The sequence below is a fragment of the Thermodesulfovibrio sp. 1176 genome, assembly GCF_029946585.1.
Classification (GTDB): domain Bacteria; phylum Nitrospirota; class Thermodesulfovibrionia; order Thermodesulfovibrionales; family Thermodesulfovibrionaceae; genus Thermodesulfovibrio.
Map to the genome: position 1 here is coordinate 345,739 of NZ_JARZRZ010000002.1, position 48,555 is coordinate 394,293.

The following is a 48,555-nucleotide window of genomic DNA, read 5'->3' on the forward strand; positions in this document are numbered from 1 at the left end:
AAGAAAAACACTTCGAGGGATTTCAACAGCGCCTATTTTTAAGAGATGTTCATTTGTAATTTGGCAATCAATGAAATAGAAATTTTCTTTTATAAGAAATTCAACAAGACATGCAAGAGCAACCTTTGATGCATCCTTCATTAATGTAAACATGGATTCTCCGAAAAAAGCTTTGCCAATTGATAATCCATATAAACCGCCTATTAATTTTCCATTGTACCAAACTTCAACAGAATGAGCAAAACCCAATTGATGTAAATTGTAGTAGGCATCAATTATTTCTTTGTTTATCCATGTTCCTAAGGAATCTTTTCTCGGAGCATTAGCACATCCATGTATTACTCCTAAAAAATCTTTATCAAAGGTTACATTATAAAGATTTTTTTTGAGAGTTTGATAAAGGCTTCGTGAAAGATTGAAAAGTCTTGGGAATATTACAGGTCTTTTTGGTGGAGACCACCACATAATTGGAGGTTCATTATACCAAGGGAATATCCCCATTTTATAGGCAGTAAGAAGTCTTTCAGTACTTAAGTCACCTCCTATTGCAAGTAAACCATTGGGATCTGCTAATTCAGGATCAGGGAAAAAAGGAGTATCATGCAATAGAAATACTGTCATCTATTACGAAATAAATGTTATCATCTTTAATGTCAACAGTTAATTTACCCCCGTCTTTAAGTTTTCCAAAGAGAATTTCTTCTACGAGGGGTGCTTTAATCTCCTTTTGAATAAGTCTTTGTAGGGGTCTTGCCCCAAATTTTGAATCAAATCCTTTTTGAGCAAGCCATATTTTTGCTTCTTGAGTTATTTTTACTTCTATATTTTTAGAAGAAAGTTGTTCATTAAGTTCTTTGATAAATTTTTCAACTATTTTTAAAACAACTGATTGAGGCAAAGGATTAAATGTTACAATAGCATCTAAACGATTTCGAAATTCTGGGCTAAATAGTCTTTCAATTGCTTCTTTGCTTTTATTTATCTGATCTTTGGTTCTATCACCAAAGCCTACTACAGATTTTTCCATTTCTCTTGCACCAAGGTTTGATGTCATTATTATAATTACATTTCTTAAATCAGCTTTTCTTCCTGTATTGTCAGTCAATGTTCCGTAATCCATAACCTGAAGAAGAATGTTAAAGATATCTTCATGGGCTTTTTCTATTTCATCGAGAAGCAAAACACAATGTGGATTTTTTCTTATTTGTTCTGTAAGAAGTCCCCCCTGTTCAAAACCTATATAACCAGGAGGTGCTCCAATTAATTTTGAAACAGAATGTTTTTCCATATATTCACTCATGTCATATCTCAAAAGAGGAATTCCTAATTTTTGAGCAAGTTGTTTTGCAAGTTCGGTTTTTCCAACACCTGTTGGTCCTGTAAAAAGAAAACATCCGATAGGTTTGAAACTTTCTTTTAAGCCAGCTTTTGCAAGTTTGATAACTTTTACAACTGACTCTATTGCTTCATCCTGACCAAAAATTTGCGATTTAAGTTCTTTTTCAAGATTTTTAAGTCTGTCAACATCGGAAGATGTAATTTCCTGAGAGGGAATTCGAGCTATTTTTGATATTGTTTGTTCTATAACTTTTTCATCTACTATCGGAATTTTATGATAAAGTCTTACAATAGCACCAGCTTCATCTATTACATCTATTGCTTTGTCTGGTAAAAACCTCTCGTTTATATATTTTGCAGATAAATAGACAGCAGATTTTAATGCCTCATCTGTGTACTGGACACCATGATATTCTTCATAATAAGATTTTAAACCTTTTAGAATTTCGTAAGTCTCTTCTTCTGTTGGCTCAGTTATGTCTATTTTTTGAAATCTTCTGGATAAAGCTTTATCTTTTTCAAAGTAGTTTCTGTATTCTTCATAGGTTGTTGCTCCAATACATCTAATTTTTCCCTCAATAAGAACAGGTTTAAGTAAGTTTGATGCATCCACGGTGCTTCCACTTGCAGACCCTGCGCCCACTATAGTATGAATTTCATCTATAAACAAAATACAGTCTTTTATTTTATAAAGTGAGTTTATAAGAGCTTTCATTCTTGCTTCAAAGTCACCTCTGTATTTTGTGCCGGCAAGAAGAGAACCCATATCAAGGGAAAATATTTTGAAATTTCTTAAATGAGCGGGAATTTCACCTTTTGCGATTTTTAATGCTAACCCTTCAACAATAGCAGTTTTGCCAACTCCTGGTTCTCCAACTAAAACTACATTGTTTTTTCTTCTTCGGCTTAATACCTGCACTACTCTCTCAAGTTCATTATGTCTTCCAACTATTGGATCAATTTCACCTCTTTTTGCCTTTTCGGTAAGTTCAATGGTAAATGTTTTAAGAGGATCAGATTTCTTTTCTTCCTTTGTTATAGTTTCATCAAAATCTGTTTTTGGAATACCGTGGGATATGTAATTAAGAATGTCAATTCTTGAAATACCGTAGGATTTAAAAAGAGATACAACATATGTATCTTCTTCAAGAAAAATTGATGCTAAAAAATCACCTGCATCTGCTTCTTTTTTTTCAGCAGATTTAATATGATTCAAGGTTCTTTCCATAACTCTTTGAAAGGCAACTGTTGGATGAGCCTGTCCTTTCCCCTTTTTTTTAGGAATATTTTCTTCAAGAAAGGTCTCAAGACTGAGTTTAATTTTTTCTGGATTACCCCCACAGTTTCTTATAATTTCTGCGCCATATTCATCATGTAAAATAGCATAAGCAAGATGCTCTACAGTAAGGTATTGGTGCCCTCTTTCAATAGCGTCCTCAACAGTGGCTGTTATAATTATCTGTAAATCTTTATTTATCATCTTTCTCTATAATGCATTTTAATGGGAAACCGTTTTTTCTTGCAAGTTGTTCTACTTGAGCTACTTTTGTTTCAGCAATTTCCTTTATATAAATTCCAGCTAATCCTTTTCCATGTCTATGGACATGTAACATTATGGCTGTAGCTTCTAATTGAGTTTTATCAAAAATTTTCATTAAAACATAAACTACAAAATCCATTGTTGTGTAATCGTCATTTAAAAGATATACTCTATAAAGGTTTGGTTTGTCAATGGATATTTCTTGTTTTTCCTCAAGAAATATTCCTTCCTTCATATATCTATGTTAACTGAAGAAAGAGATTTAGCTCAAGTTATGTTCTGTAGGCTGAATTAATACGAACATAATCTTCAGTCAAATCGGTAGTTAAAATTTTAGCCTTTGATTTTCCCAAATTTAAATTGATTAAAACATCTATTTCTTTTTGCTTGAGGGACTCTTTGAGTTCTTCTTCCTTCATTGTAGGCATTCCGTTTTTAAAAAGACAGATTTTGTTTATATAAATTTCGATTAAATCTTCTTTCACTGGTACACCAGAGTATCCTATTGCAGCAATAATTCTTCCCCAGTTAGGGTCTTCTCCATAAAAGGCTGTTTTGACTAAAAGGGAATTAGCAACAGTTTTTGCTACTCTTTTAGCATCAGTGGCTGTTTTTGCTCCTAAAATATGAATTTTTATAAATTTTGTTGCACCTTCACCATCTTTTACAATCATTTCAGCAAGTTCAACACATAATTCATTTAAATTTTCTCTGAATTTTTTAAATACAGTAGATTTTTTTTCAATTTTTTCATTCTGAACTTCTCCATTAGCAAGTAATATTACAGTATCATTTGTAGACATGTCTCCATCTACACTAATAGAATTAAAACTGTCAGATACAACTTCTCTTAGACAATTTTTGACAACAGAAGGTTCAATAAATGCATCTGTAAGGATAACACAAAGCATAGTTGCCATATTTGGTGCTATCATTCCTGCGCCTTTACACAAACCAAGAATTGTAATAATCTTACCTGAGGCTTCCATTTGCCGAAAGGTTATTTTTGGAAAAGTATCTGTTGTCATAATTGCTTGGGCAACATTGATTGGTTCTACTTTACCAAGATTTTTTATTAGACTATCAAGGGCAGGAATGATTTTTTCCATTGGCATCGGCATTCCAATTACACCTGTTGAAAGAGGCAAAATATGTTCGCTGTTTATGTTGAGTTTTTCAGCTAATGTTTCAGTGATTTTAATAGCATCTTCAATTCCTCTTTTACCAGTACAGGCATTGGCATTTCCACTATTTAATACAAGGGCTTGAGCAAAGCCTCCTTTGACTCTTCTCATGCAAATTTTTACAGGAGCAGCCTTTATCTGATTAGTTGTAAAAGCTCCTGCAACATGGGCAGGCTTTTTTGAGAAAACTAAAGCTAAATCCTCTCTATCTGGATATTTAATACCCGCCTTTGCAGTAGAAAAAAGAAAACCTTTAGGAGAAGGTATCTCCATTATTGTTCTCCTAATTTAAAGGTATCATGCAATACTCTTACTGCAAGCTCTGTATATTTTGCATCAATTAGACAGGATATTTTTATTTCCGATGTACTTATTGCCATGATATTTATTCCGTGATTTGCAAGAGCTTCAAACATTTGAGCAGCAACTCCAGAGTGGGTTCTCATTCCAACTCCTACAATTGACACTTTAGCAATCCCTTCATTTAATAAGACTTTTTCAGCTCCCAATTCTTTGCATAATTTTTCTGTAATATCAAGAGCTTTTTTGGCATCGGTCTTAGGAACAGTGAAAGAAATATCTGTTGCTTTGCCATCACTGCTTATATTTTGAACAATCATATCTACGATAATGTTTGAATCAGCAATTGTTCTGAAAAGTTTGGCTGCAATACCTGGTTTGTCAGGAACCTTAACAATTGTTATTTTTGCTTGATTTTTATCATGGGCAATTCCTGATACTACTACTTTTTCCATCTCTTTATCCTCCTTTGTAACTAAAGTTCCAGGATTATAGTTAAAACTTGACCTCACAATTACAGGAACATTATATTTCATTGCAAACTCTACAGAACGAGTTTGTAAAACTTTAGCACCCAATGAGGCAAGTTCGAGCATTTCTTCATAGGAGATTTTATCAAGTTTTTTTGCTTCAGGAACAATATTGGGATCTGCTGTAAAAACACCATCAACATCAGTATATATCTCGCATAAATCAGCATTTAAAGCTGCGGCAATTGCAACTGCGGTTAAATCAGAACCCCCTCTGCCAAGGGTTGTAACATCTTCATCTTCTGTAATCCCTTGAAAACCTGCAACAACAACAATATATCCCTGCTCCAGAGCTTTAACTGCTCTGGTAGCTATAATTTTTTCAATTTTTGCCTTTGTATGTACTGCATCTGTTATAATTCCCATTTGTCTTCCTGTTAGAGCAATTGCTTTGTGTCCTAATGTTTGTAAAGCCATTGCAGTTAATGCAGAGGTAACTCTTTCTCCAGATGAAAGCAAAAGATCCATTTCTCTTTCTGCAGGATTTGGGCAAACTTCATGGGCTAAATTAATTAATTTATCCGTTTCACCAGCCATGGCAGAGACAACTACAACAACTTTATGTCCTTCTTTTACAGTTTTTGAAACTCTTTCTGCAACAGCCTTTATTCTTTCAATATTTGCAACAGAAGTGCCTCCATATTTTTGAACAATAAGCATATCTTTTTCCTCCAAAACAAAATTAAATAAGTGTTATTTATTATGTAAAAATTTCTCAGTTTTTTCAACAATTTTATAGCTTTGTTTTTTTATTCTTTCAGATAAAACTACTTTATACCTATATACAAATAGACACAGCCGAAACTTAATGGTATGGCTTTTATATTTTTAAATCCGCAATCAATAAGCAAATTAGTAAAATCGTGGGGTTTGTAAAAGGCTTCAATTGATGTTCCCAGATATTCATAGGCTGATTTTACTGAAAAAACTGATGCAATAAAAGGTATAATTTTTTTTAAATAAAACAGATAGGGTTTTTGAAGCACATTTTTTGGTAAAGAAAATTCAAGAACAACAACTCTACCATTTTTTTTTATTACTCGGTAAATTTCCATTAAAACCTTTTTTGTCTCATACATATTTCTTATTCCGAAAGCACATGTTACAGCGTCAACAGAATTATCTCTAAGAGGAATTTGATATCCTGAGGCATTGATTGGATAAAAAAGTGCGGAGTTGGTAATTTGATTTTTTATTTTTAAAACCCCTGTTTTTAACATTTCAAAGCTTATATCAACACCAATTACTTTTGCTCCTTTTTTTATTAAGGCAATTGCAGAGTCTGCTGTACCTGTAGCAAGGTCTAAAATAATTTCATTTTGGTTTAAAACAGCCTCTTCTGCCATTTTTTTTCTCCAGAAAATATCCTGTCCAAAGGAAAGAAAATGATTGAGGAAGTCATATCTTGCTACGATTTTATCGAACATAGATTTTATATGTTTTTGTTCTTTCATATTCAAAAATTATAGCATAATAAAGTATGTATCTTCGCTTTTTTGATCCATGGAAAAGTAAATTATGCAGTTGTCCTTCAAAGTATTCACTTAATCCCTATACAGGATGTGCTCATGGATGTATTTATTGTTATGCTTCCTCCTATATAAAAAATTTTTTTAATTGCAGGACAAAGCCTAACCTTCTTGAAGATTTAAAAAGACAGATTAAAAAAATCCCAAAAGATTCTCTTATTTCATTGTCCAATACATCTGACCCTTATCCTCCTATAGAAAAGGAACTTAAAATTACAAGAGAGTGTTTAAAAATTTTTAGAGAATTTGAAATGAGAGTTTTAATAATTACAAAAAGCGATATTGTTTTAAGAGATATTGACTTACTTAAAGAAATGAAATCAGCTGTTACTTTAACAATAACTTCTTTGAAATGTTATCAAGAACTTGAACCCTATGCACCTTCTCCATTCCTCAGATTAAATACTCTTGAAAAATTATCTCATGAAGGCATAAAAACTGGTTTAAGGCTTGATCCCATAATTTTAGGGATTAATGACATAGAGATTGATAAAATTTTGATATTAGCTAAGGAAAGGGGAGTAAAGCACATTATAGCAAGTACTTTTAAACCAAGATGGGACAGTTGGAAAAGATTTTCAAGGGTCTTTCCTGAAATAGCCGAGAAATTCGAAAATTTATATTTTAAAGAAGGCTTAAAGATTTCAAATTCATGGTATTTACCAGAATATTTAAGAAAAAGATTGATATTAAAAATCCGTCAAAGATGTGATGAGCTTGGTTTAAGTTTTTCTTCCTGCAGGGAAGGTTTCCCTGAATTAAATAATTCTTTGAGTTGTGATGGAAGTCATTTAATAGGGGACAGGAAAGTCTGATGCATTCTCCTGTCCCTTTAAAAATCTACATTGATTCTTTAGATGTCATCTCAATTACTTCTTTTATGTGTTTATCTATCATTTCTGGTAAAAAGGGTATGTCCAGATTTAAAAATCCGCTTGTAATAAGACTTGTTGCCTCATCTTTTGTCATTCCTCTTGACATAAGGTATTCAACTTGTTCTTCAGAAATTGGTCCGATTGAGGCTTCATGGGAGAGATCTGCCTTATTTGCTCCATAAGAAATCAGTTGGGGAATAGCATAAATAGCAGAATTTTTCGAAAATATTATTCCGCGGCAGTCGAGCCTACCCATACAGTATTCATCTGTTTTTGCAATGAGGTCTCCACGAGAGTAAATTACACTTTTATGGTCAGAAATTGTTCTTGCAAGGGACTCTCCCTTGGTATCCTTTCCTTCAAAAATAATTTTTGATCCCAAATCAATATAAGAGTCTTTAAGTCCGTAAATTACAGTATTAAATCTTGCTGAAGCTCTGTCACCTTTTAAGTAAACTGTAGGGAATGATTGTATTGATTTTACGGGTTTAAGCAATGCATAATTATTTACATAAACTCCATCTTCTTCAACAACTACTGCTGTACGGGGTCTTACATAGAAGTTTTCAGCCCAGTTGTGTATCATTGTAAAAAAAAGCTTCCCCCCTTTTTTAATATAAAATTCAGATATTCCAAGATGTATTCCTGTTGCGTCAGTCTTTGATAAAGTGCAACCAGTAATTATGTGAAGTTCAGCTCCCTCTTCAACAATTACAATATTATGAACATTCTGACTTATATAACCTTCAGCAATCATTAAACATGTCTGAAGGGGATAGTCAAGCTTCTGTCCAGGCAGTATTCTTATAAAATATCCATGAGTTGGATTTAATGCTACCTGAGCAGTGTATTTGTCAGTGTCAGGTTGAACAATTCTCCAGAAGTATTCTTCAAGCCAATCATAGGCTTCAACAGCTTCATTTGTGCTCATCAATTCTACTTTTCCTTCATAAAGCTTGTTTAATCTTTTATAAACAACTGAATGGTCCATCTGTAAATAGGAACCTATGCGTTCTTTTTCTTCCACATCTACTCCTGCCATCAATGCAGCCTCTTTTGCAAGTTCAGGCAAAAGTTCAAGGCTTTCAATTTTTCCTCTTTCAATATGTTTTTGAAATTTTTTTAAATCTATATCTTCTCCATAAATTGCAGGTTTATCTAAAGCTTTTCTGGCTTTATTTTTAATCTCCTCTATATATTTTTTGCTTACTGGCATGTTGCACACCTCCTATATCCATTTTTCTTTATTTCAGAGAGTATGTCTCGTGGGTTACCTTTACACATAAGCTTACCATTATAGAGAATGTATCCTTTGTCTGCATTGATGTAATCAAGGATATAACCTGTATGGGTTATTACAATTGCGCTTCTTTTAACATCTTTTACTCTCTGGTCTCTTCCAAGTAGATGATTTGTTATCTCACCAATTAATACGATGTTTTCAAGATCAACACCACTTTCTGGTTCATCAATAAATACAAGTTCGGGTTTCTGCATAAGAAGTTGCAACAGTTCTGCTCTTTTAACCTCGCCACCTGAAAAACCATCATTAACGTCTCTGTCCAAATGATTTGTAAGATTAAGTTTTTCAGCATAATGTAGGAGTTCTTCATCTGTTTTACCATTGCCAACTATTTTAAGAAGTTTCCTAAGACTTACTCCTCTTACTACAGGTGGTCTTTGAAAGGATATTCCCATTCCAAGTTTTGCTCTCTCTGATACATCCATGTGAGTGATGTCAACACCTTTAAAAATAATTTTACCCTTTTCAATTTTATACTTTGGGAAGCCCATCAATGTCATAATAAGAGTTGTTTTTCCCGCACCATTTGGACCAAAGAGGACTGCTATTTCACCGTAGTCTATGGAAAAGTTGATATCCTCAAGCACTTTCCGTCCTTCTACTGAAACGTGTAGGTTTTTAACCCTTAACATCTCTGCCATCTTTATCCCTCCTTCTTGTAATTTTTTTATCATTTTTTATTACTCCTTTCTTGGATTTAAATATTTAATTAAACACCTTTTTCTCACACCTTGGGTCTGCTTTTTTCAGATTTCCATAATGGATAATACCGTGAGCCACGCATCCTCCACTACATATTTTTTTTAATTTGCATATTTTATTATTGCATATATTAGCAAAAAATTTTTTGAAAATGTTAAGTTTTTCTGAGGAAATAATCTCCTGTAAGGAATTTTCAAAGATATTACCCAAGCAGTAATCTTTAAATCCTGACAAAAGATAGCAGGGATAAACTTTTCCATCTGGCATCACAGTTATCTTTTCTGTTCCTGCAGGACAGCGGTATTTCTGTCCACCTCCAATAAATCCATTACAGTAAACAGGTTTTATATTGGGATATAGGATTTGCAGTTTTTTAATTAATTCTATAAATTCATAAAAAGGCATTGATATTTCTAAATCCCTTTCTGTTAAGGCATCCATGTAAATTAAATAATAATCAATACCCATCTTTGATGTGAAATTGAGAATTTTCTCATCGGGCAGTTGATTTTCTGTTATTACACTTTTAATCCATAGTTTGTTTTTATTTATTAGCTTAAGAAGTTTTGGATTTACCTCATCATTGATTGATACACCAATATGAAGTTTTGGATTTTTACAAAGTTTTATAAGTTTTTCAATTTTTTCTAAAAATATTCCATTTGTGCTGATGTTTACCTCCATATTCTTTTTAATAGCTAATTTAACTAGTTTAAAAAGAGCATCATAAAGAAAAGGTTCGCCACCAAGTATGTCAAGGTTTGAGATTTTGTTTTCTTTTAATAGGTTTACAAAATCTTCTACTTTTTCAGCAGGAAAATCCTGATTAATGAAATTTTGAGAATTATTACCTCTGTTAAAGCAGAATTTACAATTTTTATTGCATCTTAATGTCGGAAAAAATTGAACATATTCAATCATTTTTCAATAATTGAACTACTGCAGACTCTAAATCTTTGTTTAAATCAGGATTTTTTAATATAGAACCTGGTTCGTCATATCCTAAGTAGGAAATAGTGCTGTGTTCATTCACATTAATTGTTCTCAAAAAGGCTTTTAAAGTTGCCTCTGAACAAGTAATACCTATCTGTCCTTTTTTCATCCCACCCACAAGCATAATCAATGCTTTTCTTTTAAATTCTTCCTCTGGAATTGGCTTTTTTAAAATATATTTTTCATACCAGAAACACTGACATCTATCAATGAGAAGTTTTAACTGGCCTGGAATTCCAAAAAAAAATATGGGAGAGGCAATCAGGATTCTATGTACCTGTCTTAAGAGAGGATAAACATTATCCATGTCGTCAGAAATAATACATTTTCCTGTATCTTTGCATCCATCACAGGCTGTACAATCAGAAATATTTAATTCATAGACTTTGATTAAATGAATTTCGTGTTTTTCCTTTTGACAATGTTCAATTGCTTTATTGAGAAGAATTTCTGAATTTCCTTTTCTTGGCGAGCCTAATAGGGCAAGAATTTTCATAATTTAAAGGAAAGCCCTTCCATACGGAAGGGCTTATTAGTTAATCAATTTTTTTATACATTTTTTTTGGAGAACCACAAACAGGACACTTATCTGGAGGCTCACCTTCTACTGTGTGACCACAAACCTGACAAACATAATAATCTGCATCTAATTTTTTATCAAGATTTTCAAGAGCTTTTTTGAATAATTCAGCGTGAACTTTTTCAACTTCATTGGCATAATAAAAGCTTCTTTGAGCCTGTGTAGCTCCTTCTGCCTCTGCGTCTTTAATCATCGGTGGATACATGCTTTCATATTCATAGGTTTCTCCACCAATTGCTGTTTCAAGATTTTCTTTTGTGCTTTTTATTCCATTTGCTGCTTTTAAATGATTCATTGCATGAACGGTTTCTGCCTCAGCAGCAGCTTTGAAAAGTTTTGCAACTGCAGGATAACCTTCTTCTTCTGCTTTTTTTGCAAAGGCAAGATATTTTCTGTTTGCCTGTGATTCGCCTGCAAAGGCTTCCATTAAATTTTTAAATGTTTTTCCCATCGTTAACCCTCCTTTTAGATTTTTGCATGATATTCTTTTAAAGCCTTTCCAAAGGCTATGCCAAATTCATAGCATTTAGCCAGGTCCTCCTCAGATGGTTTGTATAAAACTCTAATACCAGGTTCAAAGACTTCCAGTTTCATTGCCTTTGCTGTTTCATACATTTCTTTTACTGCTTCACCAGACCACCCGTAACTACCAAAGGCAGCAAAAAGTCTGTTTTTAGGCTTCAACCCCTTAAGATAACTTAGAAACTCTGCAACTGATGGGAAAACTCCATTATTTAATGTAGGACAACCAACAATAACCCCCCTTGACTTCCATACTTCCTTTACTGCAACTGACTTTGGAGTTGCTCTAAGTTTAATTATTTTTACTGGAACTCCTTCATTTTCAATTCCTCTTGCAATAGGAAAAACCATCTGTTCTGTGCTATGCCACATTGTATCGTAAATTATTACTGCTTTAAGCTTAGCTTTTGCATCAACCATTTCTGAATAAAGGTATAATATCTCATCTATGTGAGAACGCCAAATAACACCATGATCGGGAGCTATCATTTCAATTTCAATTCCAAGCATTTTAATCTCTTCAATTTTTCCTTTGATAACATTTCCGTAAGGCATGAGAATATTTGCATAATAATCAATTACTGCATCTTCAAGCTCTTCCATTGAACGGTTATTTACAAACTCATCGTCAAATCTTTCAACTGTTGCTATGTGCTGACCGAAAGCATCTTGGCTTATGAGGACTCTGTCTTCTTTAATATAGGTAAACATTGAGTCTGGCCAATGCATCATTGGTGTTTCAATAAATTGGAGAGTTCTCTTGCCGATTTTAAGGGTATCTCCTGATTTGACAACAATGACTTTATATTTTGAAAGGTCAAGGAATCTGTTTAATCCTTTTTTACCTCTATCTGTCATATAAATATTTGCAGATGGAACCATCTCTAAAATTTTTTCTAATCCTGTAGCATGATCATTTTCAATGTGATTTATTACAATATGTTTGATTTTTTTGAGGTCAATAATTTTTGAAATATTTTCGATTGATATATCTACAAAATTATGATGAACTGCATCAAGAAGAGTAGGTTCCTCATCATCAATTAAGTAATTGTTGTAGCTTGTACCATGAGGAGTTTCATATCCATGAAAGTCTCTTATTGCCCAGTCAACAGCACCAACCCAATAGATTCCATTTTTAAGTTCCACAGGCTTCATATTTACTTTACTCCTCAAGCAAAGAACTGAACTTATCAAGATGCATTTCTTCTTCTTCAAGAATCTCTTCAAAAAGTTTTCTTGTTACATAATCTTCTTCTTTTTCTGCAAGCTTTATTATTTCTTTATACATTGTTACAGCTTCTTCTTCAGCTTTTTTATCAATTTCAAGCATTTCTTTAAGATTTGCACCTATTGTTATCGGATCAGGTTTAGTTGTGGGAATACCACCATAATAGGCTATTCTTTCAGCTATTTTTTCGGCATGTTTCATCTCAGTAATAGCAAATTCTTTAAAGAGTTTACCAACTGCTTCTGCTTTTATTCCCTTTGCCAAAACATGTTGCCACATATACTGAATGCTTACTTGGAGCTCTCTTGCAACCGCTTTTTGCAGTTTTTCCATAAGTTCATTGCTTATCATAAGACACCTCCATCTTTGATTAATTTTGATTTATCAATTAGAAGATTTGTATTCTTTTAAAGTTCCACGACTTCCACAAGCAGGACATTTCTGAGGTTTATGTTTTGCTGTTCTAATTGAGCCACAGTGAGAACATTGATATTCTTTTAACCCAACTTTTAAATCTTCTTTTTTTCTACATTCAGGGCATAAAACATGAATTTTAAGATGGGTATCAAGAATTTCAAAATCAGGCAAAAATTTAGTTAAGTCAGGCAATTTAATATCCTGATAAATATCAAATACTTTTTTGCATTTTATACATATTGCATGATGATGTTCTTGAATAAATGGGTCAAACCTTCTTTTTTCAGGGTCAATGTAAATCTCTTTAACTCTTCCAGTCCTTTTTAAAAATTCTAAAACATTGTAGACTGTAGCGATTGACATGGTTGGATAATCCTTTGACAGTGCAGAATAAATTTCTTCTGCTGATGGATGCTCTTTGTTTCCATCAAGATATTTCAAAATTGCAAGCCTTTGCGGTGTCCATTTAATTCTTGGCATTATTAAAATAATTATAAATAAAAAATCATTTATTTGTCAAATTAAAAACTCTATTTTTAGAATGCTATCTTATTTCATATTTTCTAACTAAAATTGATTTACCATCAATAAACATCTGATAAATATGTCCTTCCGGAGTTACTCTGATAGATCTCCAAATTTCATGTGGTTCTTTTTGTACATGTATTCTAAATCTGCCCAATTCACTCAGTTCTGGTGATAAAACAACAAATTCATTGGCATATTTATATTTTCCTTTTTCATTTCTTTCAGAAAGAAATGCTCCAAAATAAATTTTTCCTTCTTTGTCCTCCCATGTTCCTAAAATATGAACTATTGGCATATCAAAATAAATTGTAGCTTCTTGCATTTGAGAAATTTTATCCTGTTTTCCCTTATAAATAATTGCTGTAATATCACCTAATATTTCAGCTCGTAAAATACTTTTTTCGCCAAGGTATGATTCTTGAGGAATAAAGATTTCCTCTGTTTTTTTTCCATCAAGAAAAGCAACTCTTTGAAAGCAAACCCAGATACCTGCTAAATTCCCTTCTTTAACTATGTTAATTTCAGGAGTGCAGGGGTTTGTTTTAATTGAATTTATAATTTTGCCATCCAAATCAATAATATAAATATTCATTAATGTAACTTTCCCTTCTTTATACAATTGAGATAATAAAACGATTTTGTTTTCTGGGGTGATTTCAATATCTTTAAAATCGAGAAGATTATTTTTTGGAATAGGAATTGATTTAATCCATTTACCTTCTTTAAAAATCTGAATCCTATAATTTATTTGATCAAGAATATATATTTTGCCATCTTTACCCAGTGTAAAACTCATTGGACCTTCAGAATTTGCTTCGGAAGGAGTTGTTACACCTATTTTATCTGAGCCTGAACCAATTTTAGCTTTCAAAACATCAAAATATTTAACATTAAGAATTTTTTTATTTTCTTTTTTGAGAGTTGAAGTTCCTGCATATGTAATAAATTTCAATAAAAAAATTGATATACAGATAATAATAATGCTGTAGTATAATCTCTTTTTGGACATATTTTTCAATACTCCTTTTGTTTATATATTTTTTTCTTTTACTAATAACCCCCTTTATCTCCCTTAAATTAAGAGAGGATTAAAGGGGTTATCATTAAACTTTAACTACTGCTCTACTAATTCCACCCTTCTATTCTTTGCTCTGCCATCCTCTGTCTTATTCGATGCAACTGGTGCTAAAGAGGCTACTCCAAATGCCCTCAGTCTGTCTGGTGAAATTTTATACTTTGTTGTTAACTCTTTAACCACAGCATCTGCCCTTGCCTTTGAGAGTTTCAGATTATAATCAATAGTCCCTACATTGTCTGTATGACCTACCACATAAAGTTTCAAAGTCCTATTTTCCTGAAGAAGTTTTGCAATTTCTTTAATTGCTGGTTCTGACTCAGGCTTTATATCTGCCTTGTCAAAGTCAAAATAGATTCCATAGACAGAGGCACTGCCCTTTGTCTGAATATCACTTAGCATAGCTTTTGCATCTGCAACTACCTGCTGTTCCATACCAGCCTTTTCTACAATATAAAGGTAAAAGCGATATCCCTCCCAATAATCCTGAAAGATGTGGGCCCATATTTCTTTATCATCCTTCTTTAACTTCATCCATGTGCTATCCCTTCCAGTAGGATATTCCATAAAGAAAGTGCCCCCTATCTTCGCTATAGCATTAGCATAATTACGAGCTACCTGGAGCATAGACTTTTTGCCCTTAAATTCTTCTTTCAGATGATAAGATATATAAGAATAGCGACCCTCCACTAATACCTTCTTCTTAGTAGCTGGGTCAACAAATTCATGAACATCAAATTCCTTTTCCTTACAATCGAAGATATAATACTCGGGCATCCTCGTAAATAATGGATGGTCTTTGCATCCCGGCTTATCCTTCTGTGCAAAAGCGACCCCGTCAAATGCAATTACCAAAAACCAAATCACAAATATTATTTTTACCCATCCTTTCATTGTCTATACCTCCTTTTTAAGTTTTTTTACTAATAAATGACCTCGTAGGTCTTTTAATTACTTTTTTAATCTACTAAAGCTTCATTTTCTTATAACCCTTTGGAATGTCAAAAATTTTTGGGTGAACCGATGTTTCTTTAATGTTTTTCAATTCAAAGACCATATGCTCTTTACCTTCGATGTAATTTGTTGTCTTTACAGGGAAGCGGTATTTTTTTGATATCCATATAGTTTGAATTAAAATTTTGCCAAACATCAGGTCTTTTTTGTCGCAGGGCATCTGACCAATATTCTCACTTCCTCTATCTTCAACCTTATAGTGTTCGCTAAACATTCTGCTCATTATATAAAACGCTTCAAAGGGATTATAAAGTGGAGAAAACATAAGACCTTCAGTCTCATAGTAAGCCTTCTCTTCATGGTCTATTGCTATTTCCTTTCCTGTTTTTTTGTTAACTATTATGGTCAGATTCTTTACTTCTATAGTTTGTTGAGTTGTCACATGTGTGCCCACGCTTTCAATCTTGATATCCCTTTTTCCATTAACAATCATATCATACCTATATATATGGTCTTTAAGATAAAGTTTTCCTCTAACAATATCCCCTTTTATATCCCAAACTGTATCTGCAGTAAAAGAGCCTGTTGGCAGAGGTTCTGGTTGAGGCTTTGATGGTGAAGATTGAGGTTTTTCAGTAGCTTTTACCAATTTCCCACCATGGTCAATTAAGATTGCTCCCTCAGATAGTTTAATGATAATCTCCTTTACATTTTCAGTGGGATTTATCCTGTAGCTTGCAGTCCCTCCTTTTTCAAGTTGGAAGTAATTACTGTAGTCGAAATTTTCAAAAATATAGTTGATTTCGCCTTTAGAAGAAGTCTCACTTTTAATAACTACATCAAAAGGAGCATCTGATTTTACAGAGAAATGTAATTTTTCATTCTTTCCAGATAAGGGAGTATAGGTCTCTGAGGCAAAAGATACGTTTATAATGAATAAAATAATAACGAAAGTGCTTATTTTGCATATCCTTTTCATTCTCAAACCCTCCCATGGTATTTGCGCTACTTTATTAAATAAAATTTCCAATTAACTCTTATTTTTTCAGTACCAGGGTGACCACAGTTACCTTCAGCTTTATCAGGATGGTATTCAGGTTTTCCCTCTTCTGATACAGTGATTTTATCTTTCGCAATCTGGAAATCTATCTGCTCTCTGACATACCAATCTCCCCTGCAACTTACCCATGATTCAGATCCGCTCATTGTACCCAATTTAAAATCGTCCGATATTAAAAATTCACCAAAACTAATTTCAACTTTGGCTCCCTTATAAGAAGAGCATTCTGGCTTTCTATCGCCAACTCTTTCTATTCCCTTAATTTCAATAACATCACCTGGTCCAAATCCTACCTTATAAAAAGGTCCATATAATTTTTTAATCTCTTTCGGCAAAAATTTTGCCGCTTCCTTTGGTGGTTTAGAAGGCATATCAACGATAATAAGTCTTCCCATGGGATTATTCGGATAATCCACATTAGGGTCAACCATGAGAACTCTGGCTCCACCACCATGATAATTATAAAGCAATGATGGACATCCTTTCTCTGAGTATCTTTCGTTAACTGTTTCTTCAAAACGCGTCATCATCTGTAAACCTTCGGGTCGATAGTTTTTAACATATTCATTTGATTCTTCAGGTTTATATTTCCAAAACCCCATAATAGTAAAATAGGCGCTTCCTTTATGAATAGGATTATCTTCCTGACCACTTGCCCAGGAAATTTCCATCAAAATTTTTCCAAAGATATCTCCTTTTCTACATTTTTTATATGCTGAATAACAGGCATCTGTATTTTTTTGATATCGTTTTCTACAGTCTTCTTGCACTTGCTTAATAAAATCTTTTTCACATTTCATGTAATCCCAAGAATCAGGTTTATAACCTTTAATATAATGGCAGTTTATTTCTACCACTATGTGTTTAGTTTCAAGACATTCTTTATAACCTTTTTCAACTTCTGATGTGCAATCTTTCAGTGCCTGGTCACAGGATGCAAATATAATAGTGGGTATTGCTATTAATAAATATATAAGAGTAATTATAAATATTAATTTTTTCTTCATCCTGACACCTCTTAAAATTCAATTAAATTTCTATTTTGGACATTTCCCCGTCCATCTTCCTTTCATAGTCATGGTCATCTCCCCTTCTGGGTCTTTGAATTTTATCAATCCATCAAAGGTATCTCCCTTATAGGTTACCCTGCCTGTACCTGTGGAAGTCCCTTCCGCATTCTTACACTTTATCGTCCATGTAACTGTATTCCCCTTAACATTAAAGTTTGTAACTTTGCATTCTTTATCTTCTTCTTTATATGGAATATAATCTTTTTTTGTTAAGCAATGTTTATAGGTCTGTCGCATCATCTCTTTGGGCATGCCCGGCTCTTCAATCGTAGTAGTAATTTCCCAAAGACCCTCTTTGAGGTTAGGTTCTTGTGCTATGGCATTGCCTGAGAGCAGAAATATAAAAATAAAAAATACTAAAATAATGTTCTTTTTTGTCATTTCCTTTCCTCCTTATTGTTTATGTTTTTTTCTTTTATTAATACCCCTTTTTCTCTCCTAAATTAAGAGGAAATAAAAGGGGTTATCATTAAACTTTAACTACTGCTCTACTAATTCCACCCTTCTATTCTTTGCTCTGCCATCCTCTGTCTTATTCGATGCAACTGGTGCTAAAGAGGCAACTCCGAATGCCCTCAGTCTGTCTGATGAAATTTTATACTTTGTTGTTAACTCTTTAACCACAGCATCTGCCCTTGCCTTTGAGAGTTTCAGATTATAATCAATAGTCCCTACATTGTCTGTATGACCTACCACATAAAGTTTCAAAGTCTTATTTTCCTGAAGAAGTTTTGCAATTTCTTTAATTGTCGGTTCAGACTCAGGCTTTATATCTGCTTTGTCAAAATCAAAATAGATTCCATAAACAGAGGCACTGCCCTTTGTCTGAATATCACTCATCATGCTCTTTGCGTCTGCAACTACTTCTTGTGCCATTTCTGCTTTTTCTACGATTATTAATTTATAACGATCCCCGCCCCAGAACTCTAATATTATCCAGCTCTTCATTTCTGGCTTAAATAATGTCATATAGGTATAACCATAATCGCCATATGGAATATTTTCATATATAACTTTTCCACCAATATTTTTAATAGCATTCTGAAAATTCCTTATTACTTTTAAAGCTGATGGAGGAGTAACGCCTTTTTTGATTTTAAAAAGAGCATAGTAATACTTACCTTCGACTTTAACCGTTTTCCCTTTTTCGTCTCTGAAGTCAGCCTGATCATAATCACTAACTCTGCATTCGTAAATATAAAAATTTTCCATTCTCGTAAACATGGGATGGTCTTTGCACCCCTTCCTGTCCTCCTGTGCAAAAGCGACCCCGTCGAATGCAATTACCAAAAACCCAATCACAAATATTATTTTTACCCATCCTTTCATGGCTTATACCTCCTAAGAAAAATTTCTGTTAATGATTTTTTGCTATTCATAACTGTTTTTTTATTTAGTAAATTTATTAATTTCTTTTGTTCGAACAAAAAGTTTTACTCCTTCTGCCAACTCTCCGTCTAAACCCAGTTCATTTCCCCATTCATCGTAAACCTTTTTGCCTGCCTCAATTTCTTCAAGTAATTCCGCTTTTATTAAGGCATGCTTCACAGTCATGCCTGGTAAAAGGGTTACAGGTTTGTTGTTTACAAATATTCTCATTAATCCTTAATTTCTGTTATTCTACCTTCAGTTGTATAATTGATAATCTTTTCATTCTTTATGTATTCAACCACCACATCCCTAAGATATCTACTTGAGTCAGAATAAATAACTTTCTCACCTTTCATTACCCCACCTATGATTACAAAATCCTTTGATGCCTTTATTGCCTCCCCAAAGACTTTATAACCGTCTCCGCCTGCAGCAAGGAAGTCATTTGTTGCAACGGAGTATTCTTTATCAAGTTCAAGGGGTTTTTCTCCAATAAAAACTTCTTGAATTCTAAATCCTGGCTTATTATCACGATTATAACTAAACTTAATTCCAGAGACTTGAGGGAATCTACCCTCTCCTTTTTCAATAGCCGAAACCCCATGCTCCAATGCTTCTTTTATCTGTTTTCCTGTTAGTTTTATGGCCACAATATAATTATTAAAAGGAAGGACAGAGTAAATATCTTTGACCGTTATATCACCTTTTTTTATACTTGCCCTTATCCCCCCGCCATTAATTATTGCTATATCAGCTTTTGCTGTTTTTTTTATTATGTCTGCAATGAAATTGCCGAGATTAGTCTCCTTCTTCCTTACATTTTCTCCGTCGAAGTCAGTCTGAGCTACACCAATTTTTTCACTAAGAACAGCATCAACCATTTCATTATATTTATCTACAATAGCTTTTACAGAAATTTTTGCATCAATCTTTTCTGGGCTTATTTCTTTTAGATATCCTTCAAATTTTGTTATTTTGCCATCCATCAAAGTAAGGTCCAACACTCCTAATGCCTTTCCATGTTCCCAAGCCTGAACAACGATAGTCTCATTTATTAAAATAGGCTTTTCAATTTTTGTATGGGAGTGTCCACCTACAATTATATTAATTCCCTTTATTTTTTCTGCTAATTTTCTATCAGCATAATGCCCGATATGGGAAAGAACAATTATAATGTTAACTTGACTTTTTAATTCTTTTATGTATTTTTCAACTGTCTTTTCAGGTGATAAAAATGTTAATCCTTTTACATTTTTTGGATGAGTCGATACAGGTGTATCCTCTGTTACAATACCGACAATGGCAATTTTTATATCCGAGATTTCTTTGATAATATATGGTTTTAATAATTCTAAGCCTTCCACATTTGCCCCAAGAATGGGAAATCGGGCTTCTAAAATCCTTTGTTTTAGCACTTCCAGCCCAAAATCAAATTCGTGATTACCAACAACCATTACATCAAATTCCATAGCATTCATTAGTTCAATTACAGATTTTCCTTCAAAAAGATTTGCCCAGTTATCCCCTTGAATCATATCCCCTGCTGCAAGAAATATAGAAGGCTTTTCATTTCTGAGTTTTTTTACCATTTCTGCAAGGTGGGATACCCCACCAAGTAACTTTTCAGAACCAAGTGGCTTATAGGGATTTGCAAAACCATGAAAATCATTTATATAAAGGATTCTTAATTCAATTGTTTCTGCAGTTAGATTGGAAACAAAAATAAGTAGAAAGATTAAAAAAAGGATAAACTTTTTAAAAAATTCCATTGGTCAATCTCTTTATAATTTTTTAATAATCTTTGACCAATTAACCTCAACCGATCTGTTTTATGGATTTTTCTATTTCATCACATCATTCCTCGACCCATTGGTCCGGCTATGAATAGTGCAGATGTTATAAAACCAAGTATAATGTAAAAAATAATTGTAATGACTATAACTACAATAACATAGAGCAATCCCTTTTCTTTTGGAGTATTCATTAAAATAGGAAGTCCTAAATAAAAAAGATAAATTCCATATAACCCAGCTAAAATAACAAGAATAGAAAGCGGCGGAATTATGTAAAGAACACCTGCAACCCATATAGGAGTCATAGAGAAAGCAACAGCTTTAAAAGCATTGGTGAGATTAGATTCAGAACCAAAACTCGAAGCTAATGCATTGGCAATCAATGCAACAATGTAAACACCAATGAGTGAAAATATGTAGGAAACAATAGCATATCCTAAGGCAGAACCAATTCCCATTCGGAAATGCATGCCCATTACAGAATAACCTATAAAAGCACTTCCAATAAACTGAGCAATAGCAGGTATTGAAGCAAGAATTACCACATAGGAAAGATAAATTTCAGCAATACTGATTTGTTCATTTTTAATTTCAGCCCATGTTTGAGAGGGCTTAAATAGGATATTTTTTACTCTTTCAACAATATTCATAAAAATCCTCCATCGAGAATTGGTTATTTACAATCTCCAATCCATTTTCCGTTCATATACTGTGTAATGTCCATTCCAAAATGTTTCATTTTTACTACTCCATCAAAACGGTCTCCTTTGTATGTAACAGTACCTTCACTTATAACAGGTCCTTCAGGAGTTTTACACTCAATTGTCCAGTTGACAGTATCTCCACTCATAGTGCTTTTTGTAATTTTGCAGTCCTGATCAGTTTCAGCCTTTTGAGGGATAGCTTTATCTTTTGTTATACATTGAGTAAAAGTCTGTGGTGGCATTTGAAAGGGCATATTCCCAGTTGTTTCAATTTTAACAGTGATTTCCCATTTACCTTCTTTCATATTAGGACCTGATGGCTTACTGCCACAGGCAAAAAAGAATAAAGATACCACAATTAACAGTAGCAAAAATTTTCGGTACATATTTGCCTCCTTTTTTTTATTTAAGCAATCTTAGATGGCACAAACGTAACACATAAATAAAGATATAGATTAAGAAAAAGGAAGGGAGCAATAGAAGGTAAAAAAATTATTTTTTTAATCAACTTTAAAATTACCTCAATATTTATTTGTTTCAATTCTATCAATTTAAATGATTCTTGTCAAGGGATTTGTTTTATCGTAAGAAGTCTCTTAGGGACTGTGCTAATACTGAGTCTTTTTTTGATAGTTCAATTACTTCTTTATAGGCTTCATCTTTTCTCTCTATGAGGCTGTAAATAATTCCTCTTAGATAATGAAAGTAAGGTAAATCTTTATATATAGAATTATTCAAAAAAACTAAAGCTTCTGAAAAATTTTTTTCAATTATCAGAATTCCAATTAATCTGCTGAGATTTTCTTGATTTTGCGGAAGTTTCATAATAAAATTTTTGCTTTCACTGAATTTTCCATTTTTGTAATAGAGAAGTGCTAATTTTTCAATAAGTTCTTTAGAGCCAGGATTATTGTTAAGAGTTTTTTCATAGAAAACCGTAGCCTTTTCAATTTGTCCAATGCTTTCATAATGCTTTGCTAAAAATAGAGGATCTTCTTCTATTTTTAGAGCAGGCAGACTTTTTCTAAATCTTTTATTTATCCACTCTCTATTTTTTATTAGAATTTTTATGTCTTTTTCTATTGAGACATCCTTAAGATTAAAAAATATATTTCTTTTATCTGATAAGTCAATTACAAAAAGTACTAATCCCTTTGCCTTGTCTACAATTTGAACATCTTTTACTTTAAATAGAACCCCATTTTTAAATAGAAATAATTCAGATTTAGTATGGTGTATCCATTTTTTCAATGGTTTTGTACTACCTAAGAATGTATCTTCTTGAAGGGTACCTATCACTTTATATCCTGATAAAGGTAATTGATTGTCGTCAATGACAAAAACATAAGCTTCATCTTGAGCTGATAAGATAGAAGGCATCAAAAGAGAAATAAATATAATTAACCAGACCATTTAAATATTTTATCATAATTATAAACAGGTAAAACTTATTACACTGCTGCTATTGTTAAAAGTGACACTTGCCAAGAGAATTGTGTCTGTCCATAGAATTTTTTCACAAACATCTGCTTCAATTCATATAAAGCTAACTTAACCAAAGGAATCGACTTTTTCCATTTATTCTTCTCTATCCCGCTTACTTCTTCATCTTTTATCTGAGTATGATAGGTATCTATAAAAAGGGCAAACATATCTGATGGTAATTCTTTTGTCTCCTCTATTTGTTCTGCTGAGTAGGGAAGATTCATTGACTGTAGCAGTGCCTTTATTTTATTTGGTGAGTAACTCACAAGATTGAGAATAAATTCCTGAAAACTCTCATTAGCTTTCTGCCATTCTGCAGGCAATATTGCTTGACGAAATTCTGATTTTCTGTCTCTTGGGACTGAAATACCTAAGTTCCCTAAAAAACAGGCAAGTTGTCTTTCATAATATCCATTTGCTTTGTTGTCTATACTTTCCCTTAAATAAATCTCTCTTTCCTTCTTCATAAGTTCATTCAAAAGTAAAGCTACTATTGTTTGTTTTTATACTGGCGCAATGAATTTGCGAGCTTTGATGAGGCAAAGGAGAAGATAGACAGGTGGATACAAGGGATAAAAAAATGGATGTAAAAGATAGGTAGATGAAAAATTTTAGATAAAATCCCCTCTTAAGAGGACTTTTAGAGTCAAAAAATCACTCTTTGAATTTTCTATCGGCAATTTCAGGGAAATAGTTTTGCTTGCTAAAAATTACTATTTCAGGATAAAATTAAAATTAAGAAAATTCTCACGGAGGGAAGAATGAAAGAAAAAATCCATCCTCAATACAAGGAAGCAAAGGTAATATGTGCCTGTGGCGAAACATTTATTACTCACTCAACAAAACCTTTAATTAAAGTGGATATTTGCTCAAAATGTCATCCCTTTTATACAGGCAAGCAGAAAATAGTTGATACTGAGGGAAGAGTAGAAAAATTCATGAAAAAATACGGAAAGAAATAGTAAATTAAGAAAATAAATTGGAGGGTTAGATTGGTTGTTTCTAACCCTTTTTTATTTAAAAAAATGAACAGTTCAACAATAGGTGGACAAGCAGTAATTGAAGGCGTAATGATGAAATCTTCAAAGGGATGGGCAGTAGCGGTCAGAAATCCCGAAGGTGATATTATTGTTCAATCTGAAAAATTTAAAAAACAAAGCCTTTTAACAAAAATTCCCATAATTAGAGGATTCTTTATATTAATTCAAACAATGTGGTTAGGCTTGAAAGCAATAGATTTTAGCAGTAAAGTTGTATTTAAAGAAGAAAAATCAAATCCTTGGAGTATGGCTTTATCTTTAATTCTTGCTTTTTTCATTGGTATAGCCCTCTTTATTGTGCTTCCTCTTTATCTTACAAAACTAACTGGTTACTTTTTAAATTTAGTTCAGATAAATCCCTTTCTTTTCAATTTTGTAGATGGAATTTTGAGAGTTATTATTTTTATAGGATATGTATATGGAATCGCATTGTGGCCTCAAATGGGAAGAATTTTTGCCTATCATGGAGCTGAACACAAGGTAATCAATGCCTTTGAAACAGAAAAAGTTTTAGATATTGAAAATGTATCAAAGTATTCAAGATTTCATGTTAGATGTGGAACAAGTTTCATATTTATTGTCCTTATTATCAGTATTTTATTTTTTTCAATGATTCCTTCTTCTTGGAGTTTTATGATGAAAGCACTCAGCAGGATTATTCTTCTACCCATCATTGCAGGAATTTCCTATGAAATATTAAAACTTTCGGCAAAATGGCAAAATACCAGATTTGGCAAAATTATCATAGCTCCTGGATTGTTATTTCAGAAAATAACCACAAAAGAACCTGATAAAAGCCAGATTGAAGTTGCAATTACTGCATTGAAAACTGTTTTAAATTTAGATGATTCATCCCTTTTAAGGGATAGTGCTTGCAGTAGAATGCCAGTTAAAAATTAAAAAGCCGAAGGATTTCTTGCACAATAAAGTAAATTTTTTGGAGGCATTAAATGTTAGATAAATTATTAGAAGTAGAAAATAAATACGATAAAATAACAAAAGCTCTGTCAGAGCCTTCAATTTTTTCAAATCGAGAAGAATTTCTTAGATTGTCAAAAGAACAGTCAGAACTTGAACCTATTGTTACCAAATTCAGAGAATATAAAAAAATTGTTAAGGAAATAGAGGAATTAGAAGAAATCTTGAAAAGTGGAGACGGAGATTTAAAGGAACTTGCAGAGGATGAACTTCAAAATCTTAAAAAAATAAAACCTCAAATTGAGCAGGAATTAACAATTTTACTTCTTCCTAAGGACCCACGAGATGAAAAAAATGTTATTCTTGAAATAAGAGCTGGTACAGGTGGAGATGAAGCAGCTCTTTTTGCTGCTGACTTATTCAGAATGTATTCAAAATACGCTGAATCTAAGGGCTGGAAAGTAGAAATAATCGACAGTCATCCTACAGGACTTGGTGGTTTTAAGGAAATTATCGCAAATATTTCAGGTAGGGGAGCATTCAGTAAACTTAAATACGAAAGCGGTGTTCACCGAGTACAGAGAATTCCTGTTACAGAGGCTTCTGGAAGAATTCATACATCCACAGCAACTGTTGCTGTCCTTCCAGAAGCAGAAGATGTAGATATTAAAATTGAAGAGAAAGATTTAAGGATTGACACATTCTGTTCTTCAGGTCCCGGTGGACAGTCTGTAAATACTGCCTATTCTGCAGTAAGAATAGTTCATATACCCACAGGAATAATTGTGCAGTGTCAGGATGAAAGATCTCAGATTAAAAACAGAGAAAAGGCAATGAAAGTTCTTAGAGCAAGATTACTTGAAATGGAAAGGCAGAAAAAGGAAGCAGAAAGAGCTTCAGAGAGAAAACAACAGGTTGGCACAGGAGAAAGAAGTGAAAGAATAAGAACTTATAATTTTCCCCAAAATCGTGTAACAGACCACAGAATTGGACTTACTCTATACAAATTGGATCAGATTTTAGATGGCAATCTCGATGAAATGATCGATTCACTGATTTCCTATTATCAGGCTGAAAAACTGAAAGAAATGTGAATGCTTTAAAAAAAATTGAAGAAATAAAAAAAATTTTTGAAAAAAATCAAATCCCCTTCCCACAAAAGGAAGCCCAAGAAATAGTTTGTCATATAGCTAAAATTGATAAAGTAAAACTTTACTCCCAAAATCCTCAATTAACCTCAATACAAATATATGAAATAGATAGATTAGTTCAAAGAAGGCTTAAAAGAGAACCTCTTCAATATATTATAGGAGAATGCGATTTTTTCAATATAAAATTAAAAGTAGGTCCTGGAGTGCTTATCCCCAGGCCTGAAACAGAAATTTTGATTGAAGAATTTCTAAAAAGAGAGGAGATAATAAATAAAAAAGACGGATTCGTAGTTGACCTTTGTACAGGTTCAGGATGTATTGCCCTTTCTATTGCAAAAAATCTACCTCAACTTAAAATTATAGGAGTAGACATTTCAGAAAATGCTATTAAATATGCACATAAAAATAAAATACTCAACAGTGTTTCAAATGCTTTTTTTGTTGTTGGTGATTTACTTTCTCCATTGAAAAAAAACTCTTTTATTTCAATCACTGCAAATCCACCCTATGTAGAATCCGATGAAATAAAAAATCTTCAACCTGAAATAAAAGATTTCGAACCTAAAGAAGCCTTAGATGGAGGACAAAAGGGGCTTCTGTATTACGAGAAAATATTAAACAATGCAGAAGATTATCTAATTGAAGAAGGATTAATTTTTTTTGAAATTGGAATAGGTCAAGCAGAGGAAATAAAAAAAATGGCTGAAAAATTAAGATTTAAAATGATAAAAATAGTCCCTGACCTTGCAGGAATTGAAAGAGTTATGATATTAAAAAGAAGTTAATTATGAAGAAAATTATTCTCATTAAAATTTTTATCATCGTTGTTTTTTTAACAAAATCTTACGCCTATGACTTTATAATATCCTCTGTCCCATTTTTTCCTTCAAAGGCTTATCAATGCGGTCCTACTTCTTTAGCAATGGTTTTAAATTTTTGGGGGATAAATATTAAACCTTCAGAAATAGCATCAGAGATTTATAGTAAAGATGCAAAGGGAACTTCGGATTTTGATATGCTCTTTTATGCTAAAAAATTTGGATTAAAAGTAGAACAATACAGAGGAAATTTAGATGATTTAAAAGATAAAATTAAAAGAGGACATCCTTTAATTGTTATGGTTGATGAAGGTTTTTGGTTTTATAAAAAGTATCATTATATGGTGGTGGTGGGTTTCAGTGAAGGGGAAATAATAGTAAATTCATCGGATAAGGAAAGAGAAAGAATCGAAATTGAAAAATTTTTAAATAAATGGAATAAAACTGATTTTTGGACACTTTACATATATAGGGAGGTAAAAAATGGCTCTTCCTAATGTTTTAGCAATAGTGTTGGCAGGTGGAAAAGGTGAAAGACTTTTTCCACTTACTTCCTTCAGATCAAAGCCTTCTGTACCCTTTGGTGGAAAATACAGAATAGTTGATTTCGTCCTTAGTAATCTTGTCAATTCAAAAATTTATTCTATCTATCTTTTAGTTCAGTATAAATCTCAATCACTTATTGAACATATCAGACAAAACTGGGGATTTTTATCTGTTGGAAGAGACCACTTTGTTACTGTTGTGCCTCCCCAGATGCGTATGGGACCTGAGTGGTTTCAAGGTACTGCAGATGCGGTATTTCAAAATATAGGTTTAATTAAAGAACATAAACCCGATTTTGTATTAATATTTGGAGCAGATCATATATATAGAATGGATATAAGGCAGATGATAGAGTTTCACATGGGAAAAAATGCTGAGGTAACTGTTGCAGCAAGACCTGTTCCAATAAATGAGGCTTCTTCTTTTGGTGTAATTGTTACTCAACCTGATCAAAAAATCATTGGATTTCAGGAAAAACCAAAAGACCCTGTACCTATGCCTGACAATCCTTCTATGGCTTTTGTCTCAATGGGTAATTATATATTTAACACAGATATTTTGATAGATGCCCTTATAAGAGCTGAAAAGAAAAAACAACACGATTTTGGAGCTCATGTAATTCCAGAACTTGTAGGAAGAGGATGTAGAGTCTATTCTTACGATTTTGCTAAAAATGAAATACCAGGGTTAAAAAATTACGAAGAAAAGGGTTATTGGAGAGATGTGGGAACAATAAGGGCTTATTTCGATGCCCATATGGACATGCTTGGAGAAAAACCTATTTTTGAGATTTTCAACAAACACTGGACTATTTATCCTTCTAAAAATGATACTCCTCCAGCAAAAATATTAAATGGTGAAATAAAAAATAGCATAATTTCTGATGGGACAATAATATATGGCGGGAAAATTGAAAATTCCTTTATAAGAAGCGGTGTAATTGTAGAAAAAAATGCAGAAATAAAGGAGTCATTAATAATGGATGATGTTGTAATCAAAAAAAATAGTAAACTTTACAGAGTAATAGTTGACAAAAAAAATATTATTTATGAAGGCGAAGAAATAGGTTTTTCCCCAGATAAGGATAGATTTAAATGTCATATAGATTCCTCAGGAATAAGCATAATTCCCAGGGCAGCAAGGTATAATGATTGGATGAAAGAAACAGGTTATGTATAAAAGGTTTATATTGACAATCATATTTTTTCTTTGTCTTACTTCTTTTTCTTTTGCTCAGACCGATAAAAAGCAGATACTTATTCTAAACTCCTATCATCATGGCTTAAGCTGGACAGATAATATTGTAAAAGGGATTAAAGAGGCGCTCAAACCTTTAGAAAGCGAAATCGAATACTATATAGAGTATATGGATACTAAAAGATTTTCTGAACAAATGCAAATGGAAAGATTCTTCAATTATTTTAAAGAAAAGTATAAGAAATCCAAATTTGATGTTGTCATAGTATCAGATAACGATGCATTAAATTTTACATTGAAACATTATAAAGAATTATTTAACAATCTTCCTGTTGTATTTTGTGGTATCAATAATTTTAATGAAGAATTAATAGATAAATATCGCAAATGGTTTACAGGCGTAGCAGAAGAAACAGATATTGCAGGTACAATTAAAATTGCATTGAAACTTCATCCGCAGACAGAAAATATTTACGTAATAAATGATATTACAACTACAGGATTAGCAATGAAAAGAGAGTTAATGAAAGCTCTATCAGAAATCCAGAATAAAATAAATCTTGAAATAGTCGAAAATCCAGATATGAAAGAACTGATAAAATCTGTAGGTCAAATACCACCAAAAAGTATAGTTCTTCTTTTACTTGTTAATAGGGATAAAACAGGGAATTTCTTTGCCTATGAAGAAAGTCTTGATTTACTCTACCCTCATATAAAAGCTCCTATTTATAGTGTTTGGGATTTTTATTTAGGAAGAGGAATTGTTGGTGGTAAATTAACAAGTGCTTTTTTACAGGGTAAAAGAGCTGGAGAAATTGTGTTGCAAATTCTTAATGGGAAAAACCCTCAGGATATTCCTGTTATTAAAGAAAGCCCTAATGAGTATATGTTTGACTACAAAGAGCTAAAGAGATTTAATATTTCTTTGTCAAAAGTTCCAAAGGAAAGCTTTATATTGAACTATCCTGAAAGTTTTCTTATAAAATATAAAAAAACACTTATTACTCTTACTCTCATATTTATTGCCTCTACCTTAACAATTTTTTTACTCGCAATAAACATATCAAAGCGAAAAAAAATTGAACATCAGTTAAGAGTGTCAGAAGAAAAATATCGAGACCTCTATGATAACGCTCCAGATATGTATCACTCTGTTGACAAAAATGGGATAATAATTGATTGCAATGAAACAGAGGCAAAAATGCTTGGATACAGAAAAGACGAAATCATTGGTAGACCCATCACAGATTTTATGACAGAGGAATCAAAAAAGTTACAGATGGAATTCTTTCCCAATATCCATAAGTACAGCCACATACAAATTGAGAGAGATTTTGTTCGAAAAGACGGCTCTGTTTTTACTGCTGCCTTAAATGTTTATGTTGAAGTTGATGAAAAAGGTAATTTTGTAAAAACTAAGACTATCGGAAGGGATATAACATATAGAAAAAAAATAGAAGAAGAACTCAGAAAATCAAAAGAAGCTTTAAGAAAACTTTCTTTATACCTTCAAAATATAAGAGAAAGCGAAAGAAAGGAAATATCAAAAGAAATTCACGATGAATTAGGCCAATCATTGACCGCTTTAAAACTATCCCTTTCATGGATTAAAAAAAGAATCAAAGATGATACGCTTCTGGAAAAATTTGATGAAGCAATGAACCTGATTAACTCTCTTATAAAACAAGTTCAGAATATTGCTAACAAACTAAGACCATCTTTAATTGATCATCTGACTTTACAAGATGCTATAAAATGGCAGGTAAAGGAATTTGAGAAGAATACTTTAATTCCATGCAAGATAGAAATATCTGAAGATAATATTCAGCTTTCAAAAGAAACTTCTATTGCAATTTTTCGAATATTTCAAGAAGCTTTAACAAACATAGCAAGACATGCAAATGCTACTCAGGTATCAATTAAACTTTTTAGAGTTGATGGAAGTTTTATAATTATTGTAAAAGACAATGGAGTAGGTATTGGTGAAGATAAAATTAAGAGTCCTGAATCCTTTGGATTGATGGCTATGAAGGAAAGAGCTTACTCAATCAATGCAACAATAGATATTAGAAAAGCTGAAGAAGGAGGCACAGAGGTAATACTTTCAGTGCCCCTGAGGGAACAAATTATAAATCAAAACTAAAAATATAATAATCTTGCAATTACGAAAAAATTTTTAAAAAATGAATAAACTTAAAATTTTAATAGTTGATGACCATACACTTTTTAGAAAGGGGTTAAGAGAAATACTTCTTGATAATCCCTCAGTTAAGGAATGTAAGGAAGCAGATAGTGGATATGAGGCATTTAGTATGATAGAAAAGGAAATTTTTGATCTTATTTTTCTTGATATTGCCATGCCAAAAATTGATGGGTTAGAGACCTTAAGACGTCTAAAATCAATTAATCCCAAAGTAAAAATATTAATGTTAAGCATGTATCCAGAGGAACAGTATGCAGCAAGAGCATTAAAATTAGGAGCTGATGGATACATAACAAAATCCGCAGACCCAGAAGAGCTAAATAAAGCAATAGAAAAAATTTCAAAAGGTGGAAAATATATTCCAGAAAGTTTTTCAGAAAAACTTATATCTTACTTTCAAAAACCATCAGATATTTTACCTCATGAAAAATTATCTGAGAGAGAATTTCAAGTTTTCCTTATGATCGCAAAAGGCAAAAGCCTTGTGGAGATTTCAAAGGATTTATCAATTAGCATTAAAACAGTAAGTACCTACAGAGCAAGAATCCTCGAAAAGCTTAATCTTCAGAATAATGCAGAAATCATAAATTATGCAATAAAGCATGGACTTATATCTAATGTTACAGATTAAAATCAAATTTCAATATATTTCTTTTTAATTGCCTCTGGAATAAATTTTATAATCTCTACTATCTGTGTTGATGGATCTGGATTTGAAAGCATACCCGTAATTCTGTTAATCTGGGCAGAAAGTATCATAGCTTTTTCAGCAGGAAAGCCCGAATCTATTAAAGCAGATGTTATACCTGTTAAAGTATCACCTGTTCCACCGATAGGCTCAAGGGCTTCAATGCATGGCTCTGATATAATATCTAATATTTTCCCCTCTTTAACTATATAATCTCTCTTTCCTTTAACAAGCATATATTTTGAAGCATTATTATGTTTATAGGCTCTCTGAATAAGTTCTTCTGCTCTACTTTCATCCTGTAGCAGAAATCCTCTTGTATAAAAGGGATGAGGGGCTTCTTCATCGGCTAAAAAGGCAAGCTCACCGGGGTCTGGAGTAAAAAGGTCAAAAATTGTTGCATTTCCGCTCATTTTTGCAGCATACATAAACCCCGCATCAGCAATTAAAAAGGGACGCTTTGGTAAATCCTCAATGGCAAATAAAATTTTATTACACCAATCCGCATCTGGAAGCAAATAATGAAATGTAAGGGTATCAAAGCTTCTTTTTTTTATATCATTGGTAAAAAACTCATAAAGCCTTTTACTTCCATAGCCCTTTCCTGTATCTCCTACAAGATAAGCATAAGGCAAGTCTTTTTTAAGAAATTGAAGAACCTTACAAGTTGAGGCAATCAATGCAGAAGTGCCTCTTTGAATTGAAATTTTTCTTCCCTCAATAAATAAAAAATCATTAATAAGTTCAACTTTTCCGAATAATATCGGAAAGTTTTCTTCTGGAACTGTGCCTATCACTGCCAGCATAATTCTTTTATTTTATCATAGGCTAATTGAAGGGCATACCCACAAAGAGTATGCCCAAGTGTTCTTGGTTCAGGTGCTTCATTAATTTTTTTGCCAACAAGACAAGCTGCAAGATAGGGAACATCAGGACAGCCACCACCTGAGATATTTACAATTGTTAGACTACTTTTGTGAATGGTTATTTTCATATTTGCTGCCCTTACCATTAGAAATCTTCCGTAGTCTTTGATATGAAAAAGATCAACGGGCTTTAAATTACCATCATTTGATGGTAAACAGTCAATAGGACTAAGTCCCTTAGTTTCAAGAACATTCAATACACCCATTGTTTCAACAATAGGAAATTCTATTGCAAGATCGCAACCCTTTCTTACATGGGGTGGTGGTCCAACAACTTTTACATTAAATCCATGGCTTTTTAGTATATTTTCTGCCCTTATAACCTCTGAAGTATTATCAAAGATAAGAAGTCCCTTATCAGTAGACGGATTTTTTTCTCTGAATAATTTTTTAAGAATTTTCATTTTATTTCTTCTTAATCCTTTTTTATAGTAATTTTATATCCTTTTTCCTCTTCAACTATCTTAAGAATCTGCCAACCCATTGATTGAGCTGCTCTTGATACATTTTCTTTTGAGGTATCTGTGTCTACAAGTATTTCTATCTCTCCTTTACCAAGCTTTTTTATAGTCTCTAAAGTTAAAAGAACTGGTTCAGGACATGAAAGCCCTCTTGCATCAACAATTTCAGCCATTTTTACCTCCTTCTCATTGTTAGTCCGATTATTACACAGATAATTAAACCTACTATTGTTGCAATTGCTCCATTTGGACCAATTCCTGCTTGTGAACTTGCCAATCCAAAATTATGAGCAATTGCAGCACCTACTATCATACCAGATGCAAAAATAGCAGCATCTGCATCTCCTTCACCAGACATAAAAAGCTGTCTACCTGGACAACCTCCTGCTAAAACAAAGGCCAATCCAGCAAGGGTCATACCTAAGAAATTCCAAATTTGCATTGTATGGGCAATGGGTTGTTTTTCAAATCCTGGGTTAAACTGTCCAAGTATTATATTTGTTATCCATGCTGATAAGAAAAAGGCAGCTACACCTAAGAAAAGATGTCCCTGTTTAAAAAGTAAAAGGTCTCTAAAGGCACCCATTGTGCAAAATCTGCTTCTCTGTGCAAGAACCCCTATTAACATGGCAACTCCCAAGGATATAAATAAAGGAGCATGTTGTGAACCAGGACCTTTTATACTGTAAAAAAGAAGCATTCCTTTCGGCTCTCCCTCGGGCTGAGGATCAATGAGTAGGAGGATTAAAAAACCTAACATCAGTAAAGGAAAGGCAAGACCTGTGGCTTTGCTTGCTGAAGTTTGAGTTCTTCCAAGGGTGTATCCTGCCTTTAAAAATCTTGTTCCAACCCATATTCCAAAGATAAGCCCTAATAAACCAAAAATTGCATTTCCATCACCGCCAGCAAGTCTTAAAAGGGTTCTCCATGGACAGCCAAGAAAAACAAGAGCACCTATCATTGCAAAAATGCCCAGAATAAATCTGATAAATGGTGCTGAACCTCCACGAGGCCTGTATTCTTTAAAAGCTAAAGCAGAAAGAAAGGCTCCTAAAACAAATCCAATGATTTCTGGCCTCATATACTGAACAACTGATGCTCTGTGAAGTCCTAAAGCACCTGCAATATCCCTTTCCATACAGGCTACGCATATACCCATATTTGGAGGATTCCCAAGCTTTTGAAGCACTGGAGCTAAAACTCCTATAACCAAACCAACAAAAATAATACCTCCTTTTGTTGCAAAAAAGTTCTTTAAGCCCTCCATATACCCTCCTCTAAAAAATTTGGATAATTTTACTATAGATTAATTATTTATGTAAAATAGGATTTTCCTTTGAAATTTAGTAATGCAATAGATTATATTTATGATTTTTATAGAATTCTTTAAAATGATGCTTCTATTAATAACTCTAAAAGAAGTCAAATAATCAATGAGATAGTTTTAAAATGGTATAATATTTAAAATGTAATAGAGTCTACGTGGAGGACATAATGGAATGTAAAATTGAAAAAAACAAAAAAATCTGTACATGTACCTATGAACCCTGTGAAAAAAAAGGCATATGCTGTGAATGCCTACATTATCACAGGAAAAGAGGAGAACTACCAGCCTGCTATTTTACTCCTGAAGTAGAGGCTACCTATAACAGAAGCATTACCAGATTTATTCAGATGAAACAAAGTATGAAGTGAGATTTTCTAAAAATAAATCTTCAGCATCTTTTATATTTTTTGACAGCTTTGTACTTGCTATTGTAATACCTGCTCGGGAGGCATAACTTCGACAGGTAAAGATAGTTAAACATTTTTTTGAATATATTATTTTACTTGCTACATAGGGATCATGTCCTCTTATAAAACATTTTGCATCTTGAGACTTTAAATATTCAGACAGTTCTTCTTCTGTAAACTTAGGAATATCATATCCTCTGAATACAGGAGAGATTGCAGGATCTGCCCAGAGAATATCAATTATAAGGTCCTGCCTTGATTTATGATTAATAATTTGTCCATGCAAGGGAAAACCTGCATGAGATGCTATTATACCATTCTGAGTCTTAATCATAAGTGGCATTTCTTTGAAAACTTCTACAGCTGAATTATGAATTTTTACTCCAAAACTTCCGAAGATATCTATCAATTCTCTGTCAAATTCATAGGGATGACAATAAATGGAATAGTGAGCTTCGTGATTACCTTTTAAAAGGAATACTTTTTGAGGAAAATTTATTTTTAACAAGCATAGATAAATTAAGTTATACAGAGAACCCTCTGGCTCTGGTTCTCTATCAATATAATCTCCAAGAAAGATTAAGTATCTATTTTCATTTTCTTCTTCAAGAAATCTCTTCACAATAAATTTAGTTACTAAAAAGTCTCCATGGGTATCTCCAACAAATGTCACTTTCCCGTCTGTTTGCCCAATGTTTATAAAAGCAGGCTCTTCTCTTAAAATACTAAAGGCAGATTCAAAAATAGCAATAATTTCATCGGGGTCAAATTCCTGAACTTTTTCTGGATTATAGAGAACCTCCAAAAGCATCTTTTAGATCCTCATGTTTTCCATCTGAAGCAATTTGTCTAATAAATATATTAGCCTCTTCAGTCCCGATAGATTTTAATGCATTAACAATAGCAATTTTTACTGCTAAACTTTTTTCTGACTCAAAAGCTTCTTTAAGGTATTTTACAGAATCAGGCATTCTAATTTTCCCAAGAGATTTAGCGGTTGCCTCTCTTACTAATAATTCAGGATCTTTCAAACCATCTTTTAGAATATCAACTAATCTTCTGCCTCCAGGAAAATCACCGAGAGCTTCTGCAACATAGGATTTTAAAGAAGGACATTCATGATGAAAAAAGGGATCCTGAAACATTGAAAGAAGTGCTTCCTGTGCCTGTGGTGTTCCGATATGACCAAGAAGTCTGATTGCTCTTATCCTGTATCTCCAATCATATCCTCGAGCATCGGCTAAATCAACAACAGCTTTAAATCTTTCCTGTGTTTTAAACTGATTTACAAAATTTGGGTTAGAAATCTTCTCACGCCATTGGGGAATGTCTAACTCCTTCAAAAGATCATTAATATTGTACGCATTAACAGAGGTTGATAAGAAAAGAAGTAAAATAACAACTAAAAACTTTAAAAAAAATTTCATATAATCACCTCCAAGGTATAATTTTTATTCCTGTATATGTTTATAATAAAACTATGAAGTGGAAAAAGGAAAGACAAGAAATTGTAAATTTTGCAAGAAAAATTTATCGGAAAGGATTTGTAACCGGAATTAGCGGAAATTTAAGTATTAGGGTAAATGATAATTATCTACTGATTACGCCAAAATCAAAGTGTTACGAAAAGATTAAAACCTCTGACATAGTTCTCATTGATTTAAACGGTAAAATAATTGAAGGAGAAAGAGAACCATCATCAGAAAAAAAACTTCATATTGAAATTTATAAAGCAAGAAAAGATGTAAAGGCAATTATACATACCCATTCAACCTATGCGTGTATTCTTGCTGCTAAAGAAATTTCTCTTCCGCTTATACTTGATGAACAAAAAGATGTTTTAGGTGGAGAGATAAAAGTAGCAAAATATGCTCCCTGTGGCTCAAATGAACTTGCCTATGAGGCTGTAAAAGCTTTAGAGGATAAAAAAGGAGTAATTCTTGCTAAACACGGAGCTGTTACTGTAGGTAAAAGTATAAATGAAGCTTTCTATATATGTGAACTCCTTGAAAGATTAAGCAAAATATATGTATATATAAAATTAATAGAAAAAAATTAATTCTTTTCCAGATAATTCAAAATATAGTCTTTAACAGCTTCTTCCAATGATAAAATTGGCTTGGTATATCCTGATTTCCTAATTTTTTCCATTTCAGCTTTTGTGAAATATTGATATTTACCTCTAATTTCCTCTGGCATATCGACATATTCGATATTTGGATTTGTTCTTAGTGCAGAAAAAACAGCCTTTGCTAAATCATTCCAAGATCTTGGAATTCCTGTCCCCACATTAAAAATTCCATTTAATTTAGGATTTTCAAGGAAAAAAAGAGTCATTTCTACAGCATCTTTGACATATATAAAATCTCTTAATTGCTCACCATCTTTATACTGAGGATTATAGGACTTAAAAAGTCTTATTTTCCCATCTCTTTTTATTTGTTCATAGGCTTTAAGAACCATACTTCTCATATCACCCTTGTGATTCTCCCGTGGACCAAAGACATTGAAATATTTTAAACCAACAATTTTGTCTAAAAGCCCCTTTTTTAATGCCCACAAATCAAATATCTGCTTAGAATATCCATAGGCATTAAGTGGCCTAAGTTTAGGAATTAAATCATGATTATCAGAAAATCCTATGCTACCATCTCCATAAGTAGCAGCTGATGATGCATATATAAATCTTACATTGTTTTTTATTGACCACTTTGCAAGCTCTTTTGTGTATTCATAATTATTTTCCATGAGAAAATCCACATCTCTTTCAGTGGTACTACTTCTTGCACCTAAATGAATGATTGCTTTGACTGAAAGTCTAAATTTATCTTTTTTTAATTCATCAATAAATTTGTCTTTATGAATATAATCTTCAAAGGAAAGGTCAACAAGATTTTTCCACTTTTCTGAATTAGAAAGATTGTCAACGATAAAAATTTTTTCTTCACCTAATTCATTTAATCTTTTTACTACATTTGCACCTATAAAACCTGCACCACCTGTAACAATTATATAACTCATTTTTACCTCCTCCTGCTGTTTTTTATCCCATTCTTCTTGCAAGTTCAATCCATGGATAATTTTGCAAAATTTTTACAAGGCTGTTAAGCTTTCCAGAATTAATAAATTCTATCTTTTCCTCTTCATCAAAGACATTATAAAAAGGAGTTGTTTCATATAAGGCTTCTCCGAGATAGTTTTTAGATGGTTTTAGAACATCTTGAGGCCTTGTATAATAAGCATCTTCTCCATGATTACAGGATTGTCCAAAAACATTAAACTGTCTGCAAGCAAGGGGTCTCATAGGATAAATTGAACAGGCTTTATTAATAAGAAAGGGGCAGGGATCACCTTTTTTATGTTTTATAAGAGAAAGCTTTATGTCAGACCTTATAGGTTCTTTAACTTTTTCCATAACATACCAGTATATTCCAACAATTTCTATTGGATAAACAGGTATATCTCTATGAGCTTCACAACAATTACTGCATCCCTTTCTGCAAGCGAGTTTTCTACCTTTTTTTTCAAGCTCTTCAATATCTTTTTTTACTCCTTCATCCATAATTGAATAGGCATTAAGAAGAAGGGGAAGCCAGATGTGTAATTTTTCATCTTCAGGGAAGGAAAGTCTAAGTTTGCTCTTTTTCAATTCTTATTTTCTTTGCTCCTTTTAGGCTTTTAAGGATTGAAGGATTATCAATTAATCTCCCAACAATATTTACATCACTGGCTGGGACAGGATCATCTCCTTTACTTATTGGAGTTTTACCAAAAAATATAGCAAGGGCATCCCCGGGTGGCCAGTAGCCAATATCTCCTGCTTTTACTTTAGTTGTAGCAGTATTGTCCAGTGGCATATTAATTCCAACAGTAAAATAAAATTCATCTCCCCATTCATTAATATTGCTTTCTATTGGAAGAGATTGAATTATCCTTTTACAGCATTCTGTATCAAAGAATTCTGCTTTTATTTCTACTCCATTGATTATTAATTTAACCTTTGTATTTGTCATAGGGAACTAATATTTTATAACTGTTTTGCTTTTTTCTCTTTATATATCAAAATAGGAGAAGCCTTTTTATCGACAACCTCTTCATTGATTATACACTCACTTATTCCCTTTTCAGATGGAATAAGATACATTACATCAAGCATAATATCTTCAAGAATACTTCTTAGAGCACGGGCACCTGTTTTTCTCTCTATCGCTTTTTTTGCAATAGCCCTTAATGCCTCATCAGTAAATGTGAGCTTAACTCCATCAATGCTGAATAACTTCTGATATTGTTTTACAAGGGCATTTTTTGGTTTTGTAAGGATTTCAACAAGGGCATCTTCATTCAATTCACAAAGAGTTGCTACTACTGGAAACCTACCAACAAACTCAGGAATCATACCATATTTAATGAGATCTTCAGGTTCAACATGGGTAAGGATGTTTTCCTCATCCATCTTTGATGTTTTCGAAAGAAAACCAATTGTTCTCTTCCCGATTCTCTTTTTTATAATTTCCTCCAGTCCAACAAAAGCTCCTCCACATATAAAAAGTATGTTAGTTGTATCAAGTTGAATGTATTCCTGATGGGGATGTTTTCTTCCTCCCTGAGGTGGTATATTTGCGACAGTGCCTTCTACAATTTTTAAAAGTGCCTGTTGAACTCCCTCACCTGAAACATCACGAGTTATTGATGGACTGTCAGCCTTTCTACTTATTTTATCAATCTCATCTATGTAAACTATCCCAATTTGAGCACGCTGTATATCAAAGTTTGCATTTTGAAGAAGTTTAAGAAGAATATTTTCAACATCCTCACCAACATATCCTGCTTCTGTGAGAGTTGTTGCATCGGCAATTGCAAAGGGCACATCAAGAAATTTTGCAAGCGTTTGGGCTAAAAGAGTTTTTCCTGTACCTGTCGGTCCAATAAGCATAATGTTACTTTTCTGAATTTCATCATTAGGTTTACCTTTAAAAATTCTTTTATAGTGATTGTAAACGGCTACTGAAAGAATTTTTTTTGCTCTTTCCTGTCCTATCACATAATCATTTAAAAATTTATGGATTTCCTGTGGAGTGGGCAATTCAGTTTTTAAGCCTCCAATATTAGAAATTTTCTCCTCTTCTAAAATTTCGTTACATAGAGAAACGCATTCATCACAAATGTATACTCCATCGCCGGCAATTAATTTTTTAACTTCTTTCTGTGATTTTCCACAAAAGGAGCATTTTAAATTCTCGTCACTTCTCTTTGCCATTTTTCACCTATTTTTGTTTTATAGATGAAATAACTTCATCTACAATTCCATACTCCTTTGCTTCTTGGGCAGACATGAAGAAATCTCTTTCTGTATCTTTTTGTATTTTCTCAATAGGCTGTCCTGTATGTCTTGATAAAATCTGATTTAGAAGTTCTTTCATCTTCAAAATCTCTCTTGCATGAATCTCAACATCTGTTGCCTGTCCGTAAAATCCTCCAATTGGCTGGTGAATCATAACTCTTGAATGGGGGAGAGCAAATCTTTTCCCTTTTGTTCCTGCTGCAAGTAAAACACATGCCATAGAAGATGCCTGCCCAATACAGTAAGTGGCAATATCTGGTTTTACATACTGCATGGTATCATAAATGGCAAGTCCACTTGAGACTATTCCTCCTGGTGAGTTGATATATATATGTATATCCTTATCGGGATCTTCTGTCTGAAGAAAAAGTAGTTGGGCAATTACTACATTTGCCACTTGATCATTAATCTCTGTTCCTATAAAGATAATTCTATCCTTAAGTAATCTTGAATAAATATCGTAAACTCTTTCTGTTCTCCCAGTCTGTTCTATTACAATTGGTACTATACTCACTGCTGTGCCTCCTCTTTTTTAACAAATTTTACTCTTTTCAAAAGTAAGTCAAAAACTTTATTTTCAAAAACACTATTACGGAGTGGTTCTAAAGAACCATGTTTTGACATATAATACTGAACAACTCCATGGGGTGAAATACTGTATTTTTTTGCAATATTCATAACTTCATTTTTTAAATCTTCTTGAGATACAGAAATACCTTCTTTTTCGCCTATAACTTCAAGTAAAAGATAGGCTTTAACGTTTCTTTTAGCTGACTCAGTTATTTTATCCATATTTTGAGTTATATCAAGTCCCATTGCTTCATACTCTTCTGTCAACCTTCTTATTTCCATTTCAAGGAGTCCTTCTGGAATTTCAAAATCATAGGATTCAAGAAGCTTCTTTAAAATATCTATTTTATATTTTTGTTCAGCCTGTTCCTTTTTAGCCCTTTCAAGGCTTTCTTTTATATATTTTTTGAGATCTTCTATATCTTCAAAACCAAGCTCTTTTGGAAGTTCTTCATAGGGAATGTCTTTTCTTCTCTTAATCTCTTTAACAGTTATATCAAAATTAACAGTCTTCCCAGCAAAATCAGCAATAGAGTCTTCAGGAAAGTCTATTTTGATATTAAATATTTCATTTTTTCTTTTACCTTCAAAGGCTTTGGAGAATTCTTCTGGGAAAGGTCCTGCACCAAGTTTATATACAAAATCTTTTGCCTCTTTACCAATATCTGTGGTGTAATCAATTACAACAAGATCTTCATTCTGAATTGGTTCTTCTGTTGGCTCATAGGTGCCTCTTTCTTTTGAAAGTCTCTTAAGCACGTCTTCAATTTCCTCTTCTTTTACTTCTGTTGAAACTTCTTCCAGTTCTATGTTTTCGTAATTAAGATTTTCAATCTCCGGTCTAACCTCTACTATAAGTTCAAAGGATAAAGGTTGCTTTCTCTTTATATCAATTGCATCTTCTGCTATTGGTGGAAGAACAGGTTTTAGTTTAGCTTCTTTAATTGCATTATCATAGGACTGGGAAACAAGTTTCTCTAAAACTTCAGATTCTGCCTCTTTACCAAATTTTTTCTCAATTATTGAGATTGGTGCTTTACCTGGTCTAAAACCTGGAATTTTTGCTTTTTTCTGAATATCTTTTAATACTTTTTGAATTTCCTCCTCTACTCTTTCTGCAGGTATTTCAATTTTAAGCCTCTTCTTAGTTGTTGAAATTTCTTCGATTGCCTTTAACACATGCCCTCCTTAAAAAATATTATCCACTTTTAAGTTTAAAAGCCATAAAGGATTTTTGTCAATTAGAGACTATTTGTACAATCATGAAATCTTTTAATTTTAAATTGTGATAAAATAGAATATGTTTTCAGAAGAAACTGTAAAAATTTTTCATTTTTGATTTGAGAAAGGAACAATATGCTTCCTTATCCAAATATAAATCCTGAAATTGTTAAAGTCGGTCCTCTTTCAATAAGATGGTATGGATTGATGTATCTTATAGGTTTTATATGTTCTTATTTAATTGTAAAGAGAGAAATAAAAAGGAAAGGAACACGGGTTGAAAAGGATTTTCTCGAAAATCTCTATTTTTATTTAATATTAGGACTTCTAATTGGTGCTCGTTTAGGATATGTAATTTTTTACAATCTTTCCTACTACATTGAAAATCCTCTTCACATTTTTGCTATCTGGCAGGGAGGTATGTCTTTCCATGGAGGGCTTATTGGTGTTGTGATATCAGCATGGCTTTTTACAAGGGCTAAAAAATTTGATTTCTTCACTCTTACTGATATGCTTGTTTTAACAGCACCAATCGGTATTGGACTTGGAAGAATCGGAAATTTTATAAATGGAGAGCTTTACGGAAGAGTAACTAATGTTCCCTGGGCAATGATTTTCCCAGAGGGAGGTCCTCTACCAAGACATCCAAGCCAACTTTATGAAGCAGCATTGGAAGGAGTAGTACTTTTTACGATTTTATGGTTTTTCAAAGATAAATTTAGCAGGTCTGGTATTCTATCATCATTATTTTTAGTTCTTTATGGTATTTTTCGCTTTTTTGTTGAATTCTTTCGAGAGCCAGATCCTCAAATTGGCTATATTCTGGGAATTTTCACAATGGGACAGATTTTATGTCTGATTATGATATTTAGTGGTGCTTTATTACTTAGTTACAGGATTAGACAATGATCGATTTATCTGAAGAGCTTATAAAAAGGCTTAATGAACTAAAAAAACAAACTTTTTTTGAATTAATTAATCTTGCTGGCAGAGTTTTTATAATTGTTGATTACGATGAAAATGTTGTCATAGGCAAAAGAGGATTTCTTCCTGAAGAAAAAGAAAGAGGTCTTATTTTAGTCTTTAATCAAAAAATGAATTTTCAATGGAATGATGACGCATTAACGGCAACTCTGGTATTTGGTAACACTCCAGAGAGATGTTACATCCCCATAAATTATATTGCAGGAGTTTTTTCACCAGACTTACGGGTTCAACTCAATGTTCCAGTTTTTAAATTTTCTAACAATGCAGAGTCCTCTGAAAGGGCAGAAGAAAATTCTCAAAAAAGGAAAGATTCGAAGATTATTGATCTTTCTAAACTGAGGAAGAAAAAATGAACATGGAAAAACATTTAAAGGAACTTTTGACTTACTATTTAAAACAAAAACTTAATAAACTTCAGCAGCAAATAGAACCTGTGGAAAATCCGCCTCCAGATTTAAAAATTTTAACCTATGGAATGACTTTAGGATATATGGACATAATTACAGAAAAAGAAATAATGCCAGAAAAAATCAATAAATGGAAAGAAATAATATCTGAAGGTAACAAATTAATTATTTTGATTCCTAAGGAAGAAAAGCTCAAAATTACAGAACTACTTTGGAAAGAAGGAATTGCTGAAAGAGTAAGTATAGGAACTTATGAGATAAATCTATTTTTGCCTTGAGATAAAATCTTCTAAACAGAGTTTTTGAACTTCTTCTGTGACAAAGGAACCTCTTAGCATTTTACCTTCAACCATATAAATTACCATTTCAGCTATATTTGTAGCATGATCAGCAATTCTTTCAAGATATTTTGCAACAAACATTCTTTTAAGAGCTAAAGGAATAATATCAGGATTTTTTATCATCAATCCAAATAACTCATTATGATTATTCTGTAAAAGTTCATCAACCTGGTCATCTCTTTTGATAACCTCATAGCATAAATCAACATCTTCTTTTACAAAAGCATTAATAGCATCTTCAACCATACTTTCAGTAATTTCAGCCATTTTAGGTATATTTACAAAGGGCTTTAAAAATGGCTCCTGTGCAAGTTCAATTGCTCTTTCAGCAATATTAACTGCAAAATCACCCATTCGTTCAAGATCTGTGCATATTTTCATTGCGGTGGTTATAAATCTCAAATCCTTAGCCATTGGCTGTCTTAATGCAATTAGTCTTATGCATTCTTCGTTTATTTCAACTTCAAGTCCGTTTATGAGATTGTCTCTTGAAATAACATTTTTAGCAAGTTCGATGTCTCTGTCAATAAGAGCCTTAACAGCTTTTCTTATTCCTTCTTCAACAAGGCATCCCAAAATAAGTATTTTTTCTTTTAACTTTCTTAACTCAGCATCTAAAATTCCCATTACTGCCTCCTAAATTCATACTTTTGTTATTATACCAATTTAATTATTATCATTAATAGGTTTATGGACAAGAAATTTATTAATATAGGAAGATATCAGAGAGCTACTATGAAATTTAAATCTTTCAATTATTTCCATTGCCTCTTCAGTGCCTATGTTTTTTAAAGAATTTAAAATTTCAATTATCATAATTGGATCTTCTTCATAGATTAAAATTTTTTCTAATTCTTTAATAGCAGATCTCATCTTTTTTAATCCTATTATAAAAATAGCAGTTTTACGAATTTCCCTTACAGGATGTTTTAAGGCATAGATTAGTTTTTCTTCAAAAGGCATTGATGAAAATTTCCTCAAATCGGAGTTACAATTTGGACAGATTATTAAATTATCCTTTAGTTCTTCCCAACAGAAAGGACAAAAGTAATATATCACTAATCTTATCCAAATCTTCCTGTTATATATTCTTCAGTTAATTTTTCTTTTGGAACAGTAAAAATTTTATCTGTCTTATCAAACTCTATCAATTCTCCCAAATACATAAACCCTGTGTAGTCCGATACTCTTGCTGCTTGTTGCATATTATGGGTAACAATAATTATAGTTAATTTTTCCTTTAGCTGAATAAGCAGTTCCTCTATTTTAGCAGTTGAAATGGGATCTAAAGCAGAGGTAGGTTCGTCAAAAAGAACAACATCAGGCTCAATTGCTATAGCTCTTGCTATGCAAAGTCTTTGTTGTTGACCACCAGAAAGGGAGTAGGCATTTTCTTTTAATCTATCCTTTACTTCATCCCACAAGGCAGAAGCCCTAAGTGCCCATTCAACTTTTTCTTGGATTAATTTTTTATCTCTAATTCCATTAACCTTTAATCCATAGGCAACATTTTCAAAAATAGATTTTGGGAAAGGATTTGGTCTTTGAAAAACCATTCCAATTTTTCTTCTTAAATCCAGCAAATCAATATTTTTATCAACTATGTTTATTCCATAGGGATTGAAATATATGGTTCCTTCGTATCTTGAATCTGGATATAGATCATGCATTCTATTAAAACATCTTAACAGAGTTGTTTTTCCACAACCACTCGGACCTATCAAAGCAGTTATTTTTTTTGTTGGCACTTTTAAATTTATGTTTTTTAGAGCCTTAAAATCTCCATAGTAAAAATTTAATTCTTTAACCTCAATCTTGATTTCACTTTCAGATTTAATCAAGTTTGCCTCCTTTGTTTCTTCTAAGACTTTCTCTTTAGTTCCAAAAATCAAATTTTTTATATTATCAATAACTACACTACCTATTACCATATGTATTTCCTCCTGACTTTTTGCCTAATATAATAAGCTAAGGCATTCATAAAAACCGTTAAAACAAGTAATATAAACCCTGCTGCTGCAGCGTTAATCTGGAAAGCAGCCTGTGGACGGGAAACCCAATTAAATATCTGGATAGGCAAAACTGTAAAAGGTGACATTAAAACCTCCCAAAACTTTGTCAATGATAGATATGGAAAATCTGAAGTAATTGGATTTGGCGGTAAAAAGGCAATAAAAGTCAAGGCTCCAATTGTAACTAAAGGAGCTGTTTCACCAATTGCTCTTGATGCAGCAATAATAAGTCCTGTAAGGATTCCTCCCAAGGAGTAAGGGAAAATATGATCTCTAATTGTATCCCATTTTGTAGCACCTACTGCATAGGCTGCTTCACGTATGTCTCTTGGAATTCTTCTTATTGCTTCCCTTGTATTTACTACAATAACAGGTAACATTAAAATACTTAATGTTAAACCTGCAGTTAATATACTTTCACCAAGCTTAAATCTGTATACAAAAATGCCTAAGGCTAAAAGTCCATAAATTATTGCTGGCACTGCAGCAAGATTATTTATGTTAAGTTCAATTATATTCTCGATTTTTCCTATTAATCCTCTTTTTTTAGCATACTCCTCAAGATAAATTCCTGCAGGTATACCAATAAGAAGTGACCAAAATATAGCACCTCCCATTACAAGTAGTGTACCAACCCAACCAGAAAGTATTCCTGCCTTTTCAGGAAATCTTGAAGGAAAAGAAGTATAAAAATTGGGATCTTTAAGTTTTTCGAAACCATCTAAAAAGACATCTAATACGAGGGTAAACATAAAAGAAACAACTAAAAATAAAGCAAAAAAACCAAAAATAGGAAATATTATGTCTGGCTTTATCTTTTTTAATTTTTTTTTATCGAATTTCTCTAAACTCTTCATTTTATTAATACATCTCTCTTATTTTTGATTTTAACCAAAGGGCAATACTGTTAAAGACAAAGGCAATTATAAAAAGGGTGAACCCCACTGCAAATATTGATAAATATTCAATAGAACCAAAGGGTAAATCACCAAGAGCAATCTGAACTATATATCCTGTCATTGTCTGTATAGGTTCTCTTGGATCAAGGGTTAAATTAGGATACATACCTGCAGATATTGCAACAACCATTGTTTCTCCTATTGCCCTTGATGCACCAAGAATAAATCCAGCAATTACTCCAGAAATTGATGCTGGTAGAATTATTCTGATAGCAGTCCATAATTTTGTAGCACCCAATGCATAAGAAGCCTCTCTTATTCGCTGAGGAACACCTTTCATTGCATCTTCAGCCATTGATGCAGTATAAGGCAAAATCATAAAACCAAGAACAACTCCAGGAGCTAAAGAATTAAAACTTTCAAGATCAGGAACTATTTTTTGTAAAAGAGGAGTTACAAACAATAAAGTAAAATATCCATAAACAACTGTTGGAACCGCTTCTAAAAATTCTATTATTGGTTTCGCAATTTCCTTAACACTAACAGAGGCATATTCACTTAAGTAGATTGCAATTAACAGTCCAAGAGGAACGGATACAATCATAGCTATTGCAGCTATAAGAAATGTTCCGGCAATAAGGGGCCAGATACCGAATTTTTTTGTAGCAAAAACAGGTGTCCATTCTTTTTCTGTTAGAAATTCTTTAATTGATACCTCCTTAAAAAACTCTAATGTATCTGCCAAAAGAACATATACAATACCGATTGTTATAAAAATAGTAATAAAGCCGGCGGTGAAAAACACCGCCAGCATGAGTTTGTCTAAGATTCTTTTATAACCTAAAGAAGCAAACATAATTAATACTTTGCTTCTCTTTTAAGAAGTTCTTCAACAGTCAAACCAACTTGTAACTCACCGCCAAATACGGTTCCCACATGCATTTTCTTAAATCTTTCTTCTGCCATTGGATAAGCCTTTGGAGGGAGAGGAATATAACCAACCTGTTTTGATATTTTTCCTGCATTTTTAAGATAGAATTCTACAAATTCTCTTACCTCTGGTCTTTCTTTAGCAGATTTTTCATTTACATATATAAATATAGGTCTTGAAAGGAGCTGATAGGTTCCATCCATGACAGTTTTTTCACTTGGCATTACACAGGCACCTGTTTTAGGATTTTTGACTGCTAATGGTTTAACCTTACCTTTATTTTCAGTTACATAGGCTAATCCTACATATCCAAGGGCTCCAACATCTTTTATAACCGCATTCATAATAACATTGTCATCTTCACTTGCTACATAATCACCTCTACTTGACTTTGCCTTTCCTACAACAGCTTCAGTAAAGTAGTCGAAGGTTCCTGAATCTGCACCAGGACCAGCAAGTCTTAAAGTTCTATCTGGCCAGGATGGATTTACCTGATTCCAATTTGTAATCTTACCTTGAGCATCGGGTTCCCACATTTTTTTAAGTTCTTCAACGGTAATGCAGTCATTTTTAATCCAGTTATTTTTTGTGTTTACAAATACTGCTAAGGCATCATAGGCAATGGGAAGCTCAATGTACCTTATGCCTGCTTTCTGGCATTCTTCCATTTCTTTCTTCAAAATTGGTCTTGAAGCATTAGAGATATCTGTTTCCCCTCTGCAAAACTTTTTGAATCCTCCACCAGTACCAGAAATTCCTACTGTAACCTTAACTGCTCCTTTTTTTGCTTTCTGAAAATCTTCTGCTACACCCTCAGTGATTGGAAAAACTGTTGATGAGCCATCAATTTTGATAATTGGCTGCGCATAAGATAGGGGCACCAAAAATAACATCATCGTCATCAAAAGCAAAGTAACCCCCAAAATAAAACTCTTTTGATACTTCATAAAACACCTCCTACGAAAAATTTTTTGTTATAAAATTTATATGCATGGGTTTTACCCATTGAAAGCAATGAAGGCAGGGCAGGACAACTCCATTTCACCTGGGTATAAAAGCCCTCAATGGAGTTTGTTGCCT

Annotated in this window: 58 protein-coding genes (1 of these 58 only partly in view); 14 read left to right on the top strand and 44 right to left on the bottom strand. The window is 32.7% G+C overall.

Translation table 11 applies throughout. From position 1 onward, the window contains the following. From aat to QI155_RS05685, 6 genes are all read right to left on the bottom strand, one after another. Positions 1–621 carry the 5' portion of a leucyl/phenylalanyl-tRNA--protein transferase gene (gene aat / locus QI155_RS05660; protein ID WP_281321255.1) on the bottom strand. The gene continues 126 nt to the left of window position 1, outside the view, so only the first 621 of its 747 coding nucleotides appear in the window; it begins with the start codon at positions 619–621; its stop codon lies off the left edge, out of view. Next, on the bottom strand, positions 599–2,818 hold the full coding sequence (gene clpA / locus QI155_RS05665) for an ATP-dependent Clp protease ATP-binding subunit ClpA (RefSeq protein WP_068858663.1): 2,220 nt from the start codon (positions 2,816–2,818) through the stop codon (positions 599–601). Before clpA ends, aat begins: the two co-directional genes overlap by 23 nt. Then, positions 2,808–3,113: an ATP-dependent Clp protease adapter ClpS gene (gene clpS / locus QI155_RS05670; RefSeq protein ID WP_068858662.1), complete on the bottom strand. Its 306-nt coding sequence runs from the start codon at positions 3,111–3,113 to the stop codon at positions 2,808–2,810. The genes clpA and clpS overlap by 11 nt, the downstream gene beginning before the upstream one ends. A gap of 37 nt (positions 3,114–3,150) precedes the next feature. Continuing rightward, complete coding sequence (gene argJ, locus QI155_RS05675) at positions 3,151–4,335, bottom strand: bifunctional glutamate N-acetyltransferase/amino-acid acetyltransferase ArgJ (RefSeq protein ID WP_068858661.1); 1,185 nt, start codon at positions 4,333–4,335, stop codon at positions 3,151–3,153. Further along, positions 4,335–5,552 (bottom strand): aspartate kinase, encoded by a 1,218-nt coding sequence (locus tag QI155_RS05680; RefSeq protein WP_068858653.1) that lies wholly within the window; start codon positions 5,550–5,552, stop codon positions 4,335–4,337. Before QI155_RS05680 ends, argJ begins: the two co-directional genes overlap by 1 nt. Positions 5,553–5,659: 107 nt before the next feature. Continuing rightward, on the bottom strand, positions 5,660–6,346 hold the full coding sequence (locus tag QI155_RS05685; protein ID WP_281321256.1) for a ubiquinone/menaquinone biosynthesis methyltransferase: 687 nt from the start codon (positions 6,344–6,346) through the stop codon (positions 5,660–5,662). Positions 6,347–6,372: 26 nt separating this feature from the next. Here QI155_RS05685 and QI155_RS05690 point away from each other — a divergent pair, with 26 nt between their 5' ends. Further along, on the top strand, positions 6,373–7,236 hold the full coding sequence (locus tag QI155_RS05690) for a radical SAM protein (RefSeq protein ID WP_281321257.1): 864 nt from the start codon (positions 6,373–6,375) through the stop codon (positions 7,234–7,236). A gap of 25 nt (positions 7,237–7,261) precedes the next feature. Here QI155_RS05690 and QI155_RS05695 read toward each other — a convergent pair whose 3' ends face one another. The 20 genes from QI155_RS05695 to QI155_RS05790 form a co-directional block, all read right to left on the bottom strand. Then, the gene (locus QI155_RS05695; RefSeq protein ID WP_281321258.1) at positions 7,262–8,512 is read right to left on the bottom strand and encodes a SufD family Fe-S cluster assembly protein; all 1,251 of its coding nucleotides are present in this window, start codon (positions 8,510–8,512) and stop codon (positions 7,262–7,264) included. Next, positions 8,503–9,231, bottom strand: a complete 729-nt coding sequence (locus QI155_RS05700) for an ABC transporter ATP-binding protein (protein WP_348650830.1) — start codon at positions 9,229–9,231, stop codon at positions 8,503–8,505. The genes QI155_RS05695 and QI155_RS05700 overlap by 10 nt, the downstream gene beginning before the upstream one ends. 73 nt (positions 9,232–9,304) lie before the next feature. Continuing rightward, entirely contained in the window at positions 9,305–10,222 is a 918-nt protein-coding gene (locus QI155_RS05705) for a radical SAM/SPASM domain-containing protein (protein WP_281321260.1), read from the bottom strand. Beyond that, positions 10,215–10,790, bottom strand: a complete 576-nt coding sequence (locus QI155_RS05710; RefSeq protein ID WP_068858645.1) for a flavodoxin family protein — start codon at positions 10,788–10,790, stop codon at positions 10,215–10,217. The genes QI155_RS05705 and QI155_RS05710 overlap by 8 nt, the downstream gene beginning before the upstream one ends. 40 nt (positions 10,791–10,830) lie before the next feature. Continuing rightward, the gene (locus tag QI155_RS05715) at positions 10,831–11,325 is read right to left on the bottom strand and encodes a rubrerythrin family protein (protein ID WP_068858643.1); all 495 of its coding nucleotides are present in this window, start codon (positions 11,323–11,325) and stop codon (positions 10,831–10,833) included. A gap of 14 nt (positions 11,326–11,339) precedes the next feature. Further along, the gene (locus QI155_RS05720) at positions 11,340–12,554 is read right to left on the bottom strand and encodes an FprA family A-type flavoprotein (protein WP_281321261.1); all 1,215 of its coding nucleotides are present in this window, start codon (positions 12,552–12,554) and stop codon (positions 11,340–11,342) included. Between the two features lie 7 nt (positions 12,555–12,561). After that, positions 12,562–12,978 (bottom strand): ferritin-like domain-containing protein, encoded by a 417-nt coding sequence (locus QI155_RS05725; protein ID WP_068858639.1) that lies wholly within the window; start codon positions 12,976–12,978, stop codon positions 12,562–12,564. Positions 12,979–13,011: 33 nt separating this feature from the next. After that, on the bottom strand, positions 13,012–13,524 hold the full coding sequence (locus tag QI155_RS05730) for a transcriptional repressor (RefSeq protein WP_068858637.1): 513 nt from the start codon (positions 13,522–13,524) through the stop codon (positions 13,012–13,014). Positions 13,525–13,588: 64 nt separating this feature from the next. Further along, positions 13,589–14,581: a hypothetical protein gene (locus tag QI155_RS05735; protein WP_068858635.1), complete on the bottom strand. Its 993-nt coding sequence runs from the start codon at positions 14,579–14,581 to the stop codon at positions 13,589–13,591. Between the two features lie 105 nt (positions 14,582–14,686). Further along, complete coding sequence (locus tag QI155_RS05740; protein WP_281321262.1) at positions 14,687–15,541, bottom strand: OmpA family protein; 855 nt, start codon at positions 15,539–15,541, stop codon at positions 14,687–14,689. A gap of 73 nt (positions 15,542–15,614) precedes the next feature. Further along, on the bottom strand, positions 15,615–16,580 hold the full coding sequence (locus QI155_RS05745; RefSeq protein ID WP_281321263.1) for a hypothetical protein: 966 nt from the start codon (positions 16,578–16,580) through the stop codon (positions 15,615–15,617). Between the two features lie 26 nt (positions 16,581–16,606). Continuing rightward, positions 16,607–17,668, bottom strand: coding sequence for a hypothetical protein (locus QI155_RS05750; protein WP_281321264.1), 1,062 nt, complete (start codon positions 17,666–17,668; stop codon positions 16,607–16,609). Between the two features lie 30 nt (positions 17,669–17,698). Then, on the bottom strand, positions 17,699–18,112 hold the full coding sequence (locus QI155_RS05755; protein ID WP_068858627.1) for a DUF3617 domain-containing protein: 414 nt from the start codon (positions 18,110–18,112) through the stop codon (positions 17,699–17,701). Between the two features lie 99 nt (positions 18,113–18,211). Next, positions 18,212–19,060 carry an OmpA family protein gene (locus tag QI155_RS05760; RefSeq protein ID WP_068858625.1) on the bottom strand — a complete coding sequence of 283 codons (849 nt, stop codon included), beginning with the start codon at positions 19,058–19,060 and terminating at the stop codon, positions 18,212–18,214. A 60-nt stretch (positions 19,061–19,120) separates the two neighbouring features. Next, positions 19,121–19,330, bottom strand: coding sequence for a hypothetical protein (locus tag QI155_RS05765; protein ID WP_068858623.1), 210 nt, complete (start codon positions 19,328–19,330; stop codon positions 19,121–19,123). Beyond that, on the bottom strand, positions 19,330–20,871 hold the full coding sequence (locus QI155_RS05770; RefSeq protein ID WP_068858620.1) for a 5'-nucleotidase C-terminal domain-containing protein: 1,542 nt from the start codon (positions 20,869–20,871) through the stop codon (positions 19,330–19,332). Before QI155_RS05770 ends, QI155_RS05765 begins: the two co-directional genes overlap by 1 nt. An 80-nt stretch (positions 20,872–20,951) precedes the next feature. Continuing rightward, positions 20,952–21,545: a Yip1 family protein gene (locus QI155_RS05775; RefSeq protein ID WP_068858618.1), complete on the bottom strand. Its 594-nt coding sequence runs from the start codon at positions 21,543–21,545 to the stop codon at positions 20,952–20,954. A 23-nt stretch (positions 21,546–21,568) separates the two neighbouring features. Next, positions 21,569–21,985, bottom strand: a complete 417-nt coding sequence (locus tag QI155_RS05780) for a DUF3617 family protein (protein WP_083200008.1) — start codon at positions 21,983–21,985, stop codon at positions 21,569–21,571. A gap of 193 nt (positions 21,986–22,178) precedes the next feature. After that, positions 22,179–23,012, bottom strand: coding sequence for a hypothetical protein (locus tag QI155_RS05785; protein WP_068858613.1), 834 nt, complete (start codon positions 23,010–23,012; stop codon positions 22,179–22,181). 38 nt (positions 23,013–23,050) lie between these two features. After that, on the bottom strand, positions 23,051–23,563 hold the full coding sequence (locus tag QI155_RS05790; protein ID WP_256364116.1) for a transposase: 513 nt from the start codon (positions 23,561–23,563) through the stop codon (positions 23,051–23,053). Between the two features lie 282 nt (positions 23,564–23,845). Here QI155_RS05790 and rpmE point away from each other — a divergent pair, with 282 nt between their 5' ends. Genes rpmE through QI155_RS05830 form a run of 8 tightly spaced genes read left to right on the top strand, consistent with a single transcriptional unit; the run spans position 23,846 to position 31,588 of the window. Further along, positions 23,846–24,046, top strand: coding sequence for a 50S ribosomal protein L31 (rpmE, locus tag QI155_RS05795; protein WP_068858609.1), 201 nt, complete (start codon positions 23,846–23,848; stop codon positions 24,044–24,046). A gap of 30 nt (positions 24,047–24,076) precedes the next feature. Then, a complete protein-coding gene (locus tag QI155_RS05800) occupies positions 24,077–25,024 on the top strand; it encodes a DUF1385 domain-containing protein (protein WP_254045423.1) in 948 nt (315 codons plus the stop codon). 50 nt (positions 25,025–25,074) lie between these two features. Then, positions 25,075–26,136 carry a peptide chain release factor 1 gene (prfA, locus tag QI155_RS05805; protein ID WP_068858607.1) on the top strand — a complete coding sequence of 354 codons (1,062 nt, stop codon included), beginning with the start codon at positions 25,075–25,077 and terminating at the stop codon, positions 26,134–26,136. Beyond that, positions 26,133–26,978 carry a peptide chain release factor N(5)-glutamine methyltransferase gene (prmC, locus tag QI155_RS05810; RefSeq protein WP_068858605.1) on the top strand — a complete coding sequence of 282 codons (846 nt, stop codon included), beginning with the start codon at positions 26,133–26,135 and terminating at the stop codon, positions 26,976–26,978. The genes prfA and prmC overlap by 4 nt, the downstream gene beginning before the upstream one ends. A 2-nt stretch (positions 26,979–26,980) precedes the next feature. Beyond that, positions 26,981–27,508, top strand: coding sequence for a C39 family peptidase (locus QI155_RS05815; protein ID WP_068858601.1), 528 nt, complete (start codon positions 26,981–26,983; stop codon positions 27,506–27,508). After that, complete coding sequence (gene glgC, locus QI155_RS05820) at positions 27,495–28,736, top strand: glucose-1-phosphate adenylyltransferase (protein ID WP_068858599.1); 1,242 nt, start codon at positions 27,495–27,497, stop codon at positions 28,734–28,736. The genes QI155_RS05815 and glgC overlap by 14 nt, the downstream gene beginning before the upstream one ends. After that, on the top strand, positions 28,729–30,897 hold the full coding sequence (locus QI155_RS05825) for an ABC transporter substrate binding protein (RefSeq protein ID WP_068858597.1): 2,169 nt from the start codon (positions 28,729–28,731) through the stop codon (positions 30,895–30,897). The genes glgC and QI155_RS05825 overlap by 8 nt, the downstream gene beginning before the upstream one ends. A gap of 40 nt (positions 30,898–30,937) precedes the next feature. Then, the gene (locus tag QI155_RS05830) at positions 30,938–31,588 is read left to right on the top strand and encodes a response regulator transcription factor (protein ID WP_068858595.1); all 651 of its coding nucleotides are present in this window, start codon (positions 30,938–30,940) and stop codon (positions 31,586–31,588) included. Positions 31,589–31,590: 2 nt separating this feature from the next. Here the strand turns inward: QI155_RS05830 and QI155_RS05835 are convergent, their stop codons facing one another. The 4 genes from QI155_RS05835 to yedE are packed head-to-tail and all read right to left on the bottom strand — an operon-like array spanning position 31,591 to position 34,299. After that, positions 31,591–32,451 carry an NAD(P)H-hydrate dehydratase gene (locus tag QI155_RS05835; protein ID WP_068858593.1) on the bottom strand — a complete coding sequence of 287 codons (861 nt, stop codon included), beginning with the start codon at positions 32,449–32,451 and terminating at the stop codon, positions 31,591–31,593. After that, entirely contained in the window at positions 32,439–32,975 is a 537-nt protein-coding gene (locus QI155_RS05840) for a DUF3343 domain-containing protein (protein ID WP_068858591.1), read from the bottom strand. Before QI155_RS05840 ends, QI155_RS05835 begins: the two co-directional genes overlap by 13 nt. An 11-nt stretch (positions 32,976–32,986) precedes the next feature. Further along, on the bottom strand, positions 32,987–33,205 hold the full coding sequence (locus QI155_RS05845; protein ID WP_068858589.1) for a sulfurtransferase TusA family protein: 219 nt from the start codon (positions 33,203–33,205) through the stop codon (positions 32,987–32,989). A gap of 2 nt (positions 33,206–33,207) precedes the next feature. Continuing rightward, entirely contained in the window at positions 33,208–34,299 is a 1,092-nt protein-coding gene (gene yedE / locus QI155_RS05850; protein ID WP_068858587.1) for a YedE family putative selenium transporter, read from the bottom strand. Between the two features lie 227 nt (positions 34,300–34,526). Here yedE and QI155_RS05855 point away from each other — a divergent pair, with 227 nt between their 5' ends. Then, complete coding sequence (locus QI155_RS05855; protein WP_068858573.1) at positions 34,527–34,727, top strand: DUF6485 family protein; 201 nt, start codon at positions 34,527–34,529, stop codon at positions 34,725–34,727. Here the strand turns inward: QI155_RS05855 and QI155_RS05860 are convergent. Further along, positions 34,699–35,577: a metallophosphoesterase gene (locus tag QI155_RS05860; RefSeq protein WP_068858564.1), complete on the bottom strand. Its 879-nt coding sequence runs from the start codon at positions 35,575–35,577 to the stop codon at positions 34,699–34,701. The genes QI155_RS05855 and QI155_RS05860 overlap by 29 nt on opposite strands. After that, the gene (locus tag QI155_RS05865; RefSeq protein ID WP_068858562.1) at positions 35,555–36,193 is read right to left on the bottom strand and encodes a HEAT repeat domain-containing protein; all 639 of its coding nucleotides are present in this window, start codon (positions 36,191–36,193) and stop codon (positions 35,555–35,557) included. Before QI155_RS05865 ends, QI155_RS05860 begins: the two co-directional genes overlap by 23 nt. A 53-nt stretch (positions 36,194–36,246) precedes the next feature. On the opposite strand from QI155_RS05865, the gene QI155_RS05870 reads away from it, so the two are divergent. Continuing rightward, complete coding sequence (locus QI155_RS05870) at positions 36,247–36,825, top strand: class II aldolase/adducin family protein (RefSeq protein ID WP_068858554.1); 579 nt, start codon at positions 36,247–36,249, stop codon at positions 36,823–36,825. Here QI155_RS05870 and rfaD read toward each other — a convergent pair. From rfaD to tig, 6 genes are read right to left on the bottom strand one after another with little or no spacing between them, the layout of a single operon-like run. Beyond that, the gene (gene rfaD, locus QI155_RS05875) at positions 36,822–37,787 is read right to left on the bottom strand and encodes an ADP-glyceromanno-heptose 6-epimerase (RefSeq protein ID WP_281321265.1); all 966 of its coding nucleotides are present in this window, start codon (positions 37,785–37,787) and stop codon (positions 36,822–36,824) included. The genes QI155_RS05870 and rfaD overlap by 4 nt on opposite strands. A gap of 22 nt (positions 37,788–37,809) precedes the next feature. After that, complete coding sequence (locus QI155_RS05880) at positions 37,810–38,415, bottom strand: YkgJ family cysteine cluster protein (RefSeq protein ID WP_281321266.1); 606 nt, start codon at positions 38,413–38,415, stop codon at positions 37,810–37,812. Then, complete coding sequence (locus tag QI155_RS05885) at positions 38,396–38,779, bottom strand: cyclophilin-like fold protein (RefSeq protein WP_068858552.1); 384 nt, start codon at positions 38,777–38,779, stop codon at positions 38,396–38,398. The genes QI155_RS05880 and QI155_RS05885 overlap by 20 nt, the downstream gene beginning before the upstream one ends. A gap of 14 nt (positions 38,780–38,793) precedes the next feature. After that, on the bottom strand, positions 38,794–40,023 hold the full coding sequence (gene clpX / locus QI155_RS05890; RefSeq protein WP_068858550.1) for an ATP-dependent Clp protease ATP-binding subunit ClpX: 1,230 nt from the start codon (positions 40,021–40,023) through the stop codon (positions 38,794–38,796). A gap of 7 nt (positions 40,024–40,030) precedes the next feature. Beyond that, positions 40,031–40,621, bottom strand: coding sequence for an ATP-dependent Clp endopeptidase proteolytic subunit ClpP (gene clpP / locus QI155_RS05895; protein WP_068858548.1), 591 nt, complete (start codon positions 40,619–40,621; stop codon positions 40,031–40,033). Further along, the gene (gene tig / locus QI155_RS05900) at positions 40,618–41,856 is read right to left on the bottom strand and encodes a trigger factor (protein WP_281321267.1); all 1,239 of its coding nucleotides are present in this window, start codon (positions 41,854–41,856) and stop codon (positions 40,618–40,620) included. The genes clpP and tig overlap by 4 nt, the downstream gene beginning before the upstream one ends. 177 nt (positions 41,857–42,033) lie before the next feature. Here tig and lgt point away from each other — a divergent pair, with 177 nt between their 5' ends. Genes lgt through QI155_RS05915 form a run of 3 tightly spaced genes read left to right on the top strand, consistent with a single transcriptional unit; the run spans position 42,034 to position 43,570 of the window. Further along, complete coding sequence (gene lgt / locus QI155_RS05905; protein ID WP_281321268.1) at positions 42,034–42,807, top strand: prolipoprotein diacylglyceryl transferase; 774 nt, start codon at positions 42,034–42,036, stop codon at positions 42,805–42,807. Further along, positions 42,804–43,238 (top strand): ClpXP protease specificity-enhancing factor SspB, encoded by a 435-nt coding sequence (locus QI155_RS05910; protein ID WP_068858542.1) that lies wholly within the window; start codon positions 42,804–42,806, stop codon positions 43,236–43,238. The genes lgt and QI155_RS05910 overlap by 4 nt, the downstream gene beginning before the upstream one ends. Before the next feature lie 2 nt (positions 43,239–43,240). Continuing rightward, on the top strand, positions 43,241–43,570 hold the full coding sequence (locus tag QI155_RS05915) for a hypothetical protein (protein WP_281321269.1): 330 nt from the start codon (positions 43,241–43,243) through the stop codon (positions 43,568–43,570). Here QI155_RS05915 and phoU read toward each other — a convergent pair. From phoU to QI155_RS05945, 6 genes are all read right to left on the bottom strand, one after another. Beyond that, positions 43,556–44,260, bottom strand: a complete 705-nt coding sequence (gene phoU, locus QI155_RS05920; RefSeq protein WP_068858538.1) for a phosphate signaling complex protein PhoU — start codon at positions 44,258–44,260, stop codon at positions 43,556–43,558. The two genes, QI155_RS05915 and phoU, sit on opposite strands and share 15 nt — an antisense overlap. A gap of 39 nt (positions 44,261–44,299) precedes the next feature. Then, positions 44,300–44,596 carry a HEAT repeat domain-containing protein gene (locus QI155_RS05925; protein WP_083200007.1) on the bottom strand — a complete coding sequence of 99 codons (297 nt, stop codon included), beginning with the start codon at positions 44,594–44,596 and terminating at the stop codon, positions 44,300–44,302. Between the two features lie 101 nt (positions 44,597–44,697). After that, a complete protein-coding gene (pstB, locus tag QI155_RS05930) occupies positions 44,698–45,471 on the bottom strand; it encodes a phosphate ABC transporter ATP-binding protein PstB (RefSeq protein ID WP_068858740.1) in 774 nt (257 codons plus the stop codon). 86 nt (positions 45,472–45,557) lie between these two features. Beyond that, positions 45,558–46,502: a phosphate ABC transporter permease PstA gene (gene pstA, locus QI155_RS05935; RefSeq protein WP_068858534.1), complete on the bottom strand. Its 945-nt coding sequence runs from the start codon at positions 46,500–46,502 to the stop codon at positions 45,558–45,560. Between the two features lie 4 nt (positions 46,503–46,506). After that, positions 46,507–47,400: a phosphate ABC transporter permease subunit PstC gene (pstC, locus tag QI155_RS05940; RefSeq protein ID WP_068858532.1), complete on the bottom strand. Its 894-nt coding sequence runs from the start codon at positions 47,398–47,400 to the stop codon at positions 46,507–46,509. A 2-nt stretch (positions 47,401–47,402) separates the two neighbouring features. After that, positions 47,403–48,377 (bottom strand): PstS family phosphate ABC transporter substrate-binding protein, encoded by a 975-nt coding sequence (locus QI155_RS05945; RefSeq protein ID WP_348650831.1) that lies wholly within the window; start codon positions 48,375–48,377, stop codon positions 47,403–47,405. Between the last annotated feature and the right edge of the window lie 178 nt (positions 48,378–48,555).

Excerpts from the sequence above, each read along its gene's own strand:
- clpA (WP_068858663.1), bottom strand. The coding sequence starts at position 2,818 with ATGATAAATAAAGATTTACAGATAATTATAACAGCCACTGTTGAGGAC.
- clpS (WP_068858662.1), bottom strand. The coding sequence starts at position 3,113 with ATGAAGGAAGGAATATTTCTTGAGGAAAAACAAGAAATATCCATTGAC.
- argJ (WP_068858661.1), bottom strand. The coding sequence starts at position 4,335 with ATGGAGATACCTTCTCCTAAAGGTTTTCTTTTTTCTACTGCAAAGGCG.
- QI155_RS05680 (WP_068858653.1), bottom strand. The coding sequence starts at position 5,552 with ATGCTTATTGTTCAAAAATATGGAGGCACTTCTGTTGCAAATATTGAA.
- QI155_RS05685 (WP_281321256.1), bottom strand. The coding sequence starts at position 6,346 with ATGAAAGAACAAAAACATATAAAATCTATGTTCGATAAAATCGTAGCA.
- QI155_RS05690 (WP_281321257.1), top strand. The coding sequence starts at position 6,373 with ATGTATCTTCGCTTTTTTGATCCATGGAAAAGTAAATTATGCAGTTGT.
- QI155_RS05695 (WP_281321258.1), bottom strand. The coding sequence starts at position 8,512 with ATGCCAGTAAGCAAAAAATATATAGAGGAGATTAAAAATAAAGCCAGA.
- QI155_RS05700 (WP_348650830.1), bottom strand. The coding sequence starts at position 9,231 with ATGTTAAGGGTTAAAAACCTACACGTTTCAGTAGAAGGACGGAAAGTG.
- QI155_RS05705 (WP_281321260.1), bottom strand. The coding sequence starts at position 10,222 with ATGATTGAATATGTTCAATTTTTTCCGACATTAAGATGCAATAAAAAT.
- QI155_RS05710 (WP_068858645.1), bottom strand. The coding sequence starts at position 10,790 with ATGAAAATTCTTGCCCTATTAGGCTCGCCAAGAAAAGGAAATTCAGAA.
- QI155_RS05715 (WP_068858643.1), bottom strand. The coding sequence starts at position 11,325 with ATGGGAAAAACATTTAAAAATTTAATGGAAGCCTTTGCAGGCGAATCA.
- QI155_RS05720 (WP_281321261.1), bottom strand. The coding sequence starts at position 12,554 with ATGAAGCCTGTGGAACTTAAAAATGGAATCTATTGGGTTGGTGCTGTT.
- QI155_RS05725 (WP_068858639.1), bottom strand. The coding sequence starts at position 12,978 with ATGATAAGCAATGAACTTATGGAAAAACTGCAAAAAGCGGTTGCAAGA.
- QI155_RS05730 (WP_068858637.1), bottom strand. The coding sequence starts at position 13,524 with ATGCCAAGAATTAAATGGACACCGCAAAGGCTTGCAATTTTGAAATAT.
- QI155_RS05735 (WP_068858635.1), bottom strand. The coding sequence starts at position 14,581 with ATGTCCAAAAAGAGATTATACTACAGCATTATTATTATCTGTATATCA.
- QI155_RS05740 (WP_281321262.1), bottom strand. The coding sequence starts at position 15,541 with ATGAAAGGATGGGTAAAAATAATATTTGTGATTTGGTTTTTGGTAATT.
- QI155_RS05745 (WP_281321263.1), bottom strand. The coding sequence starts at position 16,580 with ATGAAAAGGATATGCAAAATAAGCACTTTCGTTATTATTTTATTCATT.
- QI155_RS05750 (WP_281321264.1), bottom strand. The coding sequence starts at position 17,668 with ATGAAGAAAAAATTAATATTTATAATTACTCTTATATATTTATTAATA.
- QI155_RS05755 (WP_068858627.1), bottom strand. The coding sequence starts at position 18,112 with ATGACAAAAAAGAACATTATTTTAGTATTTTTTATTTTTATATTTCTG.
- QI155_RS05760 (WP_068858625.1), bottom strand. The coding sequence starts at position 19,060 with ATGAAAGGATGGGTAAAAATAATATTTGTGATTGGGTTTTTGGTAATT.
- QI155_RS05765 (WP_068858623.1), bottom strand. The coding sequence starts at position 19,330 with ATGAGAATATTTGTAAACAACAAACCTGTAACCCTTTTACCAGGCATG.
- QI155_RS05770 (WP_068858620.1), bottom strand. The coding sequence starts at position 20,871 with ATGGAATTTTTTAAAAAGTTTATCCTTTTTTTAATCTTTCTACTTATT.
- QI155_RS05775 (WP_068858618.1), bottom strand. The coding sequence starts at position 21,545 with ATGAATATTGTTGAAAGAGTAAAAAATATCCTATTTAAGCCCTCTCAA.
- QI155_RS05780 (WP_083200008.1), bottom strand. The coding sequence starts at position 21,985 with ATGTACCGAAAATTTTTGCTACTGTTAATTGTGGTATCTTTATTCTTT.
- QI155_RS05785 (WP_068858613.1), bottom strand. The coding sequence starts at position 23,012 with ATGGTCTGGTTAATTATATTTATTTCTCTTTTGATGCCTTCTATCTTA.
- rpmE (WP_068858609.1), top strand. The coding sequence starts at position 23,846 with ATGAAAGAAAAAATCCATCCTCAATACAAGGAAGCAAAGGTAATATGT.
- prfA (WP_068858607.1), top strand. The coding sequence starts at position 25,075 with ATGTTAGATAAATTATTAGAAGTAGAAAATAAATACGATAAAATAACA.
- QI155_RS05815 (WP_068858601.1), top strand. The coding sequence starts at position 26,981 with ATGAAGAAAATTATTCTCATTAAAATTTTTATCATCGTTGTTTTTTTA.
- glgC (WP_068858599.1), top strand. The coding sequence starts at position 27,495 with ATGGCTCTTCCTAATGTTTTAGCAATAGTGTTGGCAGGTGGAAAAGGT.
- QI155_RS05825 (WP_068858597.1), top strand. The coding sequence starts at position 28,729 with ATGTATAAAAGGTTTATATTGACAATCATATTTTTTCTTTGTCTTACT.
- QI155_RS05830 (WP_068858595.1), top strand. The coding sequence starts at position 30,938 with ATGAATAAACTTAAAATTTTAATAGTTGATGACCATACACTTTTTAGA.
- QI155_RS05835 (WP_068858593.1), bottom strand. The coding sequence starts at position 32,451 with ATGCTGGCAGTGATAGGCACAGTTCCAGAAGAAAACTTTCCGATATTA.
- QI155_RS05840 (WP_068858591.1), bottom strand. The coding sequence starts at position 32,975 with ATGAAAATTCTTAAAAAATTATTCAGAGAAAAAAATCCGTCTACTGAT.
- QI155_RS05845 (WP_068858589.1), bottom strand. The coding sequence starts at position 33,205 with ATGGCTGAAATTGTTGATGCAAGAGGGCTTTCATGTCCTGAACCAGTT.
- yedE (WP_068858587.1), bottom strand. The coding sequence starts at position 34,299 with ATGGAGGGCTTAAAGAACTTTTTTGCAACAAAAGGAGGTATTATTTTT.
- QI155_RS05855 (WP_068858573.1), top strand. The coding sequence starts at position 34,527 with ATGGAATGTAAAATTGAAAAAAACAAAAAAATCTGTACATGTACCTAT.
- QI155_RS05860 (WP_068858564.1), bottom strand. The coding sequence starts at position 35,577 with ATGCTTTTGGAGGTTCTCTATAATCCAGAAAAAGTTCAGGAATTTGAC.
- QI155_RS05865 (WP_068858562.1), bottom strand. The coding sequence starts at position 36,193 with ATGAAATTTTTTTTAAAGTTTTTAGTTGTTATTTTACTTCTTTTCTTA.
- QI155_RS05870 (WP_068858554.1), top strand. The coding sequence starts at position 36,247 with ATGAAGTGGAAAAAGGAAAGACAAGAAATTGTAAATTTTGCAAGAAAA.
- rfaD (WP_281321265.1), bottom strand. The coding sequence starts at position 37,787 with ATGAGTTATATAATTGTTACAGGTGGTGCAGGTTTTATAGGTGCAAAT.
- QI155_RS05885 (WP_068858552.1), bottom strand. The coding sequence starts at position 38,779 with ATGACAAATACAAAGGTTAAATTAATAATCAATGGAGTAGAAATAAAA.
- clpX (WP_068858550.1), bottom strand. The coding sequence starts at position 40,023 with ATGGCAAAGAGAAGTGACGAGAATTTAAAATGCTCCTTTTGTGGAAAA.
- lgt (WP_281321268.1), top strand. The coding sequence starts at position 42,034 with ATGCTTCCTTATCCAAATATAAATCCTGAAATTGTTAAAGTCGGTCCT.
- QI155_RS05910 (WP_068858542.1), top strand. The coding sequence starts at position 42,804 with ATGATCGATTTATCTGAAGAGCTTATAAAAAGGCTTAATGAACTAAAA.
- QI155_RS05915 (WP_281321269.1), top strand. The coding sequence starts at position 43,241 with ATGGAAAAACATTTAAAGGAACTTTTGACTTACTATTTAAAACAAAAA.
- phoU (WP_068858538.1), bottom strand. The coding sequence starts at position 44,260 with ATGGGAATTTTAGATGCTGAGTTAAGAAAGTTAAAAGAAAAAATACTT.
- QI155_RS05925 (WP_083200007.1), bottom strand. The coding sequence starts at position 44,596 with ATGCCTTTTGAAGAAAAACTAATCTATGCCTTAAAACATCCTGTAAGG.
- pstA (WP_068858534.1), bottom strand. The coding sequence starts at position 46,502 with ATGAAGAGTTTAGAGAAATTCGATAAAAAAAAATTAAAAAAGATAAAG.
- pstC (WP_068858532.1), bottom strand. The coding sequence starts at position 47,400 with ATGTTTGCTTCTTTAGGTTATAAAAGAATCTTAGACAAACTCATGCTG.
- QI155_RS05945 (WP_348650831.1), bottom strand. The coding sequence starts at position 48,377 with ATGACGATGATGTTATTTTTGGTGCCCCTATCTTATGCGCAGCCAATT.